The sequence below is a fragment of the Egibacteraceae bacterium genome, assembly GCA_035540635.1.
In the GTDB taxonomy this organism is placed as follows: domain Bacteria; phylum Actinomycetota; class Nitriliruptoria; order Euzebyales; family Egibacteraceae; genus DATLGH01.
The window spans coordinates 1-55,448 of record DATLGH010000003.1; the positions used below are offsets into that span (position 1 = coordinate 1).

Below are 55,448 nucleotides of genomic sequence, written 5' to 3' on the forward strand. Positions count from 1 at the left end.
GACGTCCTCGCGACCGCCAAGGCGCAACGCTGGGACCCCGCAGAGGTCCTGCGGGTGCTGCTGACAGAGGAAGCCGCCGGCCGCGACGTCGCCACCCGCAACCAGCGACGCAAAGCGGCCGGGTTTCCCTCCGGCAAGACCCTCGACGCGTGGGACCCCGACGCGTCGTCGATCCCGCCGCCCACCCAGACCGCCCTGGCCACCCTCGAATGGGTCGCCCGAGCGGAGAACCTCGCGGTGTGCGGGCCCAGCGGCACCGGCAAGTCGCACTTCGTCGAGGCGCTCGGGCACGCCTGCATCGACGCCGGCCTGCGCGTCGCCTGGTTCACCCTCGAGAGCCTGACCGTCACCCTCGGGCGGGCCAAAGCCGACGCGTCGATCGCCAAGACCGTCGCCCGCATCACCCGCGCCGACCTCATCGTGGTTGACGACGTCGGCATGCTCCCCGCAGGCCAAGACTCAGCCGAGGCGTTCTACCGCGTCATCGACGCCGCCTACGAACGCCGCAGCGTCGCCGTCACCAGCAACCTGCATCCCAGCGGGTTCGACACGATCATGCCCAAGACCCTGGCCACCGCCACCGTCGACCGCCTGCTCCACCACGCCCACGTCGTCCTCACCAAAGGCAGCTCCCACCGGCTGGCAGAAGCCACCGCCGGCAAGGGGGTGATGCCCCTCGCCTGACACCGCAGGTCAGCTGTCCGCCAGCCCGGCGATCTGCTGGCCACCCACCCGGAGATCACATGGCCACCAACCCGGAAGACAACTGTCCGCCCACCCGGAAGTCAACATGTCCCTTGACACCGTTCCACGCCCCTTGCGCCGGAGGATTCGTCAACGTCGGCTCCTGGACCAACGACGTCTTCCGTGGCCTTCACCGCCGCCGAGGCGGCGAGGCATCCCCACGTGTCCGCCTTGCGGCGGGCCGAGATTACGACGCTTGCTCGGGCTTCGCTCACGTTGCGGACCGGTCGTTGCTCTACCCCGCTTCGACGATTGCGACCTCACGGCCGACGAGACCTGCTTACTGCCTGGGTGGTGTCCGGCATGAAGGTTGCGTGAGCTCGGTTCAGGCTCTGTGCGGAACATGGGAACCTGTCGCCCTGAAACCGACACCGGAAGCCGAATGCGGCGTGTGCTGCCATAGCCAACCCGGGCGTCGAGAGGGAGCGTCCCAAGCGGTGAGCACCGTGAGGGGCTGAGTACCGGTAGCAGGCACGGGGACGGACCGTCTCGTAGTAGCGACGAAGCCCGGTAACGCGGGTGGAGCCAGGGGACGGGTTATCCGTTCAAGGACGCTCGGTCAACCAGCCCACAAAGGGGATGGGAGGAGCCGCGGCAGCGGGCTTCTTTGATCCCAGCGTTGAGCAAGCGGACACGATCCAAGCTCCTATGTCTTCCCGAAGGCGGGGAGGTACTCGATGTCGGCTGCGGCTTCGGCCGCATCGCCGGGTCACTGCAGGACCGCGGCTACGTTCCGCGCCTGGGACGCCACCCGGCTGTGGGTCGAGCTCGTCCTGCTCGCCGCGGTCCTGCTGGCCGCCCTGCAACAGCTCATCGATGACGACGGGCTGCGCGTCGCCGGGCCCCGTCGCCTGCGCTACACCCTGCTCAAGGTCGCCGCCAGGGTCGTCGTCCACGCCCGTCGGACCTGGCTGCATCTGGACGCCGCCTGGCCCTGGACACCACAACTGCTCGCCGCGCGCCGCCGATTGCCTGAGCTCACCCCCACGCTCGCGTAACCGACCCAGGCCCGACACGGCGACACCAACGGTGTCCTACTCCACCGTGCCTACGCACGATTCACACGCCCCCGCGCGTCACCGCGCCCACCGGCTGCGAGCTCGCGCCACCGGCCGACAGCAACGGCCGGTCGCCCGCCGAAACAAGCAAGCAACCGGGGCCCTTACCGAAAGATCGGGGCTGGCTGGCGCCGTCGAACCGGCGGCGGAAGCAAACGACGCCGAGCGCGGGTGGCAGCAGCAGCTCGAGGTGATCTCGAACGCCGCCCGCAGTTGCGCGCCATCGCGGACGAGCAGCGATCCGCACTCGAACGGCTGGTACAGCCACGTGTGGCGGCATGTTCGCCGCCGACCCCCCGCTGGTCAGCGCGCCCGCCGCCGCGGCGGGGTAGCCCATCCACTCCCCGAACCAGTCGAGCACGACGAGCTCCACACCTGGCCCGGCCCCGCTGACTCCATCCACGACCCGCATGGATGTTCGCCGCGTTGGCGCGAAGTCGCCGAGCACCCCCGGCCACATGCCGCAGCGGGGATGAAGGCGAAGTAGCCGGGGTGATCGCAGGCGCGACGATAACGGCAGTACGTCGGGGCCAGCTCGTCGAACACTGCGGAGAAGTCCGCGCCGTCCTCGGGCGGCGGTCGGCGCAGGCGCTCCCATCTTCTCGCGGGTCGCCCGGTCGATGAGCCGTGACGGTCTCGTAGTCGATCCGGCGCATGGTCTCCGCGTCGAGTCCGAGCGGGTCAAGGTCCATCCGTACCTGCGTTTCCGTGCAGGGTTCAGCCGGCGTCGCCGGCAAGCCGGCGGTCGACGAGTGCGTGGGCGGCCCCAGCGGTGCTCGGGTGACCAGTGACCGCTACGAGGAAGTCCGTGCGGTCCAGTGCGAGCAGCCGGGTGTCCTAGGCTGCGGTGACGGTGGCCGTGCGGGGCACGTCACGCAGCAGCGCGATCTCCCCGAAGCCCTCCCCCGGGCCAAGCACGCTGGACAGCCCCGGGGGGTGACCTTCACGTGGCGCACCTCGACGATGTAGAAGCGGTCGCCAGCGGTTCCCGCGGCGATGACGACGCCGGGCGGCGGGGACTTCCACCCGCATGCAGGCCGCCGCCAGGCTTTCCAGGACCGGCAGCGGGAGCGGCGCGAGCAGACAGACCCGCTGCAGCAGGTCGAGCTCGTGGCTGGGCACGTCGCCCGCGCGGTCCAGGCGCGCGAGCCCTCTGGCGCTGGCCACGGCCAGGATGGTCAGGAACGCCCCGAGGACGACCAGCGCGCCGCGGACGCCGGCGACCCCGACGAGCAGGGACGCGGCCAGTGCGCCCAGGCCGAGCAGCGCCCACCACAGTCCCACGAAGGCACCGAGCGCCCGGCAGAGCACCTCGCCGGGCACGACCCGCTGCAGCAGCGTGAGAGCAATCACGTCCACCAGCGCGTTGCACACGTCGATGCCCGCGAGCAGCGCGAGGGCGGCGACCGGCAGTGGCACCACCCCGATGAGCGCCAGGCACACACCCCAGGTGGCGACGGCCACCCCGAGGGCTGTCACCAGCCGGTGGCGTCCAACGAACGCAAGCGCCCCGACAGAGCCACCAGGCCGCCGGCACCGACCGCGGCCTGCAACGAACCGACGCCGGGCTCGCCCATCGCGAGCAAGTCGATCGCTGTGACCACGACCGGCACCGGGACCGCGCCCAAGCACAGGGTGTACGCGAGGCACAGGCCTGCCACCAAGCGCGGTGCGGGGGCGCCGAGCCGGGCCGCGAACCCTGCCAGGACGTCGCGCGGCCGGGTGACCGAGCGCACCGGTTGAATGGGGTCCACACCGTGCACGACGGTGGCAGCGGCGACGAGCAGCACGGCCAGGGCGACGAAGACGGCGGGGACCGCGGCGGCTGCGAGCAGCACGGCGGCCGACGCCGGCCCGAGCAGCGTGCCGAGGTTCTCCACCGTCGTGGTCGTCGCGTTGGCGGCGTCAGCTCCTCGGGTGTGGCCGCCAAGCTCGGGCTGCAGGGCGGAGTGGAACGGCCAGTGCAGTCTGAAGGCAAGCGCGTCGGCGGCCGCGATCGCGTACACGATCGCCGGGGGCGCGCCCGCGACGACGAGGCCGGCGATGCCCGCGAGTGCGGCGGCGCGGACGGCGAGCACACCAGTGAGCACCCGCGAGCGAGGCCAGCGGTCGGCGAGCGCGACCCGCCACCGGGCCGAGCACGGCCGCCGGCAGGGTCCGCACGACACCGACGACCCCCACGGCGACGACGCCGCCGGCCCCGAACGCGTACACGCCGAGGGCGACCAGCTGGGCGCCCTCGGCGGTGATCCCCCCGCCCCAAGCCGGCTGGATGCGTCGCTGGTTGGGTTTGGCCAGCGCGGTCCGCACCGCTCCAAGGGACGCCGCCGCGCGTGACGCCCTGCTGCCGCCCGCCATGCATCCTGTCCTGCGCCAGCCCCGTCCGTGGCGAAAACGGTGCGCGCTCGACCGCGCCGCTGTCAACACCTAGCCCGGGGCGGTGAGTGACGATGCGCCCTTCGCGCCCGGCACCGGCGAACTTCGGAGCGCGCGGGTCGTTCTGCGGCATCCCGCATCGCCGCTACGACGAGGCAGTGCCCGGCAGTGTCAGAGCTTGCCCCCAGGTACGGTTGGTTGTGGGGTGATCCTGTCGGGAGAAGAAGACGACCGATGAGAGCCTTGGGATGTCCCCTGCTGGTGGGCCGGGCCGAGGAGTTCGCTGTCCTGCTGGAAGCGGTCGAGGCGGCCGCCGCAGGCTCCGGTGAGGTGATGTTCCTCGTCGGCGAGGCCGGTGTCGGCAAGTCGCGGCTGGCTGCCGCGGCGGCAGAGGCGGGACAGTCACGGGGCATGACCGTGCTGCGGGGTCGAGCCGTGGCCACTGGCGCCACCGTGCCTTACCGCCCGTGGGCCGAGGCGTTCTTGTCCGCCTTGCGTGACACGGCCTTTCCCGACCGTGCCGAGCTCGAGCCCTTCCGCGGGGCCCTGGGCCGCCTCGTGCCCGCGTGGCGGGCCGCCGATCTCCCTGAGCTCGGCGAGTCGGCTGTCGCGCTGGGGGAAGGCGCTCTGCGGCTGCTGCGCACCGTCGGCAACGGGCGGGGCACGATCGTCATGCTCGAGGACCTGCACTGGGCCGATCCTGACTCGGTGGCCCTGGTCGAGTACCTCGCCGACAAGCTCGCCGGTGAGCCGACGCTGGTCATCGGGACCCTCCGACCGGAGGATACCGGGCCGGCGCTGCGGGTGGCCCAGCAGCTGCACGGCCGCCGGGAGGCCCAGCTAGTGACCCTGCGCCGACTCGGCGAGGAGGAGGTGCGGGCCATGGCGCGGGCCTGCCTTGGAGTCACCGATCCGCCGGCAGGCGTGGACGAACTGCTGATCGGCTACGCCGACGGCCTGCCGTTCTTCGTCGAGGAGCTGCTCGCCTCCCTGGTCAGCAGCGGCACCCTGGTCCGCGCCCAGGGCGGCTGGCAGCTCCGCGGCGTGGCCCGCCCCAGCGTCCCGTTGACCTTTGGCGACACCGTCCGCCAGCGGCTGCGCGACCTCGGGCACGGCGGGATGCGGCTGCTGGCCGCCGCGGCGCTGCTCGGCCGGCACTTCGACTGGACGTTGCTGGTCAGCGCCTTGGAGGCGGACGAAGCCACGGTGCTGGACACGCTTCGCCGGGCGATCGACGCCCACCTGGTCGAGGAGGGCCCGGGGACTGGCCGGTTTCGCTTCCGCCATGCTCTGTCCCGCGACGCGGCGCTTGGGACCCTGCTGTCGCCGGAACGTCAGGTCCTCGCGCAACGCCTGCTCGCGGGGGTGCGCGAGCGGCATCCGACGCTGCCGGGCGACTGGTGCCAGGTCGGCGCGGGGCTTGCGGTCCAGGCCGGAGACCCCGAGCAGGCGGCGGCGCTGCTGGTGGAGGCCGGCCGGCGGGCCCTGGCCGCCGGCGCGCTGGCGACGGCCACGGACGCGGCCGAGCAGGCCGGGGCCCTGGCCGACCAGCGCGGAGCCACCGCCCTATCGGCCACCGAGCTGCTGGTCACCGCCCTGGCGTCGGCCGGGGAAACCGACCGGGCCGCGGCCGTCGGCGCTCAGCTGCTGGACCGGTTGGAAGCAGCCGGCGCCGAGCCGGCGCGCCGCACGGCGACCCACCTGGAGCTGGCGAGGTCCGCCGCCGCCGCCACCGACTGGGCGCAGGCCCGCCGCCACGTCGACGCGGCCCGCCGCCTCGCGCCTACCACCGAGCCGACCCTGGTCGCCCAGGTGGAGGTGGTGAACGCGCAGGTGGCGTTGGGTGAGCACCGCCCGCACGAGGCAGCCCGGGCCGCCGATGCCGCCCTCCACGCCGCCCGGCGTAGCCAGCGCCCCATGGTGGTCTGCGAAGCCCTGGAGGTCCTCGGTCGGGTGGCGCGCCTGACCGACTGGACCCGGGCCGAGGTGTACTTCACCGAGGCGCTGCGGACCGCTGAGGCCGCAGCGTTGCCGCTGTGGAGGATTCGGGCACTCGGCGAGCTCGGCATCCAGGACGTCTTCACCGCCGGCTCGACCGCCCGTCTGGACCTGACCCGCCGCCTGGCCGAGGAAGCCGGCGCGCTGGTACAGGCAGCCCACGCCGACCTGCACCTGGCCGTGCTGCACCATCTGCACCACGACATCGAGGAGGGGCTGGTCGCGGCCGAGCGCGCGGAGCACGCCGCCCGCCGCTACCGCCTCGGACTGCTGTTGCCGGCGGTCCTGTCCAACCGCGCCCTGCTCGAGCTCGGCCGCGGTCGAGAGGACGAGGCGGCATCGCTCACCGAGGAGGCCCTGGCTCTCGCCGGCGGCGACCCGCAGGTGGAGGCGAACATCCGCGGGATGCCCCGCACGCTCCTGGGGCTGGTACGCGGCGACCGGGCCGCAGGACGCGGCGAGCTCGAGCAGGCGGTCTCGGTCATGCCCCCGGCGTCGGACGCGGCCAGCGGCCCGTTTCCGGATCTGCTCCTGCTGCTGCGCCTCCTCGACGATGACCTCACGTCCGAGCAGGACGACGCCCTGGCCCCTGTCGACCGGATCCGCCACCGGCTGGGCGAGGGGTTCTATCAGGGGGCTCGAGCGGTGCAGACGGGTCGCGGCGGGGACGCAGACCAGGCAACCGCGCGGTTCGGAGACGCCGAGGACGCGTTCGCGCCGATGCCAGGATTCCTGCGGCTTCTGCGGTGGCTGGTTGCCGAGCCGGCGTGGCACGACGGCTGGGGCGCCCCGGTCGCCTGGCTGCGGGACGCCGTGGTCTTCTTCGAGGGTACGGGCTGGACGCGCCTGGCCGCCTCCAGCCGTGGGTTGCTGCGCCGATTCGGAGTCGCTGCGCCACCGCGCCGGTCCGCCGCCTCCGTGCCTCCCGCCCTGGCCGCCCTGGGGATCACGGTGCGCGAGGCCGAGGTCCTCGCCTTGGTCGAGGAGGGCCTGCCCAACCGTGCCATCGCCGAGCACCTGGTGCTGTCGGTCCGCACGGTCGAGAAGCACGTCGAGCGGCTGCTGGCCAAGACCGGCGCGTCCACCCGTGCGGAGCTTGCCGCACGGTCAGTGCGCCTATCCCACCAGGCACCGTAGCCGTCACGCGCCACCAACGTACGTGGTGGCCGGACGCAAAGATACGTAGCCTCACCGCTGTGGCGGGGTACTGCGGCGGCCACCATGCCTGCATGGACACCACCGCACACCCCAGCTTCCCTCCGTCCAGCGTCCCGGTCGACCCGTACCGGGTGGCACCCGACACGTGGATCATCCCGGAGCTGTTCCCCGCAGCCCCCGGCACGTTCGTCCCCGTCAACTCTCTGGTGATCGCCGGCAGCGAGCCCGTGATCGTCGACACGGGCACGCACCTCAACCAGCGCCGGTGGCTCGACCAGGTCTTCTGTCTCGTGGACCCGGACGCCGTGCGCTGGGTCTACCTGTCCCACGACGACCACGACCACGTGGGCAGCCTTCCGGCCGTGTTGGACGCCTGTCCCAATGCGACGCTCGTCACCACCTGGTTCAGCGTCGAGCGGCTCCGGGGCGACTACGCCCTTCCTATACAGCGCATGCGATGGGTCAACGACGGCGACAGCTTCGATGCTGGCGACCGGAGCCTGGTAGCCGTCACCCCGCCGATCTTCGACTCGCCGACCAGCCGCGGCCTGTTCGACGCCCGCACCGGCGTCTACTGGGCAGTTGACGCGTTCGCCTGCCTGATCACCGACCCCGCCATGAACGACGTAGCGGACCTGGACACGGAGTTCTGGCGGCACGGGCTGCTGGACAACAACCGACTGATCTCGCCCTGGCACACACTGCTCGACCCGCGCAAGTTCGACCGGCACGTCGACAAGATCGCGACCCTGCCGATCCGCACCCTGACCTCGGCCCACAGCGCCGCGATCCACGGTGACCAGGTGGCCGACGCCCTGCGCCTCATCCGCCAGATTGCCCGCATGGACGCCGCCGCCCTTCCCGGCCAAGGCGACCTCGAGGCGCTCCTGGCGCTGCTCGCCGGCGACCAGACGCCGGCACCCAGCGCCCCGTAACCGTTCCACCAACCCCAGCAAGAAAGAAGGAGCACACCATGTCAACCGAACGCAACAAGCAGACCGTCGTCGCCTACCTCGAGCTGGCGCTGAACGACAAGCAGCCCGCCCAGGCTGCCGAGGCCTACCTCGGCTCCCACTACATCCAGCACAACCCACAGGTGGCCGACGGCGCCGACGCGTTCGTCGAGTTCGTCACCGGCTTCACTCAGCAGTTCCCGGACTTGCACCTCGACATCAAGCGCGTCATCGCCGAAGGCGACCTGGTGGCGACCCACGGGCTGCTAACGGTCGCGCCGGCAGACCGGGGCACGGCGGTCACCGACATCTTCCGCCTCGAGGACGGCAAGATCGTCGAGCACTGGGACGTGATGCAGCCCGTCCCCGAGGAAGCGGCCAACCCCAACGCGATGACCTGAGCCGTCATGTTCAGCCGGAGCCGGCTGGTCGTCACGCTTGGTTGCTCCGGGCGCGTCACTACCGGCGCCGGCCACCGTGAGGAAGAGGGCCTGTTGGCCCAGGCTTGCACCGTAAGCGGCTCCAACTCAGCGGGTGGGGGATGGTCGAGCTCGCCGGTGCAGCCGGCGGTCGTTGAACCAGGTGACGTAGTCGAGGGTGGCCAGTTCAAGCCGCTGGCGACAGGGCAGGGGCGATGCGTCCCGCGGTCGGTCGCAGGATCAAGTCCGCGTCATCCGCTCCCGGCCTCACTACAGGTCTGGCATTCTGTGACGGTGCAAGGACTGGCGCTTGGCAGCCTCATCACTCTGCTCATGTCGGCCTGCGCCGGAGGGTCGGTGGAACGGACTGCTTGGCGGCTGTCCGAGCCGCCCAACGGCCGCTCGCTTGAACTAGGCGTCTTCTCCGGCCACAGCAGTTGCCTGGACTACGACCGCGTCGAGGCGGAGGAGACAGACGACTCTGTCCTCATACGTGCATACGTCCGTTACAACGGCGGCGACTGCACCGATGACTTCGTGACCGAGCGCGTGAAGGTAGCGCTGGACCAGCCCCTCGGCGACCGCAGACTTGACGGCTGCACCGGCCCCGCCGTGGAGTGGGACGCCTTCGACGGCGGCTCAGGCGAATGCCGCGAGCCGTTCGAGTTCTGATGTGCACCTCACGTGACCATCAGTTACGTGCCGATATGGATTGGTCACCGGCGGGCCTTGGCCGCCGACTACGGCCTAATCCCCCTCCCCAGAGACGCGCCAGTGCGGAACATGCCGGGTAGGGCGGAGGTCGACGGCGGGCGGGACACGTCACGCTCCGTAGCTGCCGCGCCCTCCCATCCTCCGTCGACTGCGGGGAAAGCAACCGCGGCAATCCTGCACACGCACCTCGCGGTGCCGAGCCAGCCACCCGATCCACGCCCGACTGACCGCCGGGGGCAACACGAGCTCGTCCCACAGAGCGATGAGCTCATCGACGTCGATGAAGTAGCGCACGTCCTCAGCGGTGCCCTCCCGCAACACCTGCTCATACACTGCGCCCGTTGCCGCCGGCCGGCCAAGTCATGCGTGGGTCGGCCTGGCTCCAGTTCACCCGCCGCGGCAACGTCACGACCCCGCTGGCCTTGCGCACCGCAGGGTCATCAACGTCGGCGGGGATCTCTGGAGGGACATCCCCGCGGAGGGCGTACGTCATAGCGCCGATGCTACCCACCCGGCACCCAGCAGGCCCCGACTGCACCCCCACCGTGGCTCCCACGCCGCGAGCTTCTTCGAATCCCGCTCGTAGCGCAGCCATCACCTCGGGCGCGGAGTACGTCCGCATGAGGGCTCAGACCGCGAGGCCGATGGGAACGATCACTGGGCATTCGCCGACCTGGACGTCCTCGTCCTCTAAAATTAAGTACAGCGCCCGCGCCTCCGCCAGGTTGTCCCGGGCCTCCTCCAACGAGGTGCCCTGCGAAGCCACGTCCACCCCGAGGCACTGGGCGACGAACCAGTCGCCGTACCTCGCGATAGCCGCGGTCAATCTCATGATCTGGAGCGCAGACCGTCGAGTCGCCTCGTGGTGGTCGAGCTTGATCACGACGTGCCGCCACTCGGGCTGGCCCCGTCGAGGAAACCTGTCACAGCTTCGCCGCGCCGCGTGCAACTCCCTTCGGACATAGACGCAAGAGCATGAGCGCGTCGGCCCGAGGAGGTCACCCGGGCGGTGAGCGAGGACCACGGACCCTACGACCTCCACCGCGACGATCGAGGCGCTGCACGCCTGCGAGATATGGGAAAGGGGCCCGCAAGTGACGGCTAGGTGCGGGGAGCATCGCCTGCCGTCAGTCCTGGATCGCACGGACGGCTTCCGCCGTCTCGGGCGCGACCTTCACGCTTCTCGTGCCTTCAGGCCCCCGGACCGTCAGCTCAGAAGCATCGCGGTCGACACCGACGATCTCGCGGGTGGTGAAGCTGTGGGTGCTCTCGTCGACGGACTCATCCGGGCGCAGCAACAGCCGCATGAGCGTCACCCGGTCACCGGCAACGGCCTCCACGGCATAGGCGGCCTCGGTACCGCTGTCAGATTCGAGGTGGCGGATACGGCGGTGGCTTGCGTGGGCAGTCGCAGCCAGAACCCTTGACTGCAGCTGCTCGGGGAGCGCTTCGATGCGGACGGTGGTCATGGTCTTCCCCTTCACTGGTCCGGACGCTATCCCTCGGAGGCAAGACCAAAACGGGCGAGGACGGCGATGACGGGCACGAACTGGCATGGAGACGTATGAGAGGTTCGCGTCGACCGACCTGCTCGCCGACGGCATCGTCGCGCGGATGCTCGCGGGCATCTCCACGCGTCGCTACCCGGTCGCGCTCGAGCCGGTCGGCGCGGCCGTGCAGGCCTCGGCAAGCGGCACGTCCAAGCCGGCGGTAGCACGCCGCTTCGTCGCGGCCACGGCCGAGAAGGTGGCCGAACTGCTAGACCGTCGGCTGGACGATCAACGCTGGTTGATCGTCCACATCGACGGGTTCGGCATGGGCGACCACCTCATGGTTGGCGCGCTGGGCGTGACCGCCGACGGCACCAGGTAGCTGTTGCCGTGCAGTGACACCGTGGCGGTCTTGGTCACGGTGCGTTGCGCGCTCCAGCGGAACGCCGCAGCCCGCACGGCGTGACGGGGGATGGCGTCAGCGGCGTGCGATGACGCGAGCAAGGACTGAGAACCCCACCACGAGAGGAACGCCGTGCAGGTAGGTGGGCAGCTCGAAGTTGAAGCTGGCGTGGACGGCGATCGGGGTCAGCATGACCACGATCCCCTCCCAGCGGCGCGCGATGCGTGACCGCAGCAGCCCGGCACCCAGGACGACCAGCCCGAGGGTGAGAAACAGCGGGCCGGTGTTGAGCCAAAGGATCGCCGGCGACTCGAAGTAGGCCGTCTGCACCGCGAAGGACGTGGCCGCATCGACCGGCTCGACCAGCGCGAAGCCGACGGCACCGTGCGCCATGTCGCTGAGGGACAGCACGGCGGCCCCCACCGCGGTGAGGATGACGCCGACCGTGGTCAACCGCGCCCCTCGGCCTCGCACGATCGGCAGGGCGCTTACCGCCGCGACGGCGACGAGCACCAGGCCGAAGCCCATGAGGACATGGGAGGCGAGCCACCGCGACGGCGCCTCGGCGATAGCGATCGATATCCCCACGTCCTCGGGCATGGCGGGGAGATGCAGCGCCATGCCCAGGGCAGCGAGGACGGCGCCGAGCACCAGTGCGATGGGGCGGGCGAGGTGAGGCCGATCCGACGAAGACCCGTTCTCGGCCGCTGTCGATGTGATCGGTGCTGGCTTGGTCGTGGTCATGTGATCCCCCCGAGGTCGACGGCACGGGCTGCTTCCGCAGACACCTTGCTCCTCCAGCCCGAACCGCGCGTCCTCCCGGGGTCGTCACTGCGGCGCCGCGGAGGTAGACCCGGTGCGCTCGTGTACGACCTGGGTATGACAGGGGTGCCGACCCGAGGAGGACGCCGGGGCCCCCGCGGCCGCTGTACCGTCATGGGGTGCTGAAGAGCTACTGGCGCGCCTACCGACCGCCGACAGTCGATGTCCTCATCGCGGCGGCGTTCATCGTGTTCGGTCAGCTGGTCACATGGTTCCGTCTCGACGGCCCGGACGGGTACGTGGGGCCACGGCCCCTCAACGCGATCCTGAACGCCCTGTTTCTGGCGGCGCTGGCGTGGCGCCGTCGGGCGCCGCTCGCGGCGGTGTGCTGGGCGGTGGGCGTCTATTTCCTGCCGACCGCCCTGGTGCCCCATGACATCACCTTCGCCGCCGGGGGCATCCCGCTCATCTTCCTGACCGCCTCGGCTGGCTACCACTGCTCCCGACGGCGTGCGGTGCTCGCCGCAGCGGTGGCGATGGCTGGCCTCGCCACCATCACGCTGACGATGCCGTACCTCCGGTCGCCCAGTGCTTTCCTGTGGAACACCCTGTTCATGCTCGTCCCCTGGTTCGGCGCCCGCGCGCTGCGCGAACGCGAGGACCGGGCGGCGACGCTCGCGGCCGCCCTGGCCACCGAGCGGGCGTCCAAGGAGGTCGCCCTCCGGGATGCCGCCAACGCCGAGCGAGCCCACATCGCGCGGGAGCTGCACGACATCGTCGCCCACAGCGTCTCGATGATGGTCATCCAGATCGGTGCCGCGCGGATGCAGCTGCAAGCAGGAGCCGGCAGCGCGCAGGAACCGCTGCTCGACGCCGAGGACGTGGGCAGGCAGACGTTGGACGACCTGCGCCGGCTGCTCGGGGTGCTGCGCGCAGATGAGCCCGATGCCAGGGACCCCGGCGACGACTCGGTCACGGGCGCCCAACCACCCCAGCCGGGGCTGACCCAGGTCGAAGCGATGCTGCCTCCGCTCCGCGCCGCCGGGCTGGACGTCGAGATGGAGGTGGACGGCGAGCCTGTCCCGCTGCCCGCCGCGCTGGACCTGACCTGCTTCCGGATCATCCAGGAGGCGTTGACCAACACGCTCAAGCACGGCGGGGCGACGCGGGCGTCGGTGCAGCTGCGCTACACACCCGACGCGCTGCTTATCGCCGTCGCCGACGACGGGACAGCCGCCCCGCCGGTCGACCGTGTCGGTCATGGCCTCGTGGGGATCGGCGAGCGCGTGGCGCTGTTCGGCGGAACGGCCAAGGCTGGGCCGGGCCGGGGCGGTGGCTGGCGCGTCCACGTCGAGCTGCCCCTGCCGGCTCCGACTGCGCATGACCTGCGGGCGGCGATCCCGTCGTCTTGATCCGCGTCCTCATCGCCGACGACCAGGCGCTGGTGCGCGGGGGACTGGGCATGATCCTGTCGGCGCAACCGGACATCGACGTGGTCGGCATGGCCGAGAACGGTGCGCAGGCGGTGAGGCTGGTGGCAGAGCTCGCGCCCGACGTGGTGCTCATGGATGTCCGCATGCCGGTGATGGACGGCCTGGAGGCGACCCGTCGCATGCTCTCCCCTCCTTCGACCCGCACCAAGGTCGTCATGCTCACGACGTTCGACCTGGACGAGTACGTCTACGCCGCCCTCGTCGCCGGCGCCTCGGGGTTCCTCCTCAAAGAGACCCGCCCGGAGGTGCTCGCCGACGCGGTGCGCACCGTGGCGGGCGGTGAGGCTCTCCTCGCCCCCACTGTCCTTCGCCGCCTCGTCGATCAGCACGCGAGGGCCGCCGCGCCCCCTGACAACGAGCGCTTCTCCGCGTTGACCGATCGGGAGGTTGAGGTGCTGCGCCTGATCGGCCGCGGGCAGAGCAACGCTGATATCGCGCAAGCCCTGTGGGTGGCGGAGAGCACGGTCAAGACCCACGTCACGCGCATCTTCAGGAAGCTCGATCTCCGCGATCGCGCCCAAGCCGTCGTACTGGCCTACGAGACCGGCCTGCTCAAGGCCGGCGATCCCGACTGACCGTCCCTGCCGCCACCTTCAGCGCTAGGTGCCCGGCGGCATCGCCGTTGCGGTCCTTGGCCAGTGGGATCACGAGACGACCCTGGTGTATCGGCTGGCTCCGAGGTGGAACGGCCCGTCAAGAGAACCTGCTGCCTTGACTTGAGACGGGTTTGCATAGAGCCCTCCTGTAGCGGAGGGTTGTCGTGTGCGGATGGTCAGCGGCCTGGTTGCTTCTTAGCGGGAGGCCGGCTGTTATCCCGTTGTAGAGGTGGTCTCGTCACTGCCCAGCACACCAGCCCGGCCCCCCGATGCTCGGGAAGCCGGACTGGGCGGTAGTGCGCTATGTCCCCGCGCGTTGGCGGAAGGCCGTGAACTGCAGGTCCTGGCACTGGCCCTCGTTGGGCTGTCCGGGGTGGCACCCGCCGTTGAAGGTATGGATCTGCTCCTCGACCATGCCGGGGATGAGCGGGCCGTGGGTGCGCACGACCGCGTGGATCTCCGCCTGCGTCGGGTTGGTCAGTCCCGGACCGAACAACGCCTCGCTGTCGTCGCCTGTGCGCAGGCGAGCGCCGAAGCCGGCGCGCCCCGAGCCGCCGACCACGTTGCCGGCCGCGTACAGCACCGACGCGTCCACACCAGAGGCGAACAGGTCGCCGGGGCCGCACTCGAACGCAGGGTCGAACGGGTCGGTGCAGTGCTGCGGATGGTTGAACACCACCCACCAGATGGTGTACGCCCCGCGGTCCAGCTCGGCGGTGCGCAAGCTCATCGTCGCGCCCGCAGCATTGGTCACCAGCGAGGCTGCCGACGACGACACCGCCTGCCCGTCGGAGAAGCGGAAGAAGACGTTGTCGCTGCGAGCGCCGGCGGCAACCGGACCCGCGAGCGCGGCGAGCAGGAGCGCGAGCACAAGAACGACGGTGCTCAACGTCCTGGCAGTCGCCCTCACCGGGTTCATGGCCGCACCGCCTCGTCGACCGCCATGCCGAGCAGCTGCTCGTCCGACAGCTCCAAGTCGGGGTGGGCCTCCTGGATGTGCTGGCGGGCGCCCGCGAGCAGCTCCGCGTCGGTGTCGCCGCGGATCACCACGCCCTCGTCACAGTTGATCACCTTGCTCATCGCCTTCTCCTTGACTCGACTGGCCCCGGCACGGTGCCGGTGACGCTGCAAGGAGGGTGAGCGGTGCCGATTAGGCCGCGGCTGGTTGGAGGTTGGCGCCGGGTTGGGTGGCGCCTCGGCAGTCGACGGGGCTTGATGGGTCGCCTACCCGCGGAGCAGGGCGAGGTAGACCGCCTCGGTCTGGGCCGACGGGGAGGCACCCAGTTCGTCGGCGAGCACCTGCCGACAGCGCTCATACAGCCGCAGGGCCTCCGCCCGGCTGCCCGCCGCCGCCAACGCGCGCATGTACCGCTGGTAGGTCGCTTCCCGCAGCGGATCGAGCGCCAGCGCATCCTCGGCCGCACGCACCGCTTCCGCCAGCTCCCCGGTGAGGGTGTTGCACTCCACGACACAGTCCAGCACCCGCAGCCGCAAGGCCTGCAGCCGCGCCCGAAATCCCCTCGCCCACGGGCCGTCCTCGCCGACCAGGAACGGACGGCGGGTGATGTGATAGCCGACATACGTCCAGCCGTACGCCCGGCGTGGATCACCCGCGGCGAGCGCGACCTCGGCCGCGTGAACCGCCTCGCCGGCGGCCTCCACGTCCACCCACGCCCCACCCGGCAGGCGCAGCTGGTAGCAACCGAACCCATACGCCAGCGCGTTCGATGCCAGCCCCGCCCCCTCAAGCGTACGGCGCAGCTTGCTCAGCAGCGCCCGCAGCCCCTTGTCCCACGCGGCCGGCAGGTGCTCGCCCCACAGCTCCTCGGCCAGTTCGTCGCGCGACACCGCCCGATCACGCTCGGCGATGAGCAGAGCCAAGGCCAGCCGGCCCTGCCGACCCGGCAGATCCGCCTCGTCGACCAGAACCGGCCCGGCCTCAACACGCACCCGCCCGGTGAGGTACACCCGTACCGGCGCTCCCGGCCCTCCCACGGTGCGCTCCCAACCGCCAGCCAACCACCGGATGCCAGTATCCCACCCCGGACGATCAAGGAGACCCACATGACCAAGGTGATCCGCTGCGACTGCGGCTACGTCGCCCGGGGCGACAGCGACGACCAGCTCGTGTCCGTCGCCCAACGACACGCCCGTGAGGTGCACGGCATGGAGCTCAGCCCCGAACAGGTGCTCGCCATGGCCGAACCCGCATGACCCGATGGTCCATTGCTCCTCGCCGAACGTCTCACCCGCCGGGTGGCCTCAGCCGGTCGGCGCCTCGATCGTCCACGCGGCGACCTGGTCAATGCGCACCCGCCAGCTGCCCGCCTGACGGGTCCCCGTGCCACCCACCGTCACCGTGGCCTCCTTGAGGTGCAGCCAGGCCGACTCGGGCGCGTCGGTGTCCAACTCCGGAGTGGTCTGTGCACGGTCCTGCACGTACTCGCCCGCGAACTGCTCGAAGGCGTCCTGGAGCAGCGCGCCGACGCTCTCCGCGCCGCCGCCCTGGCGCGCGGCCAGGCGCCGGAACGCGTCCGCGTGATCGTTGAAGAACTCCCATCCGCCCACGACCCGGCCGGAGATCAGCGCACCGCCCGCGACCAGCGTCACGGTAACCACGTCGAGGTCCGCGCGATCGGACAGCTGCGCCAGCAGGGCGAGAGGGCCGTACCCAGCCGCGTGGCCGACGGCAGTGCCTTCTGCGGGGTTGTCATCCACGGTTCGTTCCTTCGACGGCGATCGGTCCGCTAGCGATGCTGCCCCGGTGTCCGGCCGTCCACTCCTTGAACCCCAGTGGAACCGGACGGTCTGACTCCTGCCGAGGGGGTGCACCGCACTGCTCGCGGTGACCGCCGGCCGCAAAAGAGGACCCATCCCAGCCCTGCCCGTGCGGGCCCCCATGGTGGCCGGCCATGGGATAACCGCCTCGCCCCGGTGGTGCAAGCGGCGGTCGTAACCCTCGGGGAGCCGCCGGTATCGGTTGCCACCATCGAGGCCCGAGGCGGCTCCCGCTGATCCTCATGACCGGCGAGCGCGAGTCGAGGTCAGCGACGGCGATGGCACCACCCGCGCCCTAAACTGTCAGCGAGGTCTGGCCCCGCCTCCTCGAAGCCGAAGGCAGTCGGTCACCCGCGTGATCGGTGACCTCCGGGAACGCTGGCTCGTGTCCACCGCCTACCGGCGCATCATCCTCGATGACACGGAGGGATTGCAGCAGTTCACCGGACCATCGTTGCCGGCACCGCCTCCCTGACGCGGTTCGCCGAACCCCGGTCCGCTCACACCAGTGACCGAGCGTTGGCGCGCGCCCGTTTGGCGAACAGGCTCGCTGCCGCCCCCATCACCTTCCCGGCGTCACCGGTCGCCATGAGCGCGACGAAGGCGTCCTTCTTCTCCGACGACGTGCCTGTCCGCAGATCCGAGACGATCTCCTTGGTGACTCCACGGTTGGCCTTGATGGTGATGGTGCTCTTCGGCGAGCGTATCCATTCCCCGAGCGTCCTCAGCAGCGTGTGGTCGTTCAGTGACGACACCATCAGGTCCAGCATGTCCGCACTGTTTCGATAGGTCTCCAGGAAACCGACGAAGGCCTCCTTCGTCCCCACGGCGGGGAACTCACTGGTGTCGAGGAACTGGCCCAGAGCGATGGCGTTCTTGGGGTCGGGCATCTGGAAGGGCCCCCAGGGGGTTGCCTTGATCACCTGCGGGTTCGTCGGGCGTTTCAGCGACATTGTCCGCGCGGGAGCCCCGGCCGGCAGCCCCATCGCCGTGTTCGCCGCCGTGTTGGCCGCCGTGATCACGACGTTGCTCTGCCCGCCGCCGATGTCATTGCCCGCGGCATCGAGCTTGTTCCAAGTCATGGTGATGGAGTCGGCCGGACCGCTCGCCGGGTGGTTGACGTCCGCCCGGTAGTAGATGTAGTGGCCATCGGCGACGGCCTCCTTCATCTTGCCCTCTACCTGCGTCTCCATGAGGGTGTTCGCGGTCCCCGGGAACGCGAAGAGGTTCTGCTGCTCACCGGGTCCCCCGAGCTGGTCGTTGACGATGTGCGCAGCGACATGCCCGTGCGGCACCCAGCCCCGGATGTTGCCGGCAATGATGTTGTTCTGCGCTGCCGTGGGGCTGCTCGGCTGGCTCCCGTACGGATGGTCCGGCCCTATGACACCTTGAACACCGGCGCCCTCGGGGTTCATCGTCCCCGATGGGTGCGCTCCCGGCGTACGGAGGGGCAGGTACGTCAGCTTCGTGTGCCACAGCGCGTTGTTGACCTTTGACCCGAAGCCGCCAAGCGTGTTCGCGCCGATCGCCGCGCGCACCGTCGTGTCCGGCCGGGGCGCTGCGGCGCCGAAGAACAACGCGGGGTTGATCGACGTGCGCTGGACGGTGCGGTTGCCCAGGACGGTCGCCACAGCGCGGTTGCCTGCCGCGCGCTGGAGGCGCAGGACGAGGTCGAAGGCCCCGCCGCCCGACGTCGACGTCGGCGGCCGCTCTGTCCTGCCCCTGCCCTGCTCGACCCGACGCCGATCGCCGCTGACCTTCTCCCGCACGGGTGGCTCCCTCCATGAGCACGGCGGTGAGCGCCTGCGTCCCGGCCCTTCGTGGAAACCTCCGGGCGTGTGCCAGCGTTCGCGCGGCCCACGGCCGCGTCTGCGTCCAACAGGCAGCCCTTCGAGCCGAAAAGCGTGCCCCATCGGGCGCTGCGGGGCGGTGAGCCGTCGGCGAGGGGCACGTCGCCGGCCGCGTCTACGCGGTGGAGACGGTGCCGGAGCTCGTCGTCATCGAGGTGGAGAACCAGGCGAACGACGACTTCGCAGCACTGCGCGCTGTCGACCTTTCGCCGAGGCCGACGTGGTCGACGTCCTCGAAGGGGTGGCGCGCCGACAAGCGCCAGGCTGGGGACCCGGCGGGCCTCGCGCAGGGCACTTTCGGCTTGCCCCTGCCGGGCAGCGCGACGCTACAGTTCACCACCGCGATGGCGGGACGCTCGCCCCGGCGGCGCCGGCCCATGCTGCCGGTCCCCCGGCTGCGACGCGCGCCACCGCTCTCTGCCGTGCGCACTCAGAACAGCGTGTAGATGAAGGACCCCGCGGCAGTCGTCGTGAGCACGAGCAGGGCGCCCACGAGGAGGAGGATGAGCAGCACCGGCGTGAGCCACCACTTGCGGTTGGCGCGCGCGAACCGCCAGAACTCGCCGAGGAAGGACGCCTGCCGCTCAGTCGCGGCGTCGTCCAGCCGCTGTTCACGGTCACTCATCGAGAAGCCTCCTCAGTACTGGCGGAAGTAGCTCGCCACATCCGGCTCACGGTCACGGGATACCCAGTACGTGCGGGCGGCGGGGTCCCACCGTCGCTGAAGGGGATCGATGCGCAGGACCCGCATGAGCAACGCGATCGGAGCCATCACGATGAGGTGGACGGCGGACAGGATCACGTGCGTCATGAGCCAGCCGAGCGGATACGTGCCCCGCATCCACCCCATGTAGATCGGCCGGCGCCATGCGGGCACGGCGACGAACGCGAGCGTGGCGACCCCACCGACCACCCAGACCCCCCGCCCCGCCCCGGGCAACCCGCTGAACCTCGTCACGAGGCCGCCGAGGACTGCCGTGAAGACGGGCAGGAGGGCGCCGAAGACGACGAAGTCGCGGCGGGTGGGCTCCTTCACGATCGCGTGCATGACGGTCCTAGTCCGGGGTGAACTGGGCGAGGTAGTCCTCCCGGCGCACCGTTGCTCCGGCCTGCTCCTCCTTGCGCAGCAGGCAGTCCTCCACGACGAGGACGTCCATGTCGGTGGCCATGAAACAGCGGTACGCCTCCGCCGGGGTGCAGACGATCGGCTCGCCGCGGACGTTGAACGACGTGTTGATGAGCACGGGGCATCCGGTGCGCTCGTGGAAGGCCTCGAGCAGCCGGTGGTAGCGCCCGAAGCGCTCGTCGACCGTCTGCAGGCGTGCGGAGTAGTCGACGTGGGTGACCGCGGGGATCTCCGAGCGCGGGACGCGGAGCATGTCGAGGCCCCGCTCGTGCCCGCTGACCGGCAGCCGGCGCGACGCGCTGACGGGGGCCACGAGGAGCATGTACGGGCTGTCGACCCCGCCCGGAAGGTCGAACCACTCCCCCGCCTGATCGGCGAGCACGGACGGGGCGAACGGGCGGAAGGACTCGCGGAACTTGATCTTGACATTCATGAGGGACTGCATCTGCGGGTTGCGGGGGTCGCCGAGGATGCTCCGCGACCCGAGCGCGCGCGGACCGTACTCCATCCGGCCCTGGAACCATCCGACGACGTTGCCGTCGGCGAGGAGTGCCGCGACCTGGGCGCACAGGGACTCCTCCTCGCCGACGATGTGGTATGCGGCACCCGCCCCGCCGAGGGCGGCGCGGACATCGGCGGGCGGGAACGCGGGGCCGAGCAGCGATCCCTCCTGGGCGTCGGGCTGCTGCGCGACCCTGGGCTTGTCGCACAGCTGGTGCCAGATGAGCAGCGCGACGCCGAGCGCCCCGCCGGCGTCGCCCGCGGCGGGCTGGACCCACAGGCGCTGGAAGGGAGTCTGCTCGAGGATGCGGCTGTTGCCCACGCAGTTGAGTGCCACACCGCCGGCCATGCAGAGGTCGGTGAGGCCGGTGCGCTGGTGGAGGTGGTGCGCGCAGCGGACCATGACCTCCTCGGTGACCGCCTGGATCGACGCGGCGAGGTCCATGTGGCGCTGCGTGAGCTCCGCCTCGGGCTTGCGCGGCGGACCACCGAGCAGCGCGTGGAACCGCGGTCCGGTCATCGTCAACCCGTGGCCGTAGGAGAAGTAGCGCATGTCGAGACGGAACGACCCGTCCTCCTTGAGGTCGATCAGGCGGTCGCGGATCACGTCGGCGTAGATCGGCTCCCCGTAGGGGGCGAGGCCCATGAGCTTGTACTCGCCGGAGTTGACCTTGAAGCCGCAGTAGGCGGTGAACGCCGAGTAGAGCAGGCCGAGCGAGTGGGGGAAGCGCAGTTCGGCGTCGAGGGTGATCTGGTTGCCGCGACCCACGCCGAGAGTCGTCGTCGCCCACTCCCCCACGCCGTCGAGCGTGAGGATGGCCGCCTCGTCGAACGGCGAGGGGAAGAACGCGCTGGCGGCGTGCGACTCGTGATGCTCCGCGAAGATGAACCGTCGCCGGTAGTCCCCGCCGAGACCCTGGCGGAGCTCCCGGGCCAGGTGGAGCTTCTGCTTCAGCCACAACGGCGCCGCCTGGAGGAAGGACGCCAGTCCGGCGGGCGCGTAGGAGAGGTAGCTCTCGAGCAGACGGTCGAACTTCGCGAAGGGCTTGTCGTAGAAGCCGACGTAGTCGAGGTCGGCCGGTGTGGTCCCGGACTCGCGCAGGCAGTAGTCGATGGCGTGCTGCGGGAAGCCGTAGTCGTGCTTGCGCCGGGTGAACCGCTCCTCCTGCGCCGCGGCCACGATCCGCCCGTCGACCACGACCGCCGCAGCCGCGTCGTGGTAGTAGGCGGACACGCCGAGGATCGCCGTCATGGCAGGTCCAGCCGGTCGGCGAGCAGCGCGGCAACCCGGTCGTGACCCGCGGGGTTCAGGTGGCCGTCGTTCGCGAAGCGAAAGGCCGTCTGGTCCGCGCCGATCGCGTCGTCGACGAGCACCACGGCGATGCCGTCCCGGGCGAACGCCGGCCCGTCGAGCGCGGCGAGGTCGGCGGCGTTGCCGAGGAGCACGAACGAGGCCCCGTCTTCCCGCACCCCCCGGGCGAGCGTACGGATCAGCGCCGACGTGAGCCGGTGCGCCGAGTCGAGCGGGGGGCTCACCTGCGGTTGCGCCGTCTCGCCGGGCGGCGGAGGGGCCGGCGGGGCGGCGTCGTCCGACGGCCCCTCCACCGACGGCCCGCCCTCTTCGGGAGGCGGCGGGATGTAGGTCTCCTGCCGGTCGCTCGTCCCGAGCCGGTTGAGCTGCCAGATGAGCCGGGGGTTGGTCTGCAGCCGGGCGGTCACGAAGGACAGGACCGCGGAGTGGTCGGTGAGGCGCGTCTGCACCAAGCACAGCGTCCGCGCCCGCATCCCGTCGACGCGTTGGACCTTGTAGGACTCGTCGAGCCGGTAGAGCGAGCAGAACGGGTAGTCCGGCACTGGGGCGCCGACGAGGTCGAGCGACCCGTCGTCGGCGAGCGCGAACGCCGGCTTGCCGAAGGGCCGGCGCATCCGGTGCAACGTCGTGTCGTCCTCCGGGTCGTTCGCGCTGGCGTGGAAGACCACGACGTCAGGGCGCAGGCGGCGCAGGCGCTCGGTGTAGAGCAGGTACGCCTGGTCGGTGCCGTACCCGCGCACCCCACCGTTCACGACCTCGACGGCGCGTCCGGCGCGTTCGGTCAGGCGTCCGGCGGCCAGCCCGGCGTAGCTCTGCGCCTCGTCGACCTCGAATGCGGCCGCCTGGGAGTCGCCGAGCACGAGGACGCGTCCGCCCGGTGGGGGGCGCCCGGCGACCTCGGAGCCTCGCAGTCCCAGGGAGTTGATCCGCACGTCCGCGCGGAAGGCGACGGGGAACGGGCGGGGGCCCACGTAGGTGCCGGCGGCGCCCGGCTCGAGGGACCAGCCGAGCAGGGGGTCGCGCTGCCAGAAGATCTCCGGCTTCGAGTAGACGGCGTAGATCGGCTCGTAGCCGGCGATCCGGAAACCTGCCTCGAGCACGGCGACGCACAAGGCGCTGGCGAGCACGACCACGAGCAGCCGGTACAGCCAGGGGTGGCGGAACCCCGCGGGGGGCGCATCCCCGGGCGTGCCGGGAGCCGACGCAACCTCCTCGCCGTCGTCGACCGGGCTCCCCGGGGGGCCGTCGGGCCGAGCCGTCCTCATGAGACTCCTGTTCGGCGAGGCTGCCGAGGGTGCGTGTTCGGGGAGGCGGCGCGGGACGCCGTGTGGCGATTCTGCCACCGGTAGAGGGGCGCTTCCAGGCAGCAGGCGTACCCCGCTGGCTGCGCTGCCGCCGGACTTGCTCGCGTCGTCGGGGAACCCGCCGTTGTCCACCGCCTGCCGGACGTGCTCCGGCTCGGTGGCGGGGAGACTCAGGTGGTACGGGCGGCCACTCGGTCGAGGGCCCGGCGCGTGCGCGTCACCCGCGGGCGAGGGACGCGTCGTCCCGACGCGCGAGAGCGCGCAGCAGCGCGCACACCTGGGCGGGGCTCGCGAGGGCGTACCGGGCGGCGGTGGCACGCTCGTCGTCCTCGCCCCGCACGACGATGCCGATGCCGCGCCCGGCGAGCGCGGCGAACGCGTCCTCGTCGGTGACGTCGTCGCCGACGTAGACGGGGACGACGTCGGCTCGGTCCAGGCCCAGGCTGGCGAGCAGCCAGAGCAACGCTCTGCCCTTGTCCCAGTCCACCGCGGGTCGCAGCTCGAAGATCTTCTTGCCTCCCGTCTTGCGCAGGGCGCCGGAGGCGCTGGCCGCGGCCCGGTCCACAGCGCGCTCGATCGCTCCGAGGTCCTCGGGGCGGGCGCGGCGGAAGTGCACCGCTACGGCGAAGCGCTTGCGCTCGACGGTGGCGCCGGGTACCCCGGCGAGGGTGCCCTCGAGGTCCGCCTGAGCGCGGTCGAGTGCCGGCAGTGACTCGGGCGCCAGCTCGTGGCGCCCCCCGTCCGGCCTGACGATGTCGAAACCGTGGCTGCCGGCGTAGCCGATGCCGTCGACCGCGACCATGGAGCGCACGTCGGCGAGGTCGCGGCCGCTCACGATCGCCACCGGCACCGCTGCCGCGAGGTCACGCACGGCCGCTCGGGTGTCCTCGGGAAGCGTCGCGTTGCGGGGGTCCTCGACGATCGGGGTCAGGGTGCCGTCGTAGTCGAGGAACACCGCCGGTGTCCGGCCCGCGAGGCTGGCCGCGAGCCGGCCTGACTCTTCGACCGCCGGTGGCAGATCGCGGATCCTTGTCGTCACGGTGTCGGGTCACATCCGGGCGGTCCGCTGGGGGCTGCGCAGCTCGGCGACCTCCAGCAAGCGCGCGACGTCGGTCGGTGAGACGATGCCGACCACCCGGCCGTCCTCCACCACGAGCGCCCGTCCGTCGGCGCCCGCGGACATGCGCGGCAACAAATCGGCGAGGGGTTCGTCGGGCCGGGCGAGCGGGATGTCGTCCACCGGACACGCGATATCGCCGGTCGTCGTCGTGACGCGCTCCTGCCAGGGCACCTGCTTCACGCGGTTCAACGTCACGAGACCGGCAGCCCGTCCGTCCGCCTCCATGAGCGGGAACGCGGTGAAGTGGTGGTGGAAGAGGTAGCGGTCGATGAACTCCTGCACGCTCAGCGACCCGGGGACCGCGACCGGATCCGGCGACATGACGTCGCCCACACGGATGTCGCCCAGGGTCCCCCTCATCCGGGCGTGCTCCTCCTCCGCCGACGCGGCGTTGACGAGGAACCAGCCGATCAGCACGAGCCAGAGCCCGCCGAGGCCAGCGCCGGCGACGAACTCGAGCAGCCCGAGGGCGATGAGCACGAAGCCGAACGTCCGGCCCGCCCGGGAGGCGGTGATCGCCGACCCCACCCGGTCCCCCCTGCGGTGCCACAGGTAGGCGCGCAGGATGCGTCCGCCGTCGAGCGGTGCGGCCGGGACGAGGTTGAACACCGCGAGGATGACGTTGATGACGGCGAGCCACCCGAGGACCCCGACGACGAGGCCCGGCGCCCCGGCCCCGCTCGCAGCCGTCGTGAGGAGGAAGAACAGGCCTCCGAGTCCGATGCTCACGAGCGGTCCGACGCCGGCGATGCGGAACTCCGCCCCGGGGTCGGCCGCCTCCCCGCCGAGCCGGGCCACGCCGCCGAACAGCCAGAGCGTGATGCCGTCCACCTCGAGGCCATTGCGGATGGCGACGAGCGCGTGCGCGATCTCGTGGGCGAGGAGCGAGCCGAGGAAGACGACCGCCGCGACGAGCCCGGCCACGACGTAGGCGGCGGTCGTCTCGTCGGGGAACTGCGCGGGGAACCGCCCGGCGGCGAGCCCGAACGCGATGAGGAAGAAGATGACGAGGACGCTCCAGTTGATCCCGACGCGGACGCCTGCGATCTCGCCGATCCGGAGACTCTCGTTCACTGGCGGCTCTCCTGTCGTGCAGCTCAGCACCCGCGTACGAGTCGCTCGGGTGTGCGAGCCGAGTACCCGGCCCCAGCACCGCACAACCCTGTGCACCACGCATTCTCGACGTGTCAGGCGCGCGCTCCTCGGGCAGTATGTTCCTACCTCCGCACAACGAAGTTCTTTGCGGACGAAATGGGAGGTTCGCTCGATGCCTGAGGTGGCTGACTGGCAGCAGCGCCTGGAGGACGAGGAGGAGCCGGTCTACCCCATCGGCGTGGTCGCGGACCTGCTCAACGTGAGCGTGCAGGTCGTGCGTCGCTACGACGAGGAGGACATGGTCGCCCCGGACCGGTCGCAGGGGGGCCAGCGCCGCTATTCCCGGCGGGACATCGCCCGCCTCGCCCACATCCTCCAGCTGTCCGAGGAGGGCATCTCGACGGCGGGCATACGGCGGATCCTCGCCCTGGAGAGCGAGCTCGCGTCCGCCCGTGAGGCGCAGGCCAACGGTCGCAAGCGAGCCCGGTCGGACTAGCGCGCCGCCTGCGACCACTGCGCCGGGCCGGTCACCGACACCGCCTGGACGGCGAAGCGAAGCCACCCGGGCCCAGGGCGAAACCCTGGAGGGTCCGGGTGGCTCGGAAGCGGGGCGCGCGCGGCGCGAGCGCACCGGTCGGTTGGGTCAGCTCGCGGTCCCGGCCTCGACGGCCTGACGCTCGCCGTCGCCCGTGCCGATCTGGACCTTGTGCGGCTTTGCCTGCTCGGCCACGGGGATGACGACCCGGAGCACACCATCGTCGTAGGTCGCGGAGATGTGCTCGGCGTCGAGGCCCTGGCCCAGGAACAGCTGCCGGGTCACGGTGCCCTGCGGGCGCTCGGCGATGATGACGTCGGCACCGTCGCCATAGCGGGCGGCCCGCTCGGCCGAGACCTGCAGGACGTTGCGCTCCACCGTCACGTCGATCGAGTCGCGGTCGACGCCAGGGAGGTCGAACTCGGCGACGAACTCGTCGTCACGGCGGTAGGCGTCCATGGCGAGATAGCTGGACCGGGTGCCGCCCCAGTTCTGGCGGAGCAGCTGGTCGACTTCACGGAACGGGTCGAAGCGCATGAGCATAACCATCACCTCCCGACGGTCGTTGTCGTGGTCTTGTGCCCCGCACTGTACCCGATTTTCCAGGTAATATGCCTGTCGGTACATAGGTTGTCTCTCGATCTGCCGTGCCATCTGCGCGAATGGACGGTAGGTTTCATATGGCTTCCAGCGGAGGAACACTGCTTGCGGTGTGCGCGAGCGCGCCAGACTGCGCGGGCCTGCGCCGAGCGCAGGCTGAGGGATACGAGGGAGGAGGAAGGGCCGGATGAGAAGGGAGCACCACCTGCGCGGTGACCGGCACGCGACCTCGCCGGCCGCGTCGGGGCCGTCGGCGGACAAGCCGACAGGTCCAGCGCCGCCCCCGCCGCCCGCCTGGCGCGACTGGCTGTTGCCCGTCGGGATGCTGCTCAGCCTGCTCCTGCTTTTCCGCCCCATGGTGGAGGAGCCGGCCACCGAGCTGTCCTACAGCGAGTTCCTTGCCGCGGTGGACGCGGGTGAGGTCGCCCACGTGACGATCGGCGCCGAGGGGCAGACCGAGGGCGAGCTCGCCGACAGTACGGCGTTCACCACGGCGATCCCGGTGCAGCTGAGCGGCGATGCGCTGCTCGCACGGCTGGAGCAGCAGGGGGTGGACGTCGAGGCCGTGCCGCCGCGCATGACGCTCGGAGGGGTCCTGTTCGCCTTCGCCCCGTTCCTGCTGCTGCTCGCGGTCTTCCTCTACCTCGGCCGCCGTGCCAGCGGCCAGTTCGCCGGCTTGACGGGGATCGGCGCGTCCAGGGCCAAGGTGTTCGACAGCGACCGCCCGAAGACGACCTTCGCCGATGTCGCCGGCTATGAGGGCGTGAAGCGCGAGGTCGCCGAGGTCGTCGACTTCCTCCGCGAGCCCGACCGCTTCCGGCGTGCGGGCGCCATCGCGCCGCGGGGCATCCTCATGGCGGGTCCGCCCGGCACCGGCAAGACGCTGCTCGCGCGGGCCGTCGCCGGGGAGGCGCACGTGCCGTTCCTGTCCGTCACCGGGTCGAGCTTCGTCGAGATGTTCGTCGGCGTCGGTGCCGCCCGCGTCCGCGACCTGTTCGCCGAAGCGCGCAAGCGCGCCCCGGCGATCATCTTCGTCGACGAGATCGACGCCATCGGCCAGCGCCGCAGCGGTGGCGGCGCGATGGTGTCGAACGACGAGCGCGAGCAGACGCTCAACCAGCTCCTTGCAGAGATGGACGGCTTCGACCCGGCGGAAGGCATCGTGGTCCTCGCGGCCACCAACCGGCCGGAGTCGCTCGATCCGGCGCTTCTCCGACCGGGCCGGTTCGACCGGCGGGTGACCGTGCCGCTGCCCACGCAGGTCGAGCGGCGCGCGATCCTCGGCGTACACTGCCGGGGCAAGCGCCTCGCCGACGACGTCGACCTCGACGTCATCGCGCGGGGCACGCCGGGTTTCTCCGGCGCCGACCTCGCCAACCTCGTGAACGAGGCCGCGATCTTCGCGGTGCGCGCGGGCCGCGAGCGCATCACCGCTCAGGACTTCGACGACGCCCGCGACCGGATCATCATCGGCCGCCGCGAGGGATCCAACGTCCTGCTGCCCGACGAGAAGCGGGCGGTCGCGGTGCACGAGGCGGGCCACGCGCTCGTCGCGGCGCTCTGCCCGCACGCCGACCCCGTCGCGAAGGTAACGATCCTTCCCGCCGGTGAGGCGCTCGGGGTGACCCACCAGCTGCCCGTCGACGAGCGCCATCTCTACAGCGAGAGCTACCTGCACGACTCGCTGGCCGTCCGACTCGGCGGCCGAGCCGCGGAGCTCCTGGTCCTCGGGGAAGGGTCGACCGGAGCGGCGAACGACCTTGCCGGAGCCACGCAGCTCGCGACGCGCATGGTCCGGGAGTTCGGCCTGTCTCCAGCGCTTGGACCCGTCGGCTACGGCGAGCAGGGGCCGATGTACCTCGGCGGCCAGGAGGTCCGTCATCGGTCGTGGGCCGAGGAGACCCAGCGGGTGATCGACACGGAGGTCGCCCGCCTGCTCCGGGGCGCCGAGCAGCGTGCCCTCGAGCTGCTCCAGGCCCACCGGGCCGAGCTCGACGAGCTCACCGCCCTGCTGCTCGACCACGAGACGGTCGACGGTGACACGGTCTACGCGGTCGTCCGCCGGCACGAGTCCGGGTCGCGTGAGCCGACCACGGCCCCGCCGTCGGCTGCACCTGCCCCCGCGGGGGCATGAGCGCCGACCGCGCCGGCCGCGCGGGGCAGCCGCCGGTGCAGCGGCACCCCGGCGACGTGCTGCGTCTGACCCTCGGCAGCGTGGTGTTCACGGTCGTCACCCTCATGGCCGTGCGCGGCGGCGTCGGTCGCCTCGAGGCCGCGGTCTTCCGGCTCGTCAACGACCTGCCCGCAGCGCTCGGCCCCCCGCTCGGGGCGATCATGCAGGCCGGGTCGCTCGCCGCGGTGCCCGTGAGCGCCGCCGCGGCGCTCGCCGCACGTCGGCAGCGGCTGGCGACAGATCTCGCGGTGGGCGGCGTGGCGGCCTGGCTCCTCGGGAAGGGTGCGAAGGCGCTCGTGCGCCGGGAGCGGCCCGACGACCTCGTCGGGGAGGTCCTCATCCGGGGAGCCGAGCAGACCGGTCTCGGGTTCCCGTCAGGTCACGCAACGGTCGCCGCGGCGCTCGCCGCCGTCGCGGGCCCCCACCTCAGCCGACCCGCACGCCGCGCGGCATGGGGCGTCGTCGGTACCGTCGCGCTCGCTCGCGTGTTCGTCGGCGCGCACCTGCCCCTCGACATCGTCGGTGGGACCGCACTCGGATGGACGATCGGGGCGGCGGTGCACCTCACCCGCGGGGCACCCGCACGCCGGCCCGGCGTCGTCGACGTCATGACCGCGCTCACCGCCTTCGGCCTGCGCCCCGTCGACGTCCGCCCCGTGCACGCCGACGCCCGGGGCTCGACGCCGTTCGTGGCCGCCACCGAGGACCGGCGGGACCTGTTCGTCAAGGTCGTCGGGCGAACGCAGCGCGACGCCGACCTGCTGTTCAAGCTCTACCGTTTCCTCGCCTTCCGCGACGTCCACGACGAGGCGCCGTTCGCCACCCCGAAACAGCAGGTGGAGCACGAGGCGTACGTGGCACTCCTCGCCGCGCGCAGCGGAGCCAACGTGCCCGGAGTGCTGCTCGCCGCGACGGCACCCGACCGGTCGGGCGTGCTCGTCACCGAGCGGGTCCACGCCCGCGGCCTCGACGAGCTCGACCCCGCCGAGATCGACGAGGGCCTGCTCGACCGCACCTGGAACGAGGTGGCACGGCTGCACGCGAGCCGCATCGCCCACCGCGACCTGCGCCCCGGCAACATCCTGGTCGACGACGAGGGTCGTCCCTGGCTGGTCGACTTCGGGTTCGCGGCCGGGGCGGCGAGCCTCCCTCAGCTCGCGGGCGACGTCGCCGAGCTCCTGGCGGCCACCGCGGCCCGCGTCGGTGCGGCGCGTGCGGTGCGTCCCGCCGCGGAGGCCCTCGGCCCCGACCGGCTGCGCGACGCGGTGCCGCTGCTCCAGCCCCTCGCCCTCTCGAGCGTCACCCGCGCCGAGGTGCGCCGCTGCCCCGGGCTGCTCGACGACCTCCGGACCGAGATCGCCCACCGCACCGGCGACCCCGTGCCGGTGCCCCAGCCGCTCACCCGCCTCAGGGTCAGCCGGCGCACCGTTGCCGTCCTCGCACTGGCCGCCCTCACCGTCCACGTGGTGCTGCCGCACGTCGCCCAGCTCACCGACACCCTGCGGGCGCTCGCCGGCGTGCGGTGGGTCTGGCTGGCCGGCACGCTGGCGGCCACGGCCGCGAGCTTCGCCGCCGCGGCGGGTGCGCTCGCCGCGGCGTGCGGGCGACCGCTCCCGTTCGGCCCCACGGTCGCGGCCCAGCTCGCCGCCCCCCTCCCCGCGCGTCTCGCTCCCGCGGGGGTCGGTCGCGCCGAGCTGAACCAGCGCTACCTCGAGCGCAACGGCCTCGCGCCTGCCGACGCCGCCCGCGCGGTCGGACTCGCGACGGCAGCCGGCTTCGCCGTGCACGCCGCCGCGACCGCCGTCTCCGTGCCTGCGGCGCTCGCCGCGGGCCCGCGGGCGGCCACACCGCCACGGGGCTGGCCGCTGCTGCTCGCCGTCGCGGCTGGCGCCGCACTCGCGGGACTGCTCCTGCGCAGCCCCGCCGCCACCCGCGTGGTCGCCCAGGCCCGTGGCGCCCTCCACCCCCTCGCGGAGATGGCGCGCCACCCCCGGCGCATCCTGCCGCTCGTCGCCTGGACCGCCGGGGTGACCCTCGCCTCCGTCGCGGGCTTCGCGGCGGCCCTCGCGGCGTTCGGCCTCGTCCTCCCCGCCGCCTCGGTCGTCGCCGTCTCCCTCGTCGGCACCGCCGCCGGCGCGGTGAGCCGCATCCCCGGCGGGGTCGGGGTGACCGAAGCCGTGCTCATCGGGGGTCTGCTGCTCGCCGGCGCACCGGCCGCCCCGGCGACCGCGGCGGTCCTGGCCTACCGGCTCCTCGCGTTCTGGCTGCCGACCGTGCCCGCCGTCTTCGTGTACCGCACGCTGCGCGAACGCGGCTCGGTGTGAGGAGGCCGCCACGGGGAGGCGGTAGCATGCGCTTCTGCACGCACGCACCACCTCACCACCACACCGCACAGGGGAGCTGCCGTGGACCGCGACAAGCTACGCTCCATCCTCGACAACCTCGACGAGGAGGAGCTCCTGGAGCTGCGGGCGACTGTCGAACAGACCCCGGACGGCTCCCAGCAGGAGATCGAGGGCATGACCGCGACGAAGGAGGAGGCGCTGCTCCTCATCAATCAGGCGATGGTGATGGACAACTCGTAGATTTCGCCCCGCCGGTGTGTGCCGCGGGGCACAGTCGGGCACAACCGCAAGGGCGATGCGCTCACCGATGACCAGCACGCCAGAGCCCCGCCGATGATCGCGCTCAGCCCCGGGGCGGCACGCGACATCGCCAACCTCCTCGCGATGCTCGCCGACCTGCCCTCGACGCCGGAACCGGTCGCCGAGGAGGCCCGCCGGCGCGCCGCGGACCTCGAGGAGCGCCTGCCGGTCCCCCACCGGGGGCGGGCCGCGGAGATGCCGGAGGTCGAGGTGGTGCCGGCCACCGCGATCGCCGGGCTGCTCGACCTGCTCGCGGAGATGCCCTCGACCCCCGAACCGGTGGCCGACGACGCCCGCCGTCACGCCGCCGAGATCTGGGAGACCCTGCCCCCCGCGGACGACGACGAGTACCTGCCCGACCGCAGGGACGGCTGACCCCTCGAGGCGGCGCTGGTGGTGGTCGGGCGCGAGCGTGGCAGCGCGCAGCGGGGGTCGCCGGGCGCACCTGGGCCGTTCGCGAGCCCGGCGTTCGTGCCCGTGCGACCCCCGGCTGGCTCCCGCTGCGCCCGCTCGCGCGGATCGTCGGCATCTCACGTTGTTCGTGTCCCTCGCTCGCGGCGCACCGTCACCGGCGCCGCGCCTGAGGCACCCGACATGGACCGCCCATGGCCCACCTCGCTACCCTTGGCGCGAAGCGCCCGTAGCTCAGTGGACAGAGCAGCGGACTTCTAATCCGAAGGTCGGAGGTTCGAACCCTCCCGGGCGCGCGGGTAGGCCGGTATACTTGCGAGTCGCCGCCGGTCGGCGGCCCATGGTGGCCGTAGCTCAGCAGGTTAGAGCGCCGCGTTGTGGTCGCGGAGGTCGCGGGTTCGATCCCCGTCGGTCACCCTCCGCATTGCACCAGACCCCCGGCGGGCTAGACTTTCAGCCTGCCAGGCCCGCCTCCGTAGCTCAGTCTGGTTAGAGCAACCGGCTCTTAACCGGTGTGTCGAAGGTTCGAATCCTTCCGGGGGCACGAGGGCGTCCTCCGCTGGTCTCCCGCGTGATCGTGACCTCGGCAGGCCGGTATTGGGGTGTGCGGCCGGCTCGTGGCAGGGTCGCCGAGCAGGGCAGCCTGCTCTGAGCACGCCGGCCGGGCGGCGTGTGCCGGTGACTATGCTGGACCCGCGCGCGAGTGGTGAAACGGCAGACACGCCAGCTTTAGGTGCTGGTCCCTTCGGGGGTGGGGGTTCGAGTCCCCCCTCGCGCACCGGGATGGGGGAGGGCCCGGGCGCCTTGGCCCTCCGGCCAGTAGGAGAACCGTGGTACCCGTCGAAAAGCCGTGCCACCATGGGCACCTATGGCGTTCTTCACATCCCGCCGCCTCGTCGCGTACGCGCCGGTCGCGGCCTTCGCGCTCACGAGCGCGCTGCTGTTCCTCGGCCTCGTCGGCGTCTTCGTCACCGCGGGGCTCGTCATGGCGACATCGGCGGATGACGTCGCCCCCTTCATGGCCGCCGTGACCCAGATCGGCTTCGCGCTGCTCGCGGCCTTCACGAGCTGCGCGCTCGGCGGCTTCGGGGGGCTCGTCATGGCCGGGCAGAGCCGGGCCGGTGTCGACCCGGACGGCCGGTTCCGTGTCCAGTCCTGGCCGCCCGGGCGGGTCCGCACGATCGACCTCGCGGGTCTCGAGCGCGTCGTCAGCCGCCGAGGTCCCCTGCGGCGCAAGGGCCTGCTCGCGCCGATCCGCCACTCCACCACCCTGTCACTCCGCGACCACACCGGGGCGACGGCGGAGTGGAACCCCGCGTTCTGGCGGGGCAGCGAGCCGGTCGCCGCGGCGCTGCGGGAAGCGGTCCTCGCCACCGGCGCCACCGTCGACCATGGCGCCGCACAGGTTCTCGACCACCCACCGTTCGGGTCGCGCTAGGGGCTCGCCGGAGAACCCGGCTTCTTTTCGGCCGTCCAGCGCATGACCACGCCGAGCCGGGGGTAGCCGGAAGGGCGTACCCCTGACGACGAGTGATCGATTGTGCGCATGAACGCCAAGACCCTGCTCCTGCTCATCGCGGTGCTCGCCCTCGGGGCGACCGCCTGCGAGACCGACGCCACACCGGCCCAGCCGGTGGTGGACCTGCCGGACATCGCGACGGTGGAGCGCGCCCCCGCGCCGACCGTCGACCTCGCGCCCGCCAAGGTCCCGCACGTCGCTCCCGTGGTGCCGGTCGCACCGGCCCCGGTCGTGCCCGCGCCGGTCGCCCAGCCGCGTGCGAGCGCACCGCCACCCGCGCCCGTGCCCTCCGCCGACGCCTTCAACGCCGAGGCGGCCCCCGCACCCGCGCCCTCCGGGGCCCACAGCGGCGGCGTGACCGGGCTCGTCGAGCGCGTCGCTCCGCTGCCCTAGACCTCGTCCGCCCTCACGCGCGCGTGGCGGGGGGAGGGTGGCCGATGAGCGCCTCCACCGCCCCGCGCAAGGCCCTGAACGCCCGCCCCCGGTGGGAGATGGCGTCCTTGTCCTGCGCCGGCATCTCCGCCGTCGTACGCGTCTCGCCGAGCGGTACGAAGACCGGGTCGTAGCCGAAGCCGCCCACGCCCCGGGGAACCTCGGTGAGGGTGCCCTCGACCACCCCTTCGGCGGTCCACTCGCGCCCGTCGGGGGCGGCCAGGGCGGCGACGCAGACGAACCGGGCCCGCCGGTTGCCCACGCCGCGCATGCGCTCGAGCACGAGCCGGAGGTTCGCGTCGTCGTCGCCGTGCCGCCCCGCGTAGCGGGCCGAGTGCACGCCGGGATCGCCGCCGAGCGCGTCGACGACGAGGCCCGAGTCGTCGGCCACGCTCGGCAGGCCGCTCGCGGTCGCCGCCGAGCGTGCCTTGGCGCGCGCGTTCGCGGTGAACGTCGTGGCCGTCTCCTCGACCTCGGGCAGGCCCACGTCGTCGGCGTCGAGCAGCTCGACCGGCAGATCGGCGAGGATGCGTCGCAGCTCTGCGGCCTTGCCGAGGTTGCGGGTGGCGACGACGAGCCTCGTCGTCACACCGTCCCCGCCGCACCGCGCTGCACTGCCGCAAGCTCCGCGCAGCCCTTTGCCGCGAGGTCGAGCATGCCGTCCATCTCGTCGCGGGAGAACGGGGCTCCTTCCGCGGTTCCCTGCACCTCGACGAACCGGCCGTCGCCCGCCATGACGACGTTCATGTCGGTGCCCGCGCGGACGTCCTCCGCGTAGCACAGGTCGAGCAACAGCTCCCCGTCGACGACCCCGACGCTGACCGCCGAGACCGGCTGGAGGCCGGGAGAGCGGGGGATGTCGCCTCGCGCCACCATCGCGTCGATCGCGAGCGCCAGCGCCACCCAGCCGCCGGTGATGGCCGCCGTCCGCGTCCCACCGTCGGCCTGGAGGACGTCGCAGTCCACGATGAGGCTGTGCTCGCCGAGCGCAGCGAGGTCGACCGCCGCGCGCAGGCTCCGACCGATGAGCCGCTGGATCTCGTGGGTCCGTCCCCCGATCCGCCCGCGGGTGGCGTCGCGCTCCGTGCGCTCGTCGGTGGCGCGCGGCAGCATCGCGTACTCCGCGGTGACCCATCCCCGGCCCGAGCCCCGCATCCAGCGCGGCACGCCCTCCTCGACGGACGCCGCGCAGAGCACGCGGGTCCGCCCGAAGCTCACGAGCGCTGAGCCTTCGGCGAACTCCTGGACGCCGAGATCGATGGTCACCGGGCGCAGCGCGTCGTTGGCGCGACCGTCGCCGCGCATCAGCCGCTGCCCCGAGGTTGCGGATGGCCGTCGGTCAACGGGTGCTCCTCCAGGTCACGGGCGACAAGAATCGTCCCGTCGTAGACGGCGGCGGCCTCCGCGGCAACCTCGTCACGGTCGATGGTCGGGTAGACGTGCGTGAGCACGAGCGACGCGGCGCCCGCAGCAGCCGCGTGCGCACCGGCCTGTTTCCCGGTCATGTGCACCCCCGCCGGGTGGGGACCGTCGCGGTCGAGCCAGGTCGCGTCGCAGAGGAAGAGGTCGGCGTCGCGCGCGCAGTCCACGAGCGCGGGCGTCGGGCCGCTGTCGCCGCTGTAGGCGAGCACCCGCCCACCGGCCTCGACGCGGGGCGCGAGCGTCTCGACGGGGTGGTCGGCGGCGTGCAGGCGCACGGTGAGCGGCCCGAGGTCGAGCGTCTCGCCGGCGGCCGACTCGGTGAACCGGCAGACGCCACGGAACTCCTCGTCCGAACCGAGCAGCCGGCCGATGAAGCCGGCGGCGCCCACCGGGGCGTAGACCGGCAGCGGCAGGGGCCCGTCGCGATGGAACCGGCGTGCGTAGTAGAGCCCGTAGAGGTCGACGAAGTGGTCGGGATGCAGGTGGGACACGAGCAGCGCGTCGATGTCGGCGACGTCGAAGCGCTGCTGGAGGTTCGCGAGCGAGCCGTTGCCGCAGTCGAGCAGCAGCCGGTAGCCCTCGTGCTCGACGAGGTAGGAGGCGCACGCGCGCGCGGGCCCGGGGTGGGTCCCCGACGAGCCGAGGACCGTGAGGGTCAGCGGCCGCACGGGCCCTCCCACCCGAGCGCGACGACGTCGGCGGGGCGCAGCCGGGGGCCGAGGAAGCGCGTGGCCAACCGCGCGAACGCGTCACGGTCGCCGCTGGAGACGAACCGGTGGCCGCCGGTGCCCGGCGGGGCGAGCCACCCGCGTGTGACGAGGTCGCTGAAAACCCGACGAGCGGTCTCCTCGGCGCTCGAGACGAGCACGACGCCCGGCCCGAGCAGGTGGGCGAGGACCCCGGTGAGCAGCGGGTAGTGCGTGCACCCGAGGACGAGGGTGTCGACGTCGCCGGCCACGAGCGGAGCGAGGTAGTCCGCAGCCACCGCGAGCACCTCCGGGTCGGTCGTCCGCCCACCCTCGACGAGCTCGACGAAGCGCGGGCAGGCCTGGCTGAGCAGCTTGACGTCCGGGGCTCGCTCGGCGACGGCGCGGTCGTAGGCGCAGGAGGCAATCGTCCCCTCCGTGCCGATGACCCCGACGCGCCCGTTGCGGGTCGCCCGGACGGCGGCGGCGACCGCGGGCGCGATGACGCCGACGACGGGAACGGGGAACGCCGTCGCGCCGGTCTCCACGGCCGCCGCGGTCGCCGTGTTGCAGGCGGCGACCGCGAGCTTCACGTCGGCACGGGCCAGCCAGCCGACGGCCTCGGTGGTGAAGGTCCGCACCTCGTCGAGGGCACGGGGGCCGTAGGGGCCGCGTGCGGTGTCGCCGAAGTAGACGATGCGCTCGTCGGGCAGCAGGTCCATGAGCGCCCGGGCGACCGTGAGCCCGCCGACGCCGGAGTCGAACACCCCGATGGGACGCGGGTCGCCACGGTCAGGGGGCGCGATGGACATGGAGGGCAGTCTACGGGCGAGGGGCGGCGTCGACGCGGAGGGCCCGGCGCTACGCCCAGAGCGTGTTCTCGAGCCGCTCGGCGATCGTGCCGACGTCGCCGGGGTCGTACGCGCCGGTTGACAGGTACTTCCAGCCGCCGTCGGGGGACAGCACGACGACCTTCGCACCCTCCGGCAACCGCTTCGGGCTGCACATCCGCCGCGCGACGTGGAGCGCGGCGCCCGTCGAGGGGCCGGCGAAGATCCCCTCGGTGGCGACCAGCTCGCGGGTCATGGCGAGGGCGTCGTAGGAGTTGACCTTCAAGCGCCCGTCGAGCACCGACTCGTCGAAGACCGGTGGGATGAAGCCCTCGTCGAGGTTGCGCAGCCCGTAGACGAGGTCCCCGTACTCGGGCTCCGCGGCGATGACGAGCGCGTCGGGGTTGTGCTCCTTCAGGCGGCGGCCGACGCCGGTGAGCGTCCCGCCCGTGCCGAGGCCGGCCACGAAGGCGGCCACGTCGGGCACGTCCCGGACGATCTCCGGGCCGGTCGTCTCGTAGTGGGCGAGGGGGTTGGCGGGGTTGCCGTACTGGAACGGCATGAACACGTCGGGGTCGTCGGCGGCCATCTCCCCGGCGACGCGCACGGCACCGTTGGACCCTTCGCTCGCGGGGCTGAAGACGATGTCGACGCCGTACATCGCGAGCAGCGTCCGTCGCTCCTCCGAGGTGTTCTCCGGCATGACGCAGGTGAGCTTGTAGCCCTTCGGCGCGCAGAGCGCCGCCAGGGCGATGCCGGTGTTGCCGCTCGTCGGCTCGAGGATCCGCGTGCCCGGCTGCAGGCCCACCCGCTCGGCCTCGTCGAGCAGGTACTTCGCGACGCGGTCCTTCACCGAGCCGGTCGGGTTGTGGCCCTCGAGCTTCAGGTAGAGCTCGTAGCCCGGCGGCGACAGCGCCGGCAGCCCGACGAGCGGGGTGTTGCCGACGGCCTCGCTCACGTCGCGGGTGCGCATCGGCGCGGTCAGCCGCCCGCCACCGCAGGCAGGATCGACACGGTGTCGCCGTCGTCGAGCGGCGTCTGCAGGCCGCCGAGGAAGCGCACGTCCTCGTCGTTCGCGTAGACGTTGACGAACCGGTGGAGCTGGCCGTCCTCACCCACGAGGGCGCTGCGAAGACCGGTGTGGCGCGACTCGAGGTCGTCGAGCAGGTCGGCGAGCGTCTCCCCCTCCCCGCTCACCTTGCTCTGCCCGTCGGTGTGCTTGCGCAGGACGGTGGGGACGCGGACTTCGATCGACATTGGCCCAGCCTAACGCGGGCCGGTCGGAGCCTTCACGCCGTCAACGGTGAGAACCCGCTCGGTGACCTCCCGGTACCGGATGTCGAAAGCGCGGATGACGGGCTCGTCGGGGTCCTGGAGGGACACGATGAGGTAGACCGCCTCGGGGTAGAAGGCAAGCTCGACGTCGGTCGGCGAGGGGTACGCCTCCGTGTGGGTGTGGCTGTGGTAGATCGCCAGGAGGTCCCACCCGCGGTCCTCGATGTCGTTCATGGCCTGCAGCAGCGCCTTCGGTTCCATGTTGTAGTAGGTCATCGACCGCGCGGCGTTCGGGATGGGGTAGTGCGCCCGCAGCTCGCCGTCCTCGCCGGCGAGCAGGCCGCAGACCTCGTAGGGGAAGTCGCTGCGCGCGTGCGCGATGAGCGCGTCGTAGGTGACGCGGTCAAGCTCGAGGTGTCCGGAGATGTCGGCCAGCGTCATCGGTCCGACGGGGTGGGGGGCGCGAGGCGGATGCGTCCGTCGCCGGCGACCACCCGCCCGACAACGGCGGCGTCGTGCCCCGACGCCCGTAGCCGCTCGACCGCAGCTCCCGCGGCGTCGGGGGCGGCGCCGAACAACAGCCCGCCCGACGTCTGCGCGTCGGCGAGCAGCCGCAGGGTTGTCGCGTCGACGCCGCCGTCGTCGAGCTGGTCGGCCGCCCAGGCGAGGTTGCGCTCGCTGCCGCCGGGGACGAGGCCGGCCGCGGCGAGCTCGCGGGCGCCCGGCAGAAGCGGCACGGCCGACGGGTCGACGACGGCGTCCACGCCCGACGCCTCCGCCATCTTCCGCAGGTGCCCGAGCAGCCCGAACCCGGTGACGTCGGTCGCGCCCGCTGCCCCCGCGGCGAGCGCAACCTGGGCCGCCACGTCGTTCAGAAGGAGCATCGACGCGACCGCCGCCTCGACGACCGCGGCGTCCGCCTCCCCCCGCTTGATCGCCGTCGCGACGACCCCGACGCCGAGCGGCTTCGTGAGCACGAGCGCGTCGCCGGGGCGCAGACCCGCGTTCGTGAGCACCCTGTCGGGAGCCACCTCACCGATCACCGCGAGGCCGAACTTCGGCTCCGGGTCGTCGATCGTGTGACCCCCGACCGTCACCCAGCCGCCGTCGCGGCCCGCCTGCCCGGCCCCCTCGAGGACCTCCACGAGGACGTCGGTGCCGAGCTCGTCCGACCATCCGACGAGGTTCAGCGCGAGGAGCGGGCGGCCGCCCATGGCGTACACGTCGCTCGCGGAGTTCGTCGCGGCGATCCGCCCCCACGTGCGGGCGTCGTCGACGAGCGGGGTGATGAAGTCGACCGTCACGACGAGCGCGCGGTCGGGCGCGATGCGCCACACCGCCGCGTCGTCGCCGGTTTCGGCGCCGACGAGCAGGTCAGGATGGCGCACGGGAGTAAGGCGGCGCAGGACCTGCGCCAGCTCGCCGGGGGCGAGCTTGCACGCTCACCCCGCGCCGTGGCTGTACTCGGTGAGGCGTCGGGTCTTCGGGTTCACCCTGCGAGAGTAGCCGCTGCCCGGGCTCTGCCTGGATCGGCACTGTCCCCCGCAACCCGAGGAGGCACGTCGACGTGACCAGCGGCAACGGCCGGCACCGGGTGTGGTACGCCGCGTACGGCTCGAACCTGCACTGGCCGCGCTTCCGCTGCTACCTGCAGGGCGGGCGGGCCTGCGGATCCGCCCGGGTGCACGCGCCGTGCGCCGACCGCCGGCCGCCGCTCGCCGAGGCTGCCACGACGCTGCCCTTCCCCCTGCTGTTCGCAGGGACGTCGCGGACGTGGGGCGGAGGCAGCGCGTTCCTCGACGTGCGCCGCCGTGACGCCTCGACGCTGGCGCGGCTCTACCTCGTCACCGACGAGCAGTTCGCCGCGGTCGTCTCCGCGGAGGCCCGCCACCGCGTCCGGCTGCCATCCCCCGGCGCGGGCGCTCCGCCGTGGTTCAGGGTTGCGCCGGGCACGTACGGGATCGTCGTCGCGTGCGGCCAGCGCTACGGGATCCCGGTCATGAGCCTGAGCGGCATGCCGGGGGGGGCCACGACGGCGCCTCCCCGCCCGAGCTACCTCGGCACGATCGCGGCGGGCCTGCGCGCCGCGCACGGCCTGTCGCCACGGGGCGTTGCCGACTACCTCGCCCCGGTGCCCGGCGTCGCCGGGCACTACCCGCGCGACGAGCTCGTCGCGCTCGCCGGCGGCCAGGTGGCGCACCGGTGAAGTTCCTCGTCGGGGCCGGATCATTCCTCGCGGTCTACAACAACGCGACGAACCTCCTCGGCCTGCCCGACGCGGCGTACGTCCCCGTGAACCTCGCGACCGCTGGCCTGCTCGTCGCCGCGGCGCGCCGCAACGGCTACGGATGGGACACGCTCGGGCTGTCGAGGGCCGGGGTCGCACCGGGGCTGCGCTGGGGCGGGGCCGGCGCCGGCGTCGTCGCGCTCGGCCTCGGTGCCGCGCTCGCCTGGCCGCCCGCGGCACCCCTTCTCGCCGACGAGCGGGTCGCCGGGCTGTCCCTCGGCGGGCTGCTCTTCCGCGTCGGTGTGCGCATCCCGTTCGGCACCGTGCTGTTCGAGGAGCTCGCCTTCCGCGGGGTGATGCTCGGCGCGTGGGCGCGCGAGCGGTCGGTCCCGGCGGCCGTGGCCGGCACGAGCGTGCTCTTCGGTCTCTGGCACATCGGCCCGACGATCGTTCTGCTCGCCGAGAACGACGTCGCGCTCACGGCCGCCGGCCGTGCGGCGGCGGTAGGCGGCGGGGTTGCGCTCACGACCGCCGCCGGCGCGCTCTTCGCGCTCCTGCGGCTGCGCACTGGGGGGATCGTGGCCCCCGCACTCGTGCACCTGGCCACGAACGCCCTCGGCACGCTCGCCGCGTATTGGGCGCAGCGGGTGTGACCACGGCCCAGGGTGGCAAGGAAGGGGCCCATGTATGACGCGATCGTGATCGGTGGCGGCTCCGCGGGCCTGGCGGCCACCACCTGGCTGGCCCGCTACCGCCGGCGGGTGCTCCTCGTCGACGGCGGCGAGCCACGCAACCGCTGGGTCGACGAGTCGCACGGCTACCTCGGCTCCGACCCCATGAACCCCAACACCCTGCTCGAGCGGGCGCGCCACGATCTCGCCGCCTACTCGACGGTGGAGATGCTCGAGGGCAAGGCGAGCAGCGCGGCAGCCGAGCCGCGGGGGGGCTTCGCGGTGGAGGTCGACGGCAAGTGTCACCTCGGTGGGCGTCTCGTGCTCGCCACCGGCGTGGTCGACGCCTTCCCCGACGTCGACGGGTTCTTCACGCACTACGGCGCCGACGTCTTCCACTGCCCCACCTGCGACGGCTACCAGGCGCAGGACCTCCCGGTCGTGGCGTTCGGCTGGGACCCCGCGGTCGCGGGATTCGCCCTCGAGCTGCTGGACTGGGCGAAGTCGGTCACGGTCGTGACGAACGGGCAGCCGTTCGAGGGTAACGGACCGGAGCGGGACGCTCTCACGCGCCACGGCGTCGAGCTCGTCGAGGACAAGGCCGACGCGCTGCTCGGCGCCCGCGGGGAGCTGGAGGGGGTGCGCCTGCGCTCCGGCAGCGAGCTGGAGTGCCGGCTCGCGTTCTTCTCCATCGCCCACCATCCGGTGACGGGGCTCGCGGAGCAGCTCGGGTGCGCCCTCGACGGCGACGGCTACGTCGTCGTCGACGAGCAGGGGGAGACGAGCGTGCCGGGGGTCTACGCCGCAGGTGACCTGACGCCCGGGATGCAGCTCGTGCAGGTGGCCGCGGCGAAGGGAGCCCTCGCCGGCACGAGCTGTGCGCTCTCGCTGCGGGGCGAGGAGGGGGCGCCCGACAACCGCCCACCGGGACCCGACGTCGAGCAGGAGCTGCACGGCGGGTGACCGCCCCGCACGGTCCGCCGAGGCGGCGGGTCGGCGTGCGCAACGGGCAACCGTGGGTAGGACTGCCATGGAGCGACGAGAGGACGGCGCACCCATGCCCGTGTTCCGGATGGTCACGCTGGCCTTCGCCAAGACGTTCAGCAAGCTGTTCGGCCTGGCGACGATCACGTTCTTCGGTCGGGCGCCCTCCCGCGACGACGACAAGGTCGGGCTCGTCGGCCTGCTGTCGCTGACCTGGCTGTCCGTGGTGGTCGCGGCGTTCGTGCCGGCGCTTGCCGAGATTCTCCTGCCGTTCCTGCCCGACGACGAGCGGCTTCTGCGGGGCGTGATGATCGCCGGGAGCGTCGCCATCCCGCCGCTCGTCGGCGTGGTCATCACCCGCATGGAGAACCGCCGCGACGACGTCCGGTCGGTGGCACGCGAGGCGTTGTGCGGATACGGCTACGCGGCGGGGATCGGCATGCTCGTCGTCGCGCTCGTGCTCGTCGTGCCGTTGATCAAGGTCTCCTACATCTTCCGGCGCTTCGACCTCAAGCACATCGCGGTCATGATCTCGCCGGACGACTACGACGCCGTCCTCGAGGAGATCCGCGAGGCCCTCGATCGCCACGGCATCGCCACGGAGGTCCGGGACCCGGAGCGGCCGGTCCTCTGGATTTTCAGGGGGCTCGTGTTCGTCGAGGGCAAGATCTTCCGCCGGGACATGTCCCGGCGGATGAAGGTGGTGTCGGGCCACCTTGACGACGACGAGCGGCGGTGGTTCGAGATCACCGTGCACGCCACCGACATCTCGGTGATCGGGCGCAAGGAGGAGACGAGCTGCGTCATGGCCCTGCTCTCCGAGGAGCTCGACGAGCGGAACGTCTATTTCTCCTGGGACGACTCGTCGCAGGCGCTCGAGGACCGCATCCTCGCCTACGGCCAGGCTCTGGACACCGGCGAGGACGTCGACCCCGACGTCGCCCGCGCGCTGTGCGCCGAGCTGCGCGAGCTCGCCCTGTCGACCGAGGAGTGGAACGCCATCCGCCGGCAGATCTACAAGCTCGAGCGGGACTGCTACCGCGCCCGTGCCGAGCGCTGCGCCGCCGAGCACGACCCTCCATCCCGGCTCCGGGCATCGGGCTGACCCACCGGGGGCCCGGGCCGTTCGTGACACCCCGCGTCCGTGACCGCCCCCGGCTGTGGTGGCCGCCCCGGCCGCCCCGTTCCCGGGGCTTCCCCCGCTCGGGAACCGCCGGCCGGCGGCGGACGTCTTCAGCGCATGAGAACCTTCGCGCTTCTGCTCCTCGCTGGGCTCGTGCTCGTCGCCTGTGCCGACGCGCCCGACGTGGGAGCCGGTGCCGCTCCGCCCGAAAGGCCCGCGGACATCGCCGGCACCGTCACCGCGGTGACGCCCGCACCCCGGCCGGCCGAGGGCTGCCTGCCGGCCGACCCGGAGGCTGACCCCGCGGGAACCGTGTCCAGCGACGACCCGCCCGTCTGCCCCGCGCCCGACAGCGACCAGCTCGGCACCGCCCTTGTCGAGGCCGAACCCGACACGGACACCGGGGACAAGGCGGTGGTGTTCATCGGCACGTCGACGGCGCTGCTCCGCGCGGCCGCAGACGGGTTGGAACCCATCACGTTCGACGACCTGCGGGAGGGGCTCGCCGTCGAGGTGTGGTTCGACGGGCCGGTCGCCGAGTCCTACCCCGTCCAGGCCGGGGGCGCCGCGCTCATCGTGCGCGCCGAGCAGGCAGACGGCTGATGCCCCATCGGGACGAACGGCTGGACGTGCCATAACCGGGCGGAGCCACCGCCGCAGCATTCCCGCCGGAAACGACCGACGCCGCCCCGGAGGGGGCGGCGCCAGCGGCGTCGAAGCCGTCAGTGGAGGTGCCGGGGAGTCGAACCCCGGGTCCGAATGCCTCAACCCCGGAAGCGCTACGAGCGTAGGTTCCGGTGGATTGTCGGGCCGCTCTCGTCCCGGAACCAGACGACGTGAGCAGCCGTACGCCACTTCAGTTTCCCCACCGGCCCGTGGCGGTGACCGGCGGGTGGAGCCTGGTTGCGATGCCCGGTCCCCCACCCCAGGCGAGTGAGGGCGGACAGGCGGCTTAGTTAGGCCACCAGGGCCAATGTGTCGTCGGCACCTAATAGGTTCCCTGGACAGTTTTACGAGGTGACCAGAGGTGCTCGGCTCGCTCTCCCGGGACCGATCGGCATCCGTCGATGCCACGTCACCCCCGCGAAGCGGGTCGTACGAACCATGGAGTTGTCAACGAACCCGCGCAACAACCAGTCTATCCGCCTACGCCTTCTGCCGCTCCCGCAGCGCCCGCTGGATGTCCCGGTCGGCGTCGCGCTTGGCGATGGTGGCGCGCTTGTCGTGGCGGGCCCTGCCCTTGCCGAGGCCGATGAGCAGCTTTGCCCGGCCGTTCTTCCAGTAGAGCCGCAAGGGCACGAGGGTGCGGCCCTGCTCCTGGGTGAACTTCTCGCAGCGGTCGATCTCACTGCGGTGGAGCAGGAGCTTGCGCCGGCGGGTCGGGTCGTGGTTGTGGCGGTTGCCGAAGTCGTACTCGGGGATGTGGGCCTGCACGAGCCAGCCCTCGCCGCCCCGGACGGTGGCGAACGCCTCGGCGATCGACGCCTTGCCCGCGCGCAGCGACTTCACCTCGGTGCCGGTAAGGACGAGGCCCGCCTCGAGGGTCTCGGTGATGTCGTAGTCGAAGCGCGCGCGGCGGTTCGTGACGATGGTGTCGGGGCCCGTCTTCTTCGCCATGACCGGATCGTACGGGCGGCCGCGGTGCCCCGCGGCCCCCGGCCTACGAGCGCGCCGCGCCGACGAGCTCGGCGCGCAGCGCCTCCTGCGCGGCGGCGAGCTGGTTCTCGACCTCGGCCACTACCCGGTCGGGGGCGATGCCGGTGCCCTCGATGGAGTCGCCCGACGACGTGAAGTACTCGGCGGTGGTGAACTTCACCCCCGACCCGTCGCGCAGGGGCCGGACGGTCTGGACCGTGCCCTTGCCGAACGTCGGAGTCCCGACGACGGGCCCGCGGCCGAGGTCCTGCACGGCCCCGGCGACGATCTCGCTCGCGCTCGCCGACGACGCGTCGACGAGCACGACGAGCGGCACGTCGGTCAGCGCCCCGCCCGTCGCCTCGAACGTCTGGCGGTCCCGGCCGCGCTCCTGGACGCTCACGATCGTCCCTCCCTCGATGAAGACGCTCGCCACGGCGACCGCCTCGCGCAGCAGGCCACCCGGGTTGCCCCGCAGGTCGAGCACAACCCCTCGACCCCCCTCCGCCCTATGGCGCTCGACCGCCTCGCGCACGCGGGCTCCCACGCCCTCGGTGAACTGGAGGAGGCGCACGTGGGCGACCCCGTCGTCGAGCCGCTCGACCTCGAGCACCGGCCGGTCGATCTGGGCGCGGATGACGGCCACCTCCCGGGGGCCTTGCGACCCGCCCTCGAGCCCGAGGAGGACCGTCGTGCCCTCCTCGCCCTGCACCCGCTGCACGACCGCCCGCAGGGGGGCAGCGCGCAGGTCCTCCCCGTCGACCGCTACGATGCGCTCCCCGACCTCCAGGCCGGCCGCCTCCGCCGGGGCGCCGGCGATCACGTTGACGATCGTGACGCCCTCCGGGGTCTCCTCGACCATGACCCCCACGCCCGAGAACTTCCCGTCGAGCAGCTCGGAGAAGCTCGTGAACTCCGCGGCGTCGTAGTAGACGGCGTAGGGGTCCTCGAGGCGTTCGAGCATGCCTTGGATGGCGCCCTCGAGAAGCTCCTCGTGGGTCGGGGGGTCGACCGCCTCGCTCGTGATGCGTTCGTAGAGGTCGGCGAGCGCCGAGAAGTCGGGCGGAAGGCCCGTGGGCTGCCCCGCCGCGCGGTCCGGTGCCCCGCCGGACTCGGCCCCGAGGTGGTAGGAGACGGTGACGAGCCCGCCCATGAGCACGACCAGCAGGGCGAGTGCGAGCAGACGGTTACGCATGCCCCCAAGCCTGCCATGCGCCGGGGCGCACCGCGCATCGCCGCCGGGTTACCGCAGGTAGGGCATAGGGTCGCGCGGCTCGCCGTTCACCCGCACCTCGAAGTGCAGGTGGGGGCCGGTGCTCTGCCCCGTGGAGCCCGTCGAGGCGATGACCTGCCCGCGGCTCACGACGTCCCCGGGCGACACGTGGATCTCTGAGGCGTGGGCGGACAGGGTCGCGAGTCCCCCGCCGTGGTCGATGACGACCGCGAGCCCGTAGCCACCCCGCCAGCCGGCGGACACGACGACGCCGCCCGTCGCCGCGTAGATCGGTGTGCCCGTCGGAGCCGCGAAGTCGACGCCGGTGTGCATGCGCGCCGTCCCGAACATCGGATGGCGGCGCATCCCGTAGCCGCTGCTCAGGCGCCCGTCCGAGGGCATGCGCCAGCCGGAGGCGGTCGGCTGCGAGGGCGGGGCGAGGGCCGCCGGAGGTGCGGAGCGGCTGGCGCGGCGCGCGTTCGCGGCGGCCACCCTGCGCGCGTCCTCGACCTGGCGGGCCTCCTCAGCCCGGCGGGCCTCCTCGGCGCGGCGGCGCAGCTCCTGCTCGAGCTGCGCGCTCTCCGTCTCCAGGGAGTCGATGAGCGCGACGTGGGCGGCCCGGTCCGCGTCGAGCTCGGCGAGGATCGCGGCGTGGCGATCGGTCTCCGCGACGACGGCGTTGCGCAGGCCCTGCTGCTCGTTGACGAGGACCGCCACCCGGTCGCGCTCCGCCTCGGCGACGGCGCGCTCGGCGCGGTGGCGTTCCTGCAATAGGGCGAGCTCCACGGCGGTGGCCTCGACCTGCCGTTCGAGGTTGGCGACGAGCGCGACCTGCTGGCGGTCGTTCGCCACGACCCGCTGGACGTAGCCGAGAGCCCGGTGGAACTGGTTGGCGTCGTCCATGCCGAACAGCGCCGAGGAGCTCGACGGTCCCGTGCCGCCGTACATGTAGGAGGCGCGGGCCCGGCCGGCGAAGACCTCGCGCGCGTCGGCGAGGTCCGTGCGGGTGTCCTCCAGCTGCTGCTCGGTGGCGACGAGCTGCCCCGTGGTCGCCTGCAGGGTGCGGTCGGCCGCGGCGAGCGAGCCCTGCGCTCGGGTCAGGTCGCCGGTAAGCGCCCGCAGCCTGTCCTCGAGCGCCGCGAGACGGGTCTGGGACTCGGTGAGGTCGGCGATGGTCGTCTGACGCCGCCCGTCGATCTGCTCGAGACCGCCGCGCGCCCCCTCGAGCTGACGCCGGACGGCCTGGAGGTCGGAGCCTGGGTCGGCGGCACCGGCCCCCGTCACCGGGAGCACGAAGCAGGCGACGCACACGAGCGTCACCGTCCGCCGCGCAAGGCGGCGCCCCTTCCTCACCACACGCACGCGCAACACCCTAGAGGCCTCCAGCCACCACGGGCAACCCGAATCACAACAGTCACAGCGGACGAACGTCCTCCCCGAGGTTCGACCGGTTCGCCCGGGACCTGAAGGCCGCGGCCTCTAGACCGCGAGGAAGCGCCGCAGCGACACGAAGGAGGCGACCGCGGCGATGCCCGCACCGATGAGCACGAGGATCGGCACGACGCTCCAGAAGTGATGGAGCCCGATGAAGGGCACGAAGCTCAGCTCCTGGCGCAGCCCTGTGACGAGGGTGCGCAGGCCCAGGTAGAGCAGGACGCTCGCGAGCGTCGCGCCGAGCACGCCCGCAACGACCCCTTCAAGCACGAAGGGCAACCGGATGTACCAGTTCGTCGCCCCGACGAGCTTCATGATCCCCGTCTGCTCGCGTCGCGCGAAGGCGGTGATGCGGATGGTGTTGAAGATGAGCGCCACCGCCGCGCCGAGCTGGAGCAGCGCGACGACGAGCGCGCCGTTGCGCAGGGCCTCCATCACCGAGAAGAACCGCTCGAGCACCTGGCGCTGGTCGACGACCTCCTGCACGCCGGGATAGCCGGCGAACTGCGAGGCGATCACCTCGTACTGCTGCGGGTCGATGAGCTTGACCCGAAACGAGGCCGGCATGATCTCGGGGGTCACGCTGTCCTGCATGACCGGGTCGCCCGCGAAGATCTCCTTGAAGTGCTCGTAGGCGTCCTCTTTGGACTCGTAGATCACGTCGTCGACGACGGCGCTCTCCTGGAGGTCGCTCTGCAGCGAGGACAGGGTCCTCTCCGGGATGCCGTCCTCGAGGAAGATCGAGACCTCCACCTGCGCGTAGAACAGGTCCCGGGCGAGATCGACCTGCCGCTGCACGAGCAGCGCGGCGCCGAGCAGGGCGAGGCTCACGGTCACCGTCACGATCGTCGCGGCGAGCATGAGGGTGTTGCGCTTGAGCCCGGTCCCGAGCTCGCCGGCGAGGTAGCGCAGCCTAGGACCCATACCCGTACACCCCCCGGGTCTGGTCGCGGACGAGAACGCCGCCGGACAGCTCGACCACCCGCCGGCGCATGGAGTCGACGATGTGCTGGTCGTGCGTGGCCATCACGACCGTCGTGCCCGTGCGGTTGATGCGGTCGAGCAGCTTCATGATGCCGACGCTCGTCGTGGGGTCGAGGTTGCCGGTCGGCTCGTCGCAGAGGAGGATCCTCGGGCGGTTGACGAACGCGCGGGCGATCGACACCCGCTGCTGCTCCCCACCGGACAGCTCGTGGGGCATGGCGTCGTGCTTGTGGGCGAGGCCGACGAGGTCGAGGACCTCAGGGACCGTGCGCTGGATCGCGCTGCGCGGCTTGCCGATCACCTCGAGGGCGAAGGAGACGTTCTCCCCGACGGTCTTGGTGTCGAGGAGCTTGAAGTCCTGGAAGACGCAGCCGAGCTCGCGCCGCAGCGCGGGGATGCGCCAGGCCTTCAGGCTGTTGAGCCGCTTGCCCGCGACGTAGATGTCGCCGGTGTCGGGATCCTCGTCCTTGAGCAGGAGCTTGATGAACGTGCTCTTGCCCGACCCCGAGGCGCCGACGAGAAACACGAACTCGCCCTTCGCAATCTCCAGGGAGATGTCCTTCAAGGCGACGACGCTGTTCTTGTACGTCTTCGTCACGTTGTCGAGTCGGATCACAGGGGCCTCACGCCGACGCGGCGGGTTCGGGGGGATTCGGCAGGCATGCGCGCCCGCGCGGACACCGCGTGCGGGCGGCGCACAGGCTGGAAGACTAGCACCGGGTGGTGGCTACTGCTCCACACCGCCGCCGTGGCCGATCTGGCCCTCCCGCGCCTTCCACTGGAGGTACGCGGCGATGAAGTCGTCGAGGGCGCCGTCGAGGACGGCCGTCGTGTTGCCCGTCTCCGCACCGGTGCGGTGGTCCTTGACCATCTGGTACGGGTGGAGGACGTAGGAGCGGATCTGGCTCCCCCAGGCGACGTCGCGCTGCTCGCCCCGCACCGCCGCAAGCTCCTCCTCGCGCCGCTGCCGCTCGAGCTCGGCGAGCTTGGCCTTCAGCAGCGTCATCGCCGTGGCCTTGTTCTGCAGCTGGCTGCGCTCGTTCTGGCAGGCGACGACGATGCCCGTGGGCAGGTGGGTGAGGCGGACCGCCGAGTCCGTCGTGTTCACCCCCTGCCCGCCCGGGCCCGAGGAGCGGAACACGTCCACCCGCAGGTCGTCCTCGCCGATCACGATCTCGGTGTCGACCGCGTCGAGCAGCGGCACGACGTCGACGCTTGCGAAGGCTGTGTGCCGGCGCTTCTGCGCGTCGAAGGGGCTGATGCGCACGAGGCGGTGGACGCCGCGCTCGGCGTGGAGGAGCCCGTAGGCGCGGGGTCCGTGGACGGTGAACGTCGCGGAGCGGATCCCCGCCTCGTCGCCCTCCTGCTCGTCGTGGACGTCCACCTTGAACCCGCGGTGCTCGGCCCACCGCAGCAGCATCCGCTCGAGCATCTCCGCCCAGTCCTGCGAGTCGGTGCCGCCCGCGCCGGCGTGGACGGTGACGACGGCGTCACGGCCGTCGTGCTCCCCGGACAGCAGCACGCGGATCTCGAGGTCGGCGAGGGCCCGCTGGAGGTCGGCGAGCCCCTCGCCGACCTCGACGGCGGTCGCCTCGTCGTCCTCCTCCCGGGCGAGTTCGTTCAGCACCGCGAGGTCGGACAGGCGGGCGGAGAACTCCTCGACGACCCGCAGGTCGTCTTCGATCGCCGAGATCTCCCCCATGACCCGCTGCGCGGCGGCGGGGTCGTCCCAGAGGTCGGGCGCGGCGGCGCGGGCGTTGAGCTCGGTCAGCCGGCGACGCTTGGCGTCGACGTCAAAGGTACTCCTTGACGTCGGCGAGCTTCGCCTCGTAGTGCGCGAGGCTCGCGCGGTGATCGGTGGCCACAGACAGTCACGCTCCCTGGTCGCTTCCCGAGAGGGTAGCGCCGCTCGGGCGCTTCACGCCTCAGACGGTGCGGCGGACCTCCTTGACCGGCTGCACGACGAGGTCCGCGAGGTCGTCGAGCAGGCGGCGGGCCCGCTCGGCGTCGAGATCCGCGTCGAGCAGGCGGAGGAAAAGGGCGTGCTCACCGTCCCACACCGTCGTCGGCACGCCGAAGACGCCGCACTCGTCGCGGGCCTCCTCGTGCCACAGGCCCACCTCCGCCCGCCAGCGCTCGGCGTCGGCGGTGAACGCGTCGAGGTCGAGCCCGACCTTCGACCCGAGGGCGAGCCAGGCCTCGACGCTCGACGCGTCGGCCTCGTGGTCGTGGACCGCCGCGAAAGCCGCGTCGATGAAGGCGAGGTGCACGTCGCGGCCGGTCTCCCGCGCGAGCTCGCCGAGCGCGAGCAGCTCGAGCCCGGTGCTCGGCTGCTCGCGGTCCCACGGGTTCGACTCCCCGTCGAGGGAGTAGGGGCGCACCTCCACGCTCGCCCGTTCGGGCAGCAGCGACACCCACTTCCACGCCCGGTGGCTGAAGGGGTCCTGGAAGTCGAGGTAGATGGCGGTGAGGGTCGGCACGGTGACGTGACTCCTATCCTGCCAGGCGGTGAGGAAACCTCCCGCCACCCCCTATGCTCGGGCGGTGAACCGCATCGGTGACTACGCCCTGCTCGGGGACTGCCACACGGCGGCGCTCGTCGGGCGCGACGGCTCCATCGACTGGGCGTGCTTCCCGCGTTTCGACTCCCCCTCGGTGTTCGCGCGCGTGCTCGACTCGGCCCGCGGCGGCTCGTTCCAGATCGTGCCGGCGGGACTGCGGGCGACACGACGTGCCTACCTGCCCGACACGAACGTGCTCGTCACCACGTTCGTCTGCGAGGGCGGCACCCTCGAGCTCACCGACTGCATGCCGATCGGGCGGCTCGACCCCGACGACCTCACGAAGGTGGTGTCGCACGAAACCATCCTGCGTCGTCTGCGGTGCACGGCGGGCACCGTCGACGTCGGCGTCGCGATCGCCCCGCGCTTCGAGTACGGCGACCTCGTCCCGTCCTTCCGCCTCACCTCGGCGCAGACGGGGGAGATCGTCGGGGGCGCCGACGCCCTCTGGGTTACCGCGACCGGGCGGCTGGAGTGGCAGGAGGAGGCCTTCAGCGCCGGCTGGCGCCTCCAGGCGGGCGACGAGGAGTGGCTGGAGGTGCGCTGGAGCCCGTCCAACGTCCTCCGCAGCCGCTCCAGCCGACCCCCGGTCGGCCTGCTGCAGCGCCGCCTCGACGACACGATCGCGTTCTGGCGGGCGTGGTCGCGGCAGTGCCACTACGACGGCGACCACGCCGACGCGGTCCGCCGCTCGGCGCTCGTGCTGAAGGCCCTCACCTACGCCCCCACCGGCGCGGTGATCGCGGCCCCGACGACCTCGCTGCCCGAGGAGGTCGGCGGCGAGCGCAACTGGGACTACCGCTTCACCTGGATCCGCGACGCCACGCTCACGCTCATCTCCCTCCTCGTCCTGGGGTTCCGCGAGGAGGCCGACGCCTTCAAGCTGTGGCTCGAGCGCACGTCGGCGGGGCGGGCGCGCGACCTGCAGATCATGTACGGCATCACGGGACGCCGCCTCCTGCCCGAGTTCACCCTCGACCACCTCGACGGGCACCGCGGCTCGCGGCCGGTGCGCGTCGGCAACGCGGCCGCCCGCCAGACCCAGCTCGACATGTACGGCCAGATCCTCCAGGCCGCCTACCTCTACTCCCGCGCGGAGGGCCACCTGAGCCGGGCGAACTGGGCGTTCCTGTCCGAGCTCGCCGAGATCACCGCGGAGCGCTGGAACCAGCCCGACCACGGCATCTGGGAGGTGCGCGGCGAGCCGCGCCACTTCACGCACTCGAAGCTGAACTGCTGGCTCGCGCTCGACCGCGCCGTGCGCATCGCCGAGCGGTCAGGGCTCCCCGCGCCGACCGCCCGCTGGGCGGGTCAACGCGACGCCATCCGCCGCTACCTGCTGACCGAGGCGGCACCCGACGGCTGGCTCCGCCAGGCCCCCGGCGCCGACGCCGCCGACGCGGCCACCCTCGTGGCCCCGGCGTTCGGCATGCTGCCGACCAACCACCCCGTCGTCCGCCGCACGATGGAGCGGGTCCGCGCCGAGCTCGACCACGGCGGGCTGCTCGCCCGCTACCGCACACCCGACGGGCTGGCGGGCGGCGAGGGAGCGTTCCTGCTCTGCTCGTTCTGGCTCGTCGACTGTCTGACGTACGCGGGCGAGCTCGGGGAGGCCGAGGCGCTGCTCGAGCGCCTGCTCGGCCTTTCGAACGACGTCGGGCTGCTCGCCGAGGAGGCCGACCCGACCACCGGGGAGGCGCTCGGCAACTTCCCTCAGGCGTTCACCCACATGGCCCTCGTCACGTCGTGCGCGCACCTGTCGGCGGCCAAGCGCGGTGAGGTGCCGACCGAGGGCGCCCACGACTACGCCGAGCTCGCGCTCGACCGGCTCCTCGCAGCCCGTGCGGGCGGCTGACGCGCTTCGTCGGCTAGAGTGTCCGCAGCCCTGCGCGGGGTAGCCCCTGCCCAAGGAGACCGCCCATGACGCCGCTCATCGACGCGACCGAGATGTACCTCCGCACGGTGTGGGAGCTCGAGGAGGAGCGCATCACGCCGATTCGCGCCCGGCTGGTCGAGCGCCTCAACCTGTCCCCTCCCGCCGTCAGCGAGACGGTCGCCCGGCTCGAGGAGGAGGGGCTCATGCGCATCGGGGCGGACCGGACCCTGGCACTCACCGACAAGGGCCGGGAGATCGCCACAAGCGTCATGCGCAAGCACCGTCTCGCCGAACTGCTGCTCACCGAGGTCATCGGCATGGACTGGGCACACGTGCACAACGAGGCCTGCCGGTGGGAGCACGTGATCTCCGACGACGCCGAGGCGCGCATCGCCGCCGTGCTCGGCGACCCGTCGGTGTGCCCCTACGGCAACCCCATTCCCGGCGCGACGGCACCGCCGGAGCCCGTGGAGCTGATCACGATGGCCGACGCGGCCAAGCAGGGCGACGAGGTCATCGTCCAGCGCATCTCCGAACGGCTGCAGGTCGACGTCGACGCGCTCGCCTTCCTCCGCGAGCACGACCTGTTGCCCGGCATGAAGCTCGCCCTGGACGACGACGCCGGGAACGTCGTCGTCGACGGCGGCCGCACACGGGTCCCCCCTGCCGTCGCCGGACTCGTCTACGTGTCAACGTCCTGAGCGGTGCTCCCGCAGGAGCGCCCGAGCAGGGTCGCGAAGTGAGCGCCCGGCAGCCCCCGCACCCCTCCGTCGCCAGCGACCGGGTCTTCGAGGTCCACGCAGGCGGCAAGATCTCGATCGCGACGAAGGTGGCGGTGCGGACGCGCGAGGACCTCGCGCTCGTCTACACCCCCGGTGTCGCTCGCGTGTCGGCGGCGATCGCCGAGGACCCCGCCCTCGCGCGGACGCTCACCATCAAGCACAACAGCGTCGCGGTGATCTCCGACGGGTCGGCGGTGCTCGGCCTCGGCGACATCGGACCGGCCGCGGCCATGCCGGTGATGGAGGGCAAGGCGATGCTGCTGAAGGACTTCGCCGGCGTCGACGCCTACCCGATCTGCCTCGACGAGCGCGACCCCGACCGCCTCGTGGAGATCATCGCCGCACTCGCGGTCGGCTTCGGCGGCATCAACCTCGAGGACATCGCGGCGCCCCGCTGCTTCGAGGTCGAGGGCAAGCTGCGCCAGCGCCTCGACATCCCCGTCTTCCACGACGACCAGCACGGCACGGCGGTCGTCGTCCTCGCCGCCCTCCACAACGCCGTCCGCCTCGTCGGCAAGGAAGTCGGTCCCGACCTGCGGGTCGTCGTGCAGGGCATCGGCGCCGCGGGCATCGCGGTGTCGAACCTCCTCATGGCCGCGGGCGTCGTCGACCTCGTCGGCGTCGACCGCGGCGGCATCGTGACCCCCCGCCGCAAGGTCGCCCGCGACCCTATCTTCCGGCGCTTCGGCAGGCAGTCCAACCCCCGGGGCATCGAGGGGCCGAAGGAGGTGGCGCTGGAGGGCGCGGACGTGTTCGTCGGGCTGTCCGCAGGCGACACGCTCACCGTCGACCAGCTCGCGCCCATGGCCGACGACGCGATCGTGTTCGCCATGGCCAACCCGGTCCCCGAGATCGACCCGGCCCTCGCCCGCCACCACGCGGCCGTGGTCGCCACGGGCCGCAGCGACGAGGTGAACCAGATCAACAACGTGCTCTGCTTCCCCGGCCTGTTCCGGGGGCTGCTCGACTGCGGGGCCCGTGAGGTCAACAACGAGATGAAGCTCGCGGCCGCCGCCGCGATCGCCGGCATCGTCGGCGAGGAGGCGACGCCGGAGTACATCATCCCGTCGCCGTTCGACCGCGCCGTCGTGCCCGCGGTGGCGCGCGCGGTGGCGGAAGCCGCCGAGGCGACAGGAGCGGCCCGGCTCAGCGGCTCCTGATGCACCGCGTCGTGGCCGACCTGCGGGCCGCCGTCGCCCTGCGCGCCCCCGTCGACGACCGCGAGGCGGCCGCGATCGCCCGGTACGTCACCGCCCTCGACCGGTTGCCGTCCCCCCTCGACGAGCACGCCGCGAGGACCCACGTGACGGGCTCGGCGGTCGTCGTCGGCCCGCGCGGCGTCCTGCTCCATCGCCACAAGCGGATGGGAATCTGGCTGCAGCCGGGCGGGCACCTGGACCCCGGCGAGACCCCGTGGGAGGCGGCGGTCCGCGAGACCGCCGAGGAGACGGGTATCGCCGCAGCGCACCCCGACACCGGCCCGGTGCTCGTCCACGTCGACGTCCACGCGGCCCCGAGGGGGCACATCCACCTCGACGCGCGCTACCTGCTGCACGCCGGCGACGTGGCCCCCCGCCCACCCGCCGGCGAGAGCCCGGCGGTGCGCTGGTTCGCGTGGGACGACGCGATCGCGGTGGCCGACCCTGGACTCGTCGGGGCGCTGCGGGCCCTGCGGCCGCGCCCTCAAGCTCTCCCTACACGAGGCCGCGGTCGTTGAGGAAGCTGCGGGCGATCGCCTCCGGGTCGTCGCCGTGGATGCTGTGCCGGCGGTTGAACTCCACGAGGTCCTCGGTGGTGAGCGCGGAAGACACCGCGTTGATGGCCTCGGCCATATCGTCGGTAAGGACGTCCGCGCGCACGATCGGGGTGATGCTGTTCGGCAGGGTGAAGGGCCGGTCCTCGACGAGCACAACCCAGTTGTTCTCCTCGACGAGCGGGTCGGTGGAGAACAGCCGGGCGACGTCGACGGTCCCGTCCTCGAGCGCGGCCACGGTCAGGCGCCCGCCGGCGTCAGTCTGCACGAACTCGCCGAACTCGATGCCGTACACCGACCGCAGCCCCACCAGACCGGTGTGACGCTCGGAGAACTCGATGGGGCCGCCGACCGTGAGCCGTTCCGCGACCGGGGCGAGGTCGCTCACCGTCCGCAGGCCGTACCGCTCCGCGGTCTCGGCGGTGAC

60 protein-coding genes, 4 tRNA genes and 1 other RNA gene (1 of these 65 running past the window's edge) are annotated in these 55,448 nt (G+C 72.2%); 31 read left to right on the forward strand and 34 right to left on the reverse strand.

Annotated features, from left to right (window positions below; translation table 11 throughout):
* Positions 1-684, forward strand: a 684-nt coding sequence (gene istB, locus VM324_00235) for an IS21-like element helper ATPase IstB (GenBank protein HVL97709.1), incomplete at its 5' end; no start/stop codon positions are given.
* A 737-nt stretch (positions 685-1,421) separates the two neighbouring features.
* Positions 1,422-1,742, forward strand: a complete 321-nt coding sequence (locus tag VM324_00240) for a transposase (protein ID HVL97710.1) — start codon at positions 1,422-1,424, stop codon at positions 1,740-1,742.
* 897 nt (positions 1,743-2,639) lie between these two features.
* On the opposite strand, the gene VM324_00245 is transcribed toward VM324_00240, so the two are convergent.
* Together VM324_00245 and VM324_00250 are read right to left on the reverse strand one after the other, a co-directional pair.
* Positions 2,640-3,281 (reverse strand): hypothetical protein, encoded by a 642-nt coding sequence (locus VM324_00245; GenBank protein ID HVL97711.1) that lies wholly within the window; start codon positions 3,279-3,281, stop codon positions 2,640-2,642.
* Positions 3,278-3,892, reverse strand: a complete 615-nt coding sequence (locus VM324_00250) for a hypothetical protein (GenBank protein ID HVL97712.1) — start codon at positions 3,890-3,892, stop codon at positions 3,278-3,280. The genes VM324_00245 and VM324_00250 overlap by 4 nt, the downstream gene beginning before the upstream one ends.
* Before the next feature lie 520 nt (positions 3,893-4,412).
* On the opposite strand from VM324_00250, the gene VM324_00255 reads away from it, so the two are divergent.
* From VM324_00255 to VM324_00270, 4 genes are all read left to right on the forward strand, one after another.
* The gene (locus VM324_00255; protein ID HVL97713.1) at positions 4,413-7,313 is read left to right on the forward strand and encodes an AAA family ATPase; all 2,901 of its coding nucleotides are present in this window, start codon (positions 4,413-4,415) and stop codon (positions 7,311-7,313) included.
* Positions 7,314-7,405: 92 nt separating this feature from the next.
* Positions 7,406-8,269, forward strand: a complete 864-nt coding sequence (locus tag VM324_00260; protein ID HVL97714.1) for an MBL fold metallo-hydrolase — start codon at positions 7,406-7,408, stop codon at positions 8,267-8,269.
* A 38-nt stretch (positions 8,270-8,307) separates the two neighbouring features.
* The gene (locus VM324_00265) at positions 8,308-8,688 is read left to right on the forward strand and encodes an ester cyclase (GenBank protein ID HVL97715.1); all 381 of its coding nucleotides are present in this window, start codon (positions 8,308-8,310) and stop codon (positions 8,686-8,688) included.
* Between the two features lie 306 nt (positions 8,689-8,994).
* Positions 8,995-9,378 carry a hypothetical protein gene (locus VM324_00270; protein ID HVL97716.1) on the forward strand — a complete coding sequence of 128 codons (384 nt, stop codon included), beginning with the start codon at positions 8,995-8,997 and terminating at the stop codon, positions 9,376-9,378.
* Positions 9,379-10,048: 670 nt separating this feature from the next.
* On the opposite strand, the gene VM324_00275 is transcribed toward VM324_00270, so the two are convergent.
* Entirely contained in the window at positions 10,049-10,252 is a 204-nt protein-coding gene (locus VM324_00275) for a hypothetical protein (protein HVL97717.1), read from the reverse strand.
* A gap of 295 nt (positions 10,253-10,547) precedes the next feature.
* Positions 10,548-10,889, reverse strand: coding sequence for a hypothetical protein (locus tag VM324_00280; protein HVL97718.1), 342 nt, complete (start codon positions 10,887-10,889; stop codon positions 10,548-10,550).
* Positions 10,890-10,974: 85 nt separating this feature from the next.
* On the opposite strand from VM324_00280, the gene VM324_00285 reads away from it, so the two are divergent.
* Positions 10,975-11,292 (forward strand): hypothetical protein, encoded by a 318-nt coding sequence (locus tag VM324_00285; protein HVL97719.1) that lies wholly within the window; start codon positions 10,975-10,977, stop codon positions 11,290-11,292.
* A 96-nt stretch (positions 11,293-11,388) separates the two neighbouring features.
* Here the strand turns inward: VM324_00285 and VM324_00290 are convergent, their stop codons facing one another.
* Entirely contained in the window at positions 11,389-11,964 is a 576-nt protein-coding gene (locus tag VM324_00290; GenBank protein ID HVL97720.1) for a hypothetical protein, read from the reverse strand.
* A 290-nt stretch (positions 11,965-12,254) separates the two neighbouring features.
* Between VM324_00290 and VM324_00295 the strand changes: the two genes are divergently transcribed.
* Together VM324_00295 and VM324_00300 are read left to right on the forward strand one after the other, a co-directional pair.
* Positions 12,255-13,487 (forward strand): histidine kinase, encoded by a 1,233-nt coding sequence (locus VM324_00295; protein HVL97721.1) that lies wholly within the window; start codon positions 12,255-12,257, stop codon positions 13,485-13,487.
* A complete protein-coding gene (locus VM324_00300) occupies positions 13,484-14,143 on the forward strand; it encodes a response regulator transcription factor (protein ID HVL97722.1) in 660 nt (219 codons plus the stop codon). The genes VM324_00295 and VM324_00300 overlap by 4 nt, the downstream gene beginning before the upstream one ends.
* Positions 14,144-14,465: 322 nt before the next feature.
* Here the strand turns inward: VM324_00300 and VM324_00305 are convergent, their stop codons facing one another.
* The 3 genes from VM324_00305 to VM324_00315 form a co-directional block, all read right to left on the reverse strand.
* Entirely contained in the window at positions 14,466-15,083 is a 618-nt protein-coding gene (locus tag VM324_00305) for a hypothetical protein (GenBank protein ID HVL97723.1), read from the reverse strand.
* Positions 15,080-15,244: a hypothetical protein gene (locus tag VM324_00310; protein ID HVL97724.1), complete on the reverse strand. Its 165-nt coding sequence runs from the start codon at positions 15,242-15,244 to the stop codon at positions 15,080-15,082. The genes VM324_00305 and VM324_00310 overlap by 4 nt, the downstream gene beginning before the upstream one ends.
* 144 nt (positions 15,245-15,388) lie before the next feature.
* On the reverse strand, positions 15,389-16,132 hold the full coding sequence (locus tag VM324_00315; GenBank protein ID HVL97725.1) for a BTAD domain-containing putative transcriptional regulator: 744 nt from the start codon (positions 16,130-16,132) through the stop codon (positions 15,389-15,391).
* A gap of 96 nt (positions 16,133-16,228) precedes the next feature.
* Between VM324_00315 and VM324_00320 the strand changes: the two genes are divergently transcribed.
* The gene (locus tag VM324_00320; GenBank protein HVL97726.1) at positions 16,229-16,378 is read left to right on the forward strand and encodes a DUF1059 domain-containing protein; all 150 of its coding nucleotides are present in this window, start codon (positions 16,229-16,231) and stop codon (positions 16,376-16,378) included.
* A 48-nt stretch (positions 16,379-16,426) separates the two neighbouring features.
* On the opposite strand, the gene VM324_00325 is transcribed toward VM324_00320, so the two are convergent.
* Positions 16,427-16,882 (reverse strand): hypothetical protein, encoded by a 456-nt coding sequence (locus VM324_00325; GenBank protein HVL97727.1) that lies wholly within the window; start codon positions 16,880-16,882, stop codon positions 16,427-16,429.
* 560 nt (positions 16,883-17,442) lie between these two features.
* A complete protein-coding gene (locus VM324_00330) occupies positions 17,443-18,711 on the reverse strand; it encodes a hypothetical protein (protein ID HVL97728.1) in 1,269 nt (422 codons plus the stop codon).
* A gap of 212 nt (positions 18,712-18,923) precedes the next feature.
* Here VM324_00330 and VM324_00335 point away from each other — a divergent pair, with 212 nt between their 5' ends.
* Positions 18,924-19,238: a hypothetical protein gene (locus VM324_00335; GenBank protein HVL97729.1), complete on the forward strand. Its 315-nt coding sequence runs from the start codon at positions 18,924-18,926 to the stop codon at positions 19,236-19,238.
* Here VM324_00335 and VM324_00340 read toward each other — a convergent pair.
* The 6 genes from VM324_00340 to VM324_00365 all read right to left on the reverse strand — a co-directional run bounded on the left by VM324_00340 (position 19,223) and on the right by VM324_00365 (position 25,229).
* Positions 19,223-19,417: a DUF5989 family protein gene (locus tag VM324_00340; protein HVL97730.1), complete on the reverse strand. Its 195-nt coding sequence runs from the start codon at positions 19,415-19,417 to the stop codon at positions 19,223-19,225. The genes VM324_00335 and VM324_00340 overlap by 16 nt on opposite strands.
* A 12-nt stretch (positions 19,418-19,429) precedes the next feature.
* On the reverse strand, positions 19,430-19,840 hold the full coding sequence (locus VM324_00345) for an SxtJ family membrane protein (GenBank protein HVL97731.1): 411 nt from the start codon (positions 19,838-19,840) through the stop codon (positions 19,430-19,432).
* Positions 19,841-19,847: 7 nt separating this feature from the next.
* Positions 19,848-21,671: a carbamoyltransferase gene (locus VM324_00350; protein ID HVL97732.1), complete on the reverse strand. Its 1,824-nt coding sequence runs from the start codon at positions 21,669-21,671 to the stop codon at positions 19,848-19,850.
* Positions 21,668-22,996 (reverse strand): SGNH/GDSL hydrolase family protein, encoded by a 1,329-nt coding sequence (locus VM324_00355; GenBank protein HVL97733.1) that lies wholly within the window; start codon positions 22,994-22,996, stop codon positions 21,668-21,670. The genes VM324_00350 and VM324_00355 overlap by 4 nt, the downstream gene beginning before the upstream one ends.
* Before the next feature lie 256 nt (positions 22,997-23,252).
* The gene (gene otsB / locus VM324_00360; protein ID HVL97734.1) at positions 23,253-24,074 is read right to left on the reverse strand and encodes a trehalose-phosphatase; all 822 of its coding nucleotides are present in this window, start codon (positions 24,072-24,074) and stop codon (positions 23,253-23,255) included.
* Positions 24,075-24,083: 9 nt separating this feature from the next.
* Positions 24,084-25,229 carry a site-2 protease family protein gene (locus VM324_00365; GenBank protein ID HVL97735.1) on the reverse strand — a complete coding sequence of 382 codons (1,146 nt, stop codon included), beginning with the start codon at positions 25,227-25,229 and terminating at the stop codon, positions 24,084-24,086.
* A gap of 193 nt (positions 25,230-25,422) precedes the next feature.
* On the opposite strand from VM324_00365, the gene VM324_00370 reads away from it, so the two are divergent.
* Complete coding sequence (locus VM324_00370) at positions 25,423-25,746, forward strand: MerR family transcriptional regulator (GenBank protein HVL97736.1); 324 nt, start codon at positions 25,423-25,425, stop codon at positions 25,744-25,746.
* Positions 25,747-25,893: 147 nt separating this feature from the next.
* Here VM324_00370 and VM324_00375 read toward each other — a convergent pair whose 3' ends face one another.
* The gene (locus VM324_00375) at positions 25,894-26,334 is read right to left on the reverse strand and encodes an Hsp20/alpha crystallin family protein (protein ID HVL97737.1); all 441 of its coding nucleotides are present in this window, start codon (positions 26,332-26,334) and stop codon (positions 25,894-25,896) included.
* Between the two features lie 238 nt (positions 26,335-26,572).
* On the opposite strand from VM324_00375, the gene ftsH reads away from it, so the two are divergent.
* The 10 genes from ftsH to VM324_00425 all read left to right on the forward strand — a co-directional run bounded on the left by ftsH (position 26,573) and on the right by VM324_00425 (position 33,526).
* Positions 26,573-28,519 (forward strand): ATP-dependent zinc metalloprotease FtsH, encoded by a 1,947-nt coding sequence (gene ftsH / locus VM324_00380; GenBank protein ID HVL97738.1) that lies wholly within the window; start codon positions 26,573-26,575, stop codon positions 28,517-28,519.
* The gene (locus VM324_00385) at positions 28,516-30,882 is read left to right on the forward strand and encodes a lysylphosphatidylglycerol synthase domain-containing protein (GenBank protein ID HVL97739.1); all 2,367 of its coding nucleotides are present in this window, start codon (positions 28,516-28,518) and stop codon (positions 30,880-30,882) included. Before ftsH ends, VM324_00385 begins: the two co-directional genes overlap by 4 nt.
* An 81-nt stretch (positions 30,883-30,963) precedes the next feature.
* Entirely contained in the window at positions 30,964-31,143 is a 180-nt protein-coding gene (locus VM324_00390; protein ID HVL97740.1) for a hypothetical protein, read from the forward strand.
* A gap of 93 nt (positions 31,144-31,236) precedes the next feature.
* Complete coding sequence (locus VM324_00395; protein ID HVL97741.1) at positions 31,237-31,578, forward strand: hypothetical protein; 342 nt, start codon at positions 31,237-31,239, stop codon at positions 31,576-31,578.
* A 259-nt stretch (positions 31,579-31,837) separates the two neighbouring features.
* Positions 31,838-31,910: transfer RNA gene (locus tag VM324_00400), tRNA-Arg, on the forward strand.
* A 47-nt stretch (positions 31,911-31,957) separates the two neighbouring features.
* Positions 31,958-32,031: transfer RNA gene (locus tag VM324_00405), tRNA-His, on the forward strand.
* Between the two features lie 52 nt (positions 32,032-32,083).
* Positions 32,084-32,158 (forward strand) — tRNA-Lys (locus tag VM324_00410).
* 153 nt (positions 32,159-32,311) lie between these two features.
* A tRNA-Leu gene (locus VM324_00415) sits at positions 32,312-32,392 on the forward strand.
* A 90-nt stretch (positions 32,393-32,482) separates the two neighbouring features.
* Positions 32,483-33,052, forward strand: a complete 570-nt coding sequence (locus tag VM324_00420) for a hypothetical protein (GenBank protein ID HVL97742.1) — start codon at positions 32,483-32,485, stop codon at positions 33,050-33,052.
* A gap of 108 nt (positions 33,053-33,160) precedes the next feature.
* A complete protein-coding gene (locus VM324_00425) occupies positions 33,161-33,526 on the forward strand; it encodes a hypothetical protein (protein ID HVL97743.1) in 366 nt (121 codons plus the stop codon).
* Between the two features lie 13 nt (positions 33,527-33,539).
* Here the strand turns inward: VM324_00425 and rdgB are convergent, their stop codons facing one another.
* The 8 genes from rdgB to selD are packed head-to-tail and all read right to left on the reverse strand — an operon-like array spanning position 33,540 to position 39,271.
* On the reverse strand, positions 33,540-34,154 hold the full coding sequence (rdgB, locus tag VM324_00430; GenBank protein HVL97744.1) for an RdgB/HAM1 family non-canonical purine NTP pyrophosphatase: 615 nt from the start codon (positions 34,152-34,154) through the stop codon (positions 33,540-33,542).
* Positions 34,151-34,870, reverse strand: coding sequence for a ribonuclease PH (rph, locus tag VM324_00435; GenBank protein HVL97745.1), 720 nt, complete (start codon positions 34,868-34,870; stop codon positions 34,151-34,153). The genes rdgB and rph overlap by 4 nt, the downstream gene beginning before the upstream one ends.
* Entirely contained in the window at positions 34,870-35,655 is a 786-nt protein-coding gene (locus tag VM324_00440) for an MBL fold metallo-hydrolase (GenBank protein ID HVL97746.1), read from the reverse strand. The genes rph and VM324_00440 overlap by 1 nt, the downstream gene beginning before the upstream one ends.
* Entirely contained in the window at positions 35,643-36,485 is an 843-nt protein-coding gene (gene murI, locus VM324_00445) for a glutamate racemase (protein ID HVL97747.1), read from the reverse strand. Before murI ends, VM324_00440 begins: the two co-directional genes overlap by 13 nt.
* A 49-nt stretch (positions 36,486-36,534) precedes the next feature.
* Positions 36,535-37,476 carry a cysteine synthase family protein gene (locus VM324_00450; GenBank protein HVL97748.1) on the reverse strand — a complete coding sequence of 314 codons (942 nt, stop codon included), beginning with the start codon at positions 37,474-37,476 and terminating at the stop codon, positions 36,535-36,537.
* Positions 37,477-37,484: 8 nt separating this feature from the next.
* A complete protein-coding gene (locus VM324_00455) occupies positions 37,485-37,760 on the reverse strand; it encodes a ubiquitin-like small modifier protein 1 (protein ID HVL97749.1) in 276 nt (91 codons plus the stop codon).
* A gap of 9 nt (positions 37,761-37,769) precedes the next feature.
* Positions 37,770-38,219 carry a M67 family metallopeptidase gene (locus tag VM324_00460; protein HVL97750.1) on the reverse strand — a complete coding sequence of 150 codons (450 nt, stop codon included), beginning with the start codon at positions 38,217-38,219 and terminating at the stop codon, positions 37,770-37,772.
* Complete coding sequence (gene selD / locus VM324_00465) at positions 38,216-39,271, reverse strand: selenide, water dikinase SelD (protein ID HVL97751.1); 1,056 nt, start codon at positions 39,269-39,271, stop codon at positions 38,216-38,218. The genes VM324_00460 and selD overlap by 4 nt, the downstream gene beginning before the upstream one ends.
* Before the next feature lie 74 nt (positions 39,272-39,345).
* Here selD and VM324_00470 point away from each other — a divergent pair, with 74 nt between their 5' ends.
* The 5 genes from VM324_00470 (at position 39,346) to VM324_00490 (ending at position 43,386) form a co-directional block, all read left to right on the forward strand.
* A complete protein-coding gene (locus VM324_00470; GenBank protein HVL97752.1) occupies positions 39,346-39,984 on the forward strand; it encodes a hypothetical protein in 639 nt (212 codons plus the stop codon).
* Positions 39,981-40,658 carry a CPBP family intramembrane glutamic endopeptidase gene (locus VM324_00475; protein HVL97753.1) on the forward strand — a complete coding sequence of 226 codons (678 nt, stop codon included), beginning with the start codon at positions 39,981-39,983 and terminating at the stop codon, positions 40,656-40,658. Before VM324_00470 ends, VM324_00475 begins: the two co-directional genes overlap by 4 nt.
* A gap of 30 nt (positions 40,659-40,688) precedes the next feature.
* The gene (locus VM324_00480) at positions 40,689-41,639 is read left to right on the forward strand and encodes an NAD(P)/FAD-dependent oxidoreductase (protein HVL97754.1); all 951 of its coding nucleotides are present in this window, start codon (positions 40,689-40,691) and stop codon (positions 41,637-41,639) included.
* Positions 41,640-41,733: 94 nt separating this feature from the next.
* Positions 41,734-42,765: a hypothetical protein gene (locus VM324_00485; GenBank protein ID HVL97755.1), complete on the forward strand. Its 1,032-nt coding sequence runs from the start codon at positions 41,734-41,736 to the stop codon at positions 42,763-42,765.
* 135 nt (positions 42,766-42,900) lie between these two features.
* Positions 42,901-43,386 (forward strand): hypothetical protein, encoded by a 486-nt coding sequence (locus VM324_00490; GenBank protein ID HVL97756.1) that lies wholly within the window; start codon positions 42,901-42,903, stop codon positions 43,384-43,386.
* Positions 43,387-43,506: 120 nt separating this feature from the next.
* Here the strand turns inward: VM324_00490 and ssrA are convergent.
* The 8 genes from ssrA to VM324_00530 all read right to left on the reverse strand — a co-directional run bounded on the left by ssrA (position 43,507) and on the right by VM324_00530 (position 50,577).
* Positions 43,507-43,866, reverse strand: a transfer-messenger RNA (tmRNA) gene (ssrA, locus tag VM324_00495).
* A gap of 63 nt (positions 43,867-43,929) precedes the next feature.
* Positions 43,930-44,400 carry an SsrA-binding protein SmpB gene (gene smpB, locus VM324_00500; protein HVL97757.1) on the reverse strand — a complete coding sequence of 157 codons (471 nt, stop codon included), beginning with the start codon at positions 44,398-44,400 and terminating at the stop codon, positions 43,930-43,932.
* Between the two features lie 43 nt (positions 44,401-44,443).
* Complete coding sequence (locus VM324_00505) at positions 44,444-45,613, reverse strand: S41 family peptidase (protein ID HVL97758.1); 1,170 nt, start codon at positions 45,611-45,613, stop codon at positions 44,444-44,446.
* Positions 45,614-45,661: 48 nt separating this feature from the next.
* Complete coding sequence (locus VM324_00510) at positions 45,662-46,993, reverse strand: peptidoglycan DD-metalloendopeptidase family protein (protein ID HVL97759.1); 1,332 nt, start codon at positions 46,991-46,993, stop codon at positions 45,662-45,664.
* Positions 46,994-47,110: 117 nt separating this feature from the next.
* The gene (gene ftsX, locus VM324_00515; protein HVL97760.1) at positions 47,111-47,989 is read right to left on the reverse strand and encodes a permease-like cell division protein FtsX; all 879 of its coding nucleotides are present in this window, start codon (positions 47,987-47,989) and stop codon (positions 47,111-47,113) included.
* Positions 47,979-48,665: a cell division ATP-binding protein FtsE gene (ftsE, locus tag VM324_00520; GenBank protein HVL97761.1), complete on the reverse strand. Its 687-nt coding sequence runs from the start codon at positions 48,663-48,665 to the stop codon at positions 47,979-47,981. The genes ftsX and ftsE overlap by 11 nt, the downstream gene beginning before the upstream one ends.
* 111 nt (positions 48,666-48,776) lie before the next feature.
* Positions 48,777-49,916 carry a peptide chain release factor 2 gene (prfB, locus tag VM324_00525; GenBank protein HVL97762.1) on the reverse strand — a complete coding sequence of 380 codons (1,140 nt, stop codon included), beginning with the start codon at positions 49,914-49,916 and terminating at the stop codon, positions 48,777-48,779.
* A gap of 58 nt (positions 49,917-49,974) precedes the next feature.
* Complete coding sequence (locus tag VM324_00530; GenBank protein HVL97763.1) at positions 49,975-50,577, reverse strand: hypothetical protein; 603 nt, start codon at positions 50,575-50,577, stop codon at positions 49,975-49,977.
* 16 nt (positions 50,578-50,593) lie between these two features.
* On the opposite strand from VM324_00530, the gene VM324_00535 reads away from it, so the two are divergent.
* The 4 genes from VM324_00535 to VM324_00550 all read left to right on the forward strand — a co-directional run bounded on the left by VM324_00535 (position 50,594) and on the right by VM324_00550 (position 54,985).
* Positions 50,594-52,465, forward strand: coding sequence for a glycoside hydrolase family 15 protein (locus tag VM324_00535; protein ID HVL97764.1), 1,872 nt, complete (start codon positions 50,594-50,596; stop codon positions 52,463-52,465).
* Positions 52,466-52,530: 65 nt separating this feature from the next.
* On the forward strand, positions 52,531-53,187 hold the full coding sequence (locus tag VM324_00540; GenBank protein ID HVL97765.1) for a metal-dependent transcriptional regulator: 657 nt from the start codon (positions 52,531-52,533) through the stop codon (positions 53,185-53,187).
* Between the two features lie 38 nt (positions 53,188-53,225).
* Positions 53,226-54,428, forward strand: coding sequence for an NADP-dependent malic enzyme (locus VM324_00545; GenBank protein HVL97766.1), 1,203 nt, complete (start codon positions 53,226-53,228; stop codon positions 54,426-54,428).
* A complete protein-coding gene (locus VM324_00550) occupies positions 54,428-54,985 on the forward strand; it encodes an NUDIX domain-containing protein (protein HVL97767.1) in 558 nt (185 codons plus the stop codon). Before VM324_00545 ends, VM324_00550 begins: the two co-directional genes overlap by 1 nt.
* Here VM324_00550 and VM324_00555 read toward each other — a convergent pair.
* Positions 54,963-55,448: the 3' portion of an ABC transporter substrate-binding protein gene (locus VM324_00555; GenBank protein ID HVL97768.1), read on the reverse strand. Its footprint extends 405 nt past the window's final position; 486 of the gene's 891 nt are visible here — the last part of the coding sequence; the start codon falls outside the window, past its right edge; it ends in the stop codon at positions 54,963-54,965. The genes VM324_00550 and VM324_00555 overlap by 23 nt on opposite strands.

Excerpts from the sequence above, each read along its gene's own strand:
- VM324_00240 (HVL97710.1), top strand. The coding sequence starts at position 1,422 with ATGTCGGCTGCGGCTTCGGCCGCATCGCCGGGTCACTGCAGGACCGCG.
- VM324_00255 (HVL97713.1), top strand. The coding sequence starts at position 4,413 with ATGAGAGCCTTGGGATGTCCCCTGCTGGTGGGCCGGGCCGAGGAGTTC.
- VM324_00260 (HVL97714.1), top strand. The coding sequence starts at position 7,406 with ATGGACACCACCGCACACCCCAGCTTCCCTCCGTCCAGCGTCCCGGTC.
- VM324_00265 (HVL97715.1), top strand. The coding sequence starts at position 8,308 with ATGTCAACCGAACGCAACAAGCAGACCGTCGTCGCCTACCTCGAGCTG.
- VM324_00275 (HVL97717.1), bottom strand. The coding sequence starts at position 10,252 with ATGAGATTGACCGCGGCTATCGCGAGGTACGGCGACTGGTTCGTCGCC.
- VM324_00280 (HVL97718.1), bottom strand. The coding sequence starts at position 10,889 with ATGACCACCGTCCGCATCGAAGCGCTCCCCGAGCAGCTGCAGTCAAGG.
- VM324_00285 (HVL97719.1), top strand. The coding sequence starts at position 10,975 with ATGGAGACGTATGAGAGGTTCGCGTCGACCGACCTGCTCGCCGACGGC.
- VM324_00305 (HVL97723.1), bottom strand. The coding sequence starts at position 15,083 with ATGAACCCGGTGAGGGCGACTGCCAGGACGTTGAGCACCGTCGTTCTT.
- VM324_00310 (HVL97724.1), bottom strand. The coding sequence starts at position 15,244 with ATGAGCAAGGTGATCAACTGTGACGAGGGCGTGGTGATCCGCGGCGAC.
- VM324_00320 (HVL97726.1), top strand. The coding sequence starts at position 16,229 with ATGACCAAGGTGATCCGCTGCGACTGCGGCTACGTCGCCCGGGGCGAC.
- VM324_00340 (HVL97730.1), bottom strand. The coding sequence starts at position 19,417 with ATGAGTGACCGTGAACAGCGGCTGGACGACGCCGCGACTGAGCGGCAG.
- VM324_00345 (HVL97731.1), bottom strand. The coding sequence starts at position 19,840 with ATGCACGCGATCGTGAAGGAGCCCACCCGCCGCGACTTCGTCGTCTTC.
- VM324_00350 (HVL97732.1), bottom strand. The coding sequence starts at position 21,671 with ATGACGGCGATCCTCGGCGTGTCCGCCTACTACCACGACGCGGCTGCG.
- VM324_00355 (HVL97733.1), bottom strand. The coding sequence starts at position 22,996 with ATGAGGACGGCTCGGCCCGACGGCCCCCCGGGGAGCCCGGTCGACGAC.
- VM324_00370 (HVL97736.1), top strand. The coding sequence starts at position 25,423 with ATGCCTGAGGTGGCTGACTGGCAGCAGCGCCTGGAGGACGAGGAGGAG.
- VM324_00375 (HVL97737.1), bottom strand. The coding sequence starts at position 26,334 with ATGGTTATGCTCATGCGCTTCGACCCGTTCCGTGAAGTCGACCAGCTG.
- ftsH (HVL97738.1), top strand. The coding sequence starts at position 26,573 with ATGAGAAGGGAGCACCACCTGCGCGGTGACCGGCACGCGACCTCGCCG.
- VM324_00385 (HVL97739.1), top strand. The coding sequence starts at position 28,516 with ATGAGCGCCGACCGCGCCGGCCGCGCGGGGCAGCCGCCGGTGCAGCGG.
- VM324_00395 (HVL97741.1), top strand. The coding sequence starts at position 31,237 with ATGATCGCGCTCAGCCCCGGGGCGGCACGCGACATCGCCAACCTCCTC.
- VM324_00420 (HVL97742.1), top strand. The coding sequence starts at position 32,483 with ATGGCGTTCTTCACATCCCGCCGCCTCGTCGCGTACGCGCCGGTCGCG.
- VM324_00425 (HVL97743.1), top strand. The coding sequence starts at position 33,161 with ATGAACGCCAAGACCCTGCTCCTGCTCATCGCGGTGCTCGCCCTCGGG.
- rph (HVL97745.1), bottom strand. The coding sequence starts at position 34,870 with ATGCGCGGCGACGGTCGCGCCAACGACGCGCTGCGCCCGGTGACCATC.
- murI (HVL97747.1), bottom strand. The coding sequence starts at position 36,485 with ATGTCCATCGCGCCCCCTGACCGTGGCGACCCGCGTCCCATCGGGGTG.
- VM324_00450 (HVL97748.1), bottom strand. The coding sequence starts at position 37,476 with ATGCGCACCCGCGACGTGAGCGAGGCCGTCGGCAACACCCCGCTCGTC.
- VM324_00455 (HVL97749.1), bottom strand. The coding sequence starts at position 37,760 with ATGTCGATCGAAGTCCGCGTCCCCACCGTCCTGCGCAAGCACACCGAC.
- VM324_00460 (HVL97750.1), bottom strand. The coding sequence starts at position 38,219 with ATGACGCTGGCCGACATCTCCGGACACCTCGAGCTTGACCGCGTCACC.
- VM324_00480 (HVL97754.1), top strand. The coding sequence starts at position 40,689 with ATGTATGACGCGATCGTGATCGGTGGCGGCTCCGCGGGCCTGGCGGCC.
- VM324_00485 (HVL97755.1), top strand. The coding sequence starts at position 41,734 with ATGCCCGTGTTCCGGATGGTCACGCTGGCCTTCGCCAAGACGTTCAGC.
- VM324_00490 (HVL97756.1), top strand. The coding sequence starts at position 42,901 with ATGAGAACCTTCGCGCTTCTGCTCCTCGCTGGGCTCGTGCTCGTCGCC.
- smpB (HVL97757.1), bottom strand. The coding sequence starts at position 44,400 with ATGGCGAAGAAGACGGGCCCCGACACCATCGTCACGAACCGCCGCGCG.
- VM324_00505 (HVL97758.1), bottom strand. The coding sequence starts at position 45,613 with ATGCGTAACCGTCTGCTCGCACTCGCCCTGCTGGTCGTGCTCATGGGC.
- ftsX (HVL97760.1), bottom strand. The coding sequence starts at position 47,989 with ATGGGTCCTAGGCTGCGCTACCTCGCCGGCGAGCTCGGGACCGGGCTC.
- VM324_00540 (HVL97765.1), top strand. The coding sequence starts at position 52,531 with ATGACGCCGCTCATCGACGCGACCGAGATGTACCTCCGCACGGTGTGG.
- VM324_00550 (HVL97767.1), top strand. The coding sequence starts at position 54,428 with ATGCACCGCGTCGTGGCCGACCTGCGGGCCGCCGTCGCCCTGCGCGCC.